Genomic DNA, 57,384 nt, shown 5'->3' with positions numbered 1-57,384 from the left:
AAGAAGTATGTAGACTCAAACAGGGCCGTGCTGTGAGCCCGTCCCTATATCAGCTTGTTGAATATCATGTATCGGAGCATTAGAAGTGAAGATTTACGACTTTAAAGGTTTCGCCAATCCCGCTCGGGTTCGTATCGCAGTAGCAGAGAAAGGCCTGACCGACCAGATCGAATTTGTTCATGTCGATCTGCCTAACGGCGCACACAGGACTCCGGAGTTTTTTGCAAAGAATCCTTCAGGCACGGTACCCGTGCTTGAGCTCGATGACGGCACGACGATCTCCGAGTGCACCGCGATCACCGTGTACCTCGACCACGTGCAGGGCGAGTCGACGCTTACGGGCCGCAACGGCAAGGAGCGTGCGATCGTTCACATGATGCAGCGCCGGGCCGAAGCCGAACTGATGGACGCCCTGGGGACCTACTTCCACCACGCCACACCGGGTTTGGGTGCAGAGATCGAGCTCTATCAGAACCGCGAGTGGGGCGAGAAAAACCTCAAGCGCGCAATGGCCGGCATGCACTATCTGAACCAGGTCTTGAGCCGACAACCCTACCTTGCTGGCGAGAGTTTCTCCATGGTCGACATCACCGCATTCGCCGGCCTGGGTCTCGCTGATTTCCTGAAGATCGACGTACCCGATACACTGACGAATCTCCAGGCGTGGCGCGCCCGCGTCGCAGCGCGGCCAAGTATCGCGGCTAGCCAAGCCTGAACTCGGGAACGCCGTAGCGCGATGGAACTGAACGCAGACTTCACCCGGCGCGTTGCGGTACACGCCGCCCATCTTCCCTGGGTGCCCTCTCCCGTCATCGGCATCGAGCGGCGTATGCTCGACCGCATCGGCGCCGAGGTTGCTCGTGCTACGTCGATCGTGCGCTATGCTGCCGAGAGCCGCTTCAATGCGCACACCCATGGCGGGGGCGAGGAGTTCATGGTGCTCGACGGAGTCTTCTCCGACGAGCATGGCGATTTCCCCTCAGGTTCCTATGTGCGTAATCCGCCAGGCTCGACTCATACGCCGGGCTCGCAGCAGGGCTGCACGATTTTCGTCAAATTGCGGCAGTTCGACTCAGAGGACCGCACGGTTGTGCGTATCGACACGGGCAAGCTTGAGTTTCTCGCTGTGCCGACACGCCCAGGCGTCCATCTGATGCCGCTGCATGCGGATGCGCACGAAGACGTGCGCATCGAGCGATGGGCGCGTGATGCCGCGATTGAGTGGGTCGTGGATGGCGGGATCGAACTGTTGGTACTCGACGGCAGCTTCGAGGAAGGCGGCGAAAGGTTCACCCCCCAATCTTGGCTCAGGCTCCCTCCAGGAGCATCGCTGCATGCGACTGCAGGCGCCTATGGCTGTCGAGTCTGGGTCAAGACCGGCCACCTCGCCCGTCTGGGCTAGCGGTGTTGGTCGTTCCACTGTTTTTCAAGTGAGATCGACACAGAGCTGGCCCTCCCCGCCAGCCCTGTTTTTTCTTGGCAAAACGCTCGCCAACCCTCAAACTTAAAATATATTTAATAAACGACGGCCATTCGTTCATTAAAATTTCACGCAGTCATTCGCTGAGGACTTCTTATTCAGCGCCTGTTTATTACATCACTAAGACCCTACTAAAAAAACGTATTTTCCGCATGTGGCGAATTTGAGACACGAGGGGGAGAGGCTCATCGGAATTGAGCGTTGGCGCGGGCCGCGGTCGAGCGGATTGCCTTGAATCTTGTACCGCGAACAACCGTTAGCCGGTAACGACACAGGATTGTTAAAGATTTGTGAAAATCCCGATCCGAATTTGAAATTGGGATTTTCCAAAATGCTGCATCCATCGCAATTAACCCAAACTTTATACTCCACGCGTTCTTTCCAGACCGATCGCCGATCGCTCAACGAGGAAGATAAACTTGGAATGGAGTGTGGTTTGATCAAGATGCGATATCTGGCCGCTGTGTCGGCCATGGTTGTGGCGGGGGCCGCACATGCTCAAAGCAGCGTCACGCTTTTCGGGATTGTCGACACCGGTCTCGTGTATCAGAGCAATGCACGCGTGACGGGCTCCCCGACGCAAGGGTCGAGCTTCTATTCGATGCAAAGCGGAAACCTCTCCACCTCGCGCTTTGGCGTGCGCGGCTCGGAAGACCTCGGCGGTGGCCTGAGCGCGGTGTTCTGGCTCGAGAACGGCTTCGCCACGAACACGGGTGCCGCGAAGAACGGTGGAGACTTGTTTGGCCGGCAAGCGTGGGTCGGTCTGCGCTCGAGCGAGTACGGTACGGTTACGCTCGGCCGTCAATACGATTTCATGGTCGACTACGTCGCACCGATGAGCGCGACGGGTTCGGGTTTCGGCGGCAATCTTGCCGACCATCCGTACGACAATGACAACCTTGACAACGACATGCGTCTGAACAATTCGATCAAGTTCAGCAGCGTCTCGGTCAACGGTTTCAAGGCCGGGGCGATGTATGCGTTCTCCGATGACGCTGGCGCGTTCAACATGGATAGCGCATTCAGCATGGGCGCGAGCTATTCGTATGGCGCGTTCAATGCCGCGGCCGCGTATATTCAAGTCAACCGTACGGCCAACGCAGCCAACCTCGTAGGCGCCGTGAGCAACGGCGACGGCGACGCGCTGACGACGGGCGGCGACCAACAAATCTTCGGCGCCGGTGTCCAGTACAAGTTCGGCCAGTCGTCCATCGGCGCCATCTGGACCCATTCTGTCACTTACAACGTGACAGGTCTCTGGCAGGGTGGCAGCACCGCCACCGGCGCGCTCAGTGGCAGCTATATGAAGTTCGACAACTTCGAACTGAACGGCCGCTATTTCGTGCACCCGAATTTCGCCCTTGGCGCGTCCTACACGTACACGACGGGTGGGTTCGGCGGGGCGACGGGCACTTCCACGGATGCCTCGCCGCATTGGAACCAGGTGATGGCTCAGGCCGATTACCTGTTTTCGCCGCGCACCGATGTCTACCTGGAAGGCGTCTATCAGCGCGTCAGCGGTGGAAACGGCAATTCCGCGTTCGATGCCAGCGTCTATAGCCTGGATCCCTCCGCGAACAACCAACAAGTGGTCGTCTCGGTTGGCATGAGGCATCGCTTCTAATCGGCGAGCAATCCCTCGGCCCTGCCGCGCGCCGCCAGGCGCACTGCAGGACGATGGGTTTCCCGTCTGACGTGGTGCGGCGAATTGCCCACGGTCAACGGGCCGCCTCTCACGACGAATTCATGTCTGGGGGGTAAGATCGTCGATGGACGCCCGTCGCCGCATGCAACGACATGCGGCGACGGGCGGCAACATGCGCCGATACCTCTCTCATGACCTCCGCCCTCGAAACCGCTCCGACTTCCCGGCAAGACCTCAATCAGCTCGTCAGACTCCGGCAACTGCTCGCCGATACGGGCGCCGACGTCCGTTTCGATTCAGGCACCCGCGCAGCCTACGCATCTGAAGCATCGAACTACCGGCAAGTGCCGCTCTGCGTCGTCCTGCCACGCACGATCGACGAACTCGTCGGCGCCGTGCGGGCCGCCAACGAAGCCCAGGCAGCCGTTCTGCCCCGTGGCGCCGGCACCTCCATGTGCGGCCAGTCAGTCAACACCGCCGTCGTGCTCGACCATTCGATGCACCTGAACTCGATCGTCTCGATCGACCGGGACCGGCGCCTCGCGATCGTCGAGCCCGGCGTCGTCTGCGATCAACTCAATACCGCAGCCGCCCACCATGGCCTCGCATTCGGCCCCGATCCCGCCACCCATAGCCGATGCACCCTCGGCGGCATGATCGGCAATAACTCTTGCGGCGCGCACTCGGTACGCGCAGGCAAGACCGCCGAAAACGTCGAGCGCCTCGAAGTGCTGACCGTCGACGGTGAGCGCTTCTGGGTCGGACCGACCGACGACGCCACGTATCGCTCGCACCTCGCCGCGGGCGGACGCCGCGCCGACATCGTGCGCGCACTCAAGACTCTTGCCGATGACTATGCCGATGCGATCCGCACCGGCTTCCCGACCATCAAGCGGCGCGTCTCCGGCTACAGCCTCGACCAGCTGCTTCCCGAGAATGGCTTCAATATCTCGCGTGCCGTGGTCGGCTCCGAGGGCACCTGCGTCACCGTGCTCCAGGCGGAAATGCGCTTGATCGAACGCCTGCCCGCGCGCGTGCTCGTGGTCTACGGATTTCCGGATATCTATCTTGCCGCCGACGCCGTGCCTCAGTTGCTGCCCCTCGGCGCGGTCGCCATGGAAGGCCTCGATACCGGCATCATCGGCGGCTTGCGCGAACGCGGCCTCGCCCTCGCCGATATCGCGGAGTTGCCGGAAGGCTCCGCCTGGCTGATGGTTGAATTCGGCGCGGCGACACACGCCGAGGCCCTTGCGGCAGGCGAACGGGCACAAGCGCTTGCACAGGATCTGCCCGGTACGCCAACCGTGCGCCTCTGCGCCGACGAAGGCCTGATCAAACGGCTCTGGTCGATCCGTGAGACCGGCGCATCAGCCACCTCGATGGCGATCAACGAGAATGCCGCGGACCCTGTCGTCGGCTGGGAAGATGCGGCCGTCGAACCCGCCCAGCTCGGCGCGTATCTGCGCGAGTTCGCGGCACTCGTGGAACGCTACGGTTATGTGACGAACCTCTACGGCCACTTCGGCGACGGCTGCGTGCATGCGCGGATCACCTTCAATCTCAAGACCCACGAGGGCATCGCGCAGTGGCGTGCGTTCCTCACCGAAGCCGCACACCTCGTCGTCCGATACGGCGGCTCGTTGTCCGGCGAGCATGGCGATGGGCAGGCCAAGGGCGAACTGCTGCCCATCATGTACCCACCCGAGCTGATCGAGGCGTTTCGCGCGTTCAAGCGGATCTGGGACCCGCACGGCCGCATGAACCCCGGCAAATTGATCGATGCGCATCGCGTCGATGAGAACCTGAGACTTGGCCCCGGCTACCGGCGCAACACCTTGGCAACGCACTTCCGCTATGCAGGCTCGGATGCCCCCCTCGCCTTCGCACGCGAGACCGAACGCTGCATCGGCATGGGCAAGTGCCGTTCACTCGAGGGCGGAGCCATGTGCCCGAGCTATCGGGCCACACGTGAAGAAGCCTATTCGACTCGCGGCCGTTCACGCCTGCTTTTTGAAGCACTGAGCGGCGATACGCTCGACGACGGCTGGGACAACGATGCGCTAAAGGACGCCCTCGACCTCTGCCTCGCCTGCAAGAGCTGCAAGACCGAATGCCCGACGCACGTCGACATGGCGACCTACAAAAGCGAATACCTGGCGAAGTACTACACGCGAAACCGGCGCCCGCTGCTCGATACGCTGATCGGATGTCTCGGCGAGTGGCTGCCACACGCTGCACGCGCCAGCCGCCTCTTCAACGGCGTGATGCGCAATCCGCTCGCACGATCGGTCGCCGCTCGCGTGGGCTTCGCACGAAGCGCATTGTTTCCGGAGATCGCGGCAACGACGTTCCGCAAGACGGACACGGCAGCGCGCGTACTCGCGAATACTGCACCCGCGCCGGATACACACACCGTGCTGCTATGGACCGATACCTTCAACAGTCATTTCAGTCCTGAGGTCCTCGAGTCCGCGGTTCGCGTACTTGAAGGCGCGGGCTTTCACGTCGAACTGCTGAGCAAGCATATCTGCTGCGGCCGGCCCTACTACGACGCCGGCATGCTCGAACCCGCGAAGCGCAACCTGCTCGATATCCTCGACGCGCTCGACACCGTGCTGGCCCGCAAGATTGCGCTCGTCGTGCTCGAGCCGAGCTGCCTGTCCGTGTTTCGCGACGAGCTTCGTTCGCTGCTTCCCGATGACGATCGCGCACAGCAGCTGGCTGCACTCGCATGCACGCTGGGCGAACTGCTTGCGAAGTCCGGCACGGCCGTCCCCGCGCATCCACAAACGGAGAAAGCCTACCTGCATGGTCATTGCCATCAGAAGGCATGTGGCGGCATGGGCGGCGAGACCGCCTTGTTCGCACGCCTCGGCATCGAAGCAAAACTGCTTTTGACCGGATGCTGCGGCATGGCCGGTGCCTATGGCTATCAGGCAAAGACGGCCGACGTTGCGGCAACGATCGGCGCGACCGAATTCAAGCCGCATCTCGACGCATTGCCCGCGGATGCCTGCCTGATCACCGACGGGTTCAGTTGCCGCTCGCAGGCACTCAAGGCCGGGGGCCGCAAGGCACTGCATCTTGCGCAGTTTCTGGACCCGCAACGGTCGTCCTGAGCTGCCCGGCTGGCAAGCGCAAGCGTTTCATGCGGGCGCTTGCCTCGATGCACCTGGAACGCCGTGCGAACTGCGTCGCCGATCGCGTGTTACCCGCCCCCCTCCACTGCGCCCTCTTGAATCGTTTTCTCAGCCCCGCGTCCGCTCAGGCCGCCTGAGCGAGCTTGAACACGGAGACCGCATCGAGCAGTTCTTCGGCCTGTTGTGCCATGGACTGCGCGGCGGCGGATGCCTGTTCGACGAGCGCGGCGTTCTGCTGGGTCACCTCGTCCATCTGGCTGACCGCGCGGTTGACCTGCTCGATGCCGGTGCTTTGTTCATCGGATGCCGCCGAGATCTCGCTCATGATGTCGGTCACGCGCCGCACCGACTGTACGATCTCGGTGATCGTGCTGCCCGCCTCGTCGACCAGCTTCGAGCCGGCATCCACACGGGTCACCGACTCGCCGATCAACTCCTTGATTTCCTTCGCCGCGCTCGCACTGCGCTGTGCAAGCGTGCGGACTTCACCGGCCACCACGGCAAAGCCGCGGCCTTGCTCACCCGCCCGTGCCGCTTCCACCGCCGCGTTCAAGGCCAGGATATTGGTCTGGAACGCGATCCCTTCGATCACGCTGATGATGTCGGCGACCTTGACTGAACTGTCGGAGATTCCGTGCATCGTCTCGACCACCCGACCCACGACTTCGCCGCCGCGCTGGGCGATTTCCGATGCGGTGCCCGCGAGCGCGGTCGCCTGTTTTGCGTTGTCGGCGTTCTGACGAACGGTTGCGGTCAGCTGCTCCATGCTCGAGGCCGTTTCCTCGAGTGAGGCTGCCTGCTCCTCGGTACGCTGCGACAGATCGTTGTTGCCTTGCGCGATTTCGTCGGCCGCGAGCGAGATCGAGGTGCTCGACTGCTTGATGCCCTGGACGATCGACGTCAGCTGGTCTCGCATCATGCTGAGCGAATACATCAGGCTCGTGCGGTCTCCCGCCTTCAGCGGCACGGCGACACTGACATCGCCGGCGGCGATATGCGCGGCCAGCGCCGCCGCCTCGCGAGGTTCGCCGCCGAGTTGCTTCGACAGATTGCGTGCGATGAACAGCGCAATCCCGAGTGCAAGGATCACGGCTGCCGCGATCAGCCCAAGCACGAAGACGATTGCATGCGAATACGCCTCGTCGGCCGCCTGCCCCTCGCGCGCCGCACCCGCGGTTTCGAAATCGACGATCTGGAGGATGTCCTTCTCGAGCGTACGGCGCACCGCGTTCGCCGAACCGTGCAGCAGCGTGGTGGCTTCGTCCCGCTTGCGCTCCTTCGCCATCGAGCGGACCTTCTGGTCCAGGTCCATGTATTGCGGGATCAACGTCTGGATATGCGCATACGCGGCCTTCTCCTCGGGGTAGGCCATGAGCTTCGCGAACGCGCTGGAGGAACGGGCATAGTCGGCCAGCGCAGCCCCGATGATCTTGTCTGAATTCTTGTCACCCTCGGGTGAATCGGCGGCGACCGCGCCCCATTCGCCGATCCGGATCGCACGCAGGCCGGCAAGCATTTGCAGGCTGCTGCGTACCGATGGCAGCCAGTTGTCGCGAAGCTGGGCCACGTGCTGGTTCTCGGCATTGACCTCAACGAGCGCGACACTCCCGAGCCCGACCAGCAGCACGATCACGGCGGAAAAACCCAGGATCAGCTGGGAGACCACTTTCATGTTCTTGAATGCCTGCATGATGCCCACCCCGTTTATTGTTTATTGTTTTGGTGACGCCAGACAAATGCCCTACAGATCAACGCAGATTCACAAAAAGCGGACTTTCGATTCTGCCTGAGCTCCTGCTGGTCCATGCGCTCCGGCGGCCTGCGAGCCGGCATCCGCGCCCCCTTGCGCCGTGCCGATCACGCGCAGGGTTCGCGCTTGCGGATCGATTTCGACGATCGCCCCATGCGGCACGGCAGCGGTCACGTCTTCGTCGAAGCCCGCGAGCATGCTGATGCCGCCGAGCGCCGCGCCCTGCACGAGAATCGGATTGACGCTGTTGAACACGATCGCGAGCGGCACCATGTCGCGCGACTGCATTTCGTTGAGCATCCACGCGCTCGCGACACCGCCCTTGGCCGTGTCCAGCACAAGAATCCGGCCCACGTACGACTGCCCCGCGAGTTTGTGCGTTGGCCGGGAAAAGACGCCGCGCAGACGATTCAAGTCATAGCGCGCCGAGAATCCATCGTTGGCGACGAGCGCCTCGCCCGAGACTTTGCGGCCCATCGCATGGCGCGCGGTCAGTACCCGATCACTCATTTCAGTTCTCCCGTTTCAGCGGCACGGATGCACTCTTCCATCGAGGCCAGCATCGGCACATAGCCATATCCGCCGAGAATATTGACCAGCTTCGCGCTATTGGTCGCGAGCCGCTTCCAGCCTTTCGCTTCGGCGATCTCGCGTGCGTAGGACTGGTAGAAACACATGCCGGCCAGCACGGTGCCGCCCGCGGCCTCGATCCGTCCGGTGTAGCCGAAGCGGTCCGCATCGGGCTTGACCTGCGGACTCGTGACGGCGAGCATCGGCACCTTGAAGCGGCGGTCGTCGCACAGCGCCGCCAGCGAACGCAATTCGTACAAGCTCAGTTGAGGGGCCGAGAACACCACGACATCGACCTCCTTGCTGACGTGATAGCTGCGCGTCAGCGCGTCGATATCCCCGCGACCGACCCGCTGCGGGGCCAGCTTGTCCCCGCCGGTATCGGTGAGGCGCGAGGCTTCGGGCGTGATGCCGACCATGTGGAACATGGCGACCGAACCGAAGCTCGCCATCGCGGCACCAAAGTGCTTCAGCTCGTCCGAGCTCGGCGCGGTATCGATCCCCTCGATCACGGGCACATGCCAGTAGTTGCCGGCGAGCCTTCCGATCACACCGCCGAGCGCCCCCCACTCGTTGAGCGTGCGCGGCGTCCAGTCGACCTGCACGCGCAAGGTGGCCTGCCGCTGCGCGTCGAGATGAAAGCCGTAGCGCGGCGTGCGTCCCGTCAATCCCGCCGATAGCGCGGAGGGTCCACCCTCGTAGTTCGAACGCGCGCCGCTGACGGAATTCGAATAGATCACGACGCCGGTATCGCCAAACGCGACGTGCTCGCCTCGCGTCGCCGCGAGCACGGTCTGATAGTTGATGCAGGTGTCCGTCATGCTGACGCCGAGCTTGACGAATGCGGCAATGGCGCGCCGTTCGAGTTCGAGCATCCACTCGTCCTGGCCGAGCATGCCGGCATGGGCGAAGTCCGTGCCGCGCGGATCGGTGATCGTCGGCACACGCACCTGATGACGACCGTCCTTCACGTCGCAAAGCTTCTCGAGCCACATGACGCCGGCCTGGCCCAGACTTTCCGTATCGGCCATCACATGAGCCTGAGTGATCGGCACAAAGTCCCGGGCGCCGAAAAAGTCGCCGACCGCGATCTGGTGTTGCAGGGCAATCTGGGCGACCTCGCCCATTTCACCCGCGAGCATCGCCTGTTCTTCTTGATCAAGTTGCATAGTCTAGGTCCATTACAGCGTGATACCGGTCAGCAAGCCTCTGCCTGAACGTCGAACGGGACGGCATCGGGTTCGACGAACGGCCGGTCGGGACGCATCCAGAACGACGTCACGATACCGACCAGCAGCAAGCCGATCGACAGCGCGAACGGCAGATGCCAGTCGCCCGTCAGATCGATGATGTAGCCGAACACCAGCGGCGAGAGAATCCCCGCGAGCCCGAAGCCGATGTTCATGAAACTGCTCGCGGTCCCCGCATAGCGCGGGGCGATATCCATCGGCACGGCCCACAGCGGCGCGATCACGAGTTCCATCGAAAGGAAGGCGAGGCACAGGCAGGCGGAGACGACCGTGAGATCTTTCACGAGCAGCACGGGGCCGAGGAAGACGAGCGACCCGGCCAGGCCGAATATGATGACGTTGCGGCGTGCCTTTTGCAGATCACCGGTGCGCTTGTAGATCCGGTCGCTGACGATACCGCCGAGCGTATCCCCGATGATGCCGGCGACAAAGATGCCGGAGGTGAACAGCGCCGAGTTGCGCAGGTTCAGGTGATAGCTGTGCAGGAAGAACGATGGCAGCCAGGTCAGATAGACCCACAAGGTCCAGGCGTAGCAGAAGTCGACGATGGTCAGCGGCAGGATCCGGCGCAGCAAGCGGCGCACGGGAATCCGCGTATTGCGAGTGTGAACGGTCACCGGCGGCAAGGCGGTGAGTTCATCGGGTCTCACGCCGCGATGGGTCGACGGCTCGTCGCGAAAGTAGGCGTACCACGCGATGACCCAGATGAGGCCGGCCACGCCCGCGAAAATAAATGCGGCGCGCCAGCTCCAGAGCGCGATCAGCATCACGACGATCGGCGGCGTCAGGGCATTGCCGAGCCGCGAGCAGGCATGAGTGAGACCTTGCGCAATCCCCCGCCGCTCGGCCGGCAGCCAGCGCGACATCGCCGAAGTCGCGGTCGCGAGCGAGGGCGCTTCGCCGAGCCCGAGCAGGAAACGAAATGCCGCGAGCGTGGCAAGACCGCCGGCGAACGCCGTCAACGCCGAGGCGAATGCCACCAGCAGCCCAAAGCAGGCCAGCACGCGGCGCGGCCCGAAACGGTCGCCGAGCCAGCCGCCCAACAACTGCACGATCGCATACGGATAGGCGAAGGCGGAGAACGCGAAGCCGAGCTGGGTATTGCTCAGATGCAGATCGTGGCTGATGGCCCCCGCAGCAGTCGAAATGTTGACGCGATCCGAATACTGAAGGAGATACAGCAGGCAAATCAGGAGTAGCACGCAGTCGGCGGCACTCAATCTCCAGCGACGTGCTGTCTGCACGGCTTCCCCTCTTGTTATGAAGCACAATCAATCAGACTGCCGAACTAACCGCCACCCCTGCCGATTGGCACCCGCGAATGCCTCCGCAAACGTTACACCGACAGTTACAAAGCACGCCGGGCAGCTGACGCCATTCCTACAAAACGATTACCTTGTCATAACAACGCTCAGCTAGGTAAACGGCGACAATTTCGTAAACTTAAATAATTCTCCATGCGGCTTGATCTGCGGAAATCTGGTTTCCAAAGATCATTTGTCGTAAATGTGCCTCATCGTCCTTTCATTCCCTGCTCTTTCACCCATAGCGCCTGCCCGGCCCATCTCCAAGGTCGCTCAGCGGATGTGCCCCGCCGTGCCACGCTGAATCAAAAAAGTCTTGCACGCGGCCGGCATCGACCGCGTCGAGCGTCGGCGGCACCCACCGCGGCATGCCGTCCTTGTCGACCAGCCGCGCCCGCACGCCTTCGAGGAAATCGCCGTCCCGGATGGACCGGGTCACGAGGTCGAACTCCATCTGGAAGCAGGCGCCCAGCGTCATCTGCCTGCCGCGGATCAGCGCCTCGCGGGTGACATTCAATGCAAGCGGAGAACCGGCCTTGAGCGCCGTGAGTGTCGCTTCGACCCAGGCACGCTGTTCCGATGGGATGGGCTGCGACGCATCGGATTCGAGCGAGGCAACCATGTCTTCGAGCGACGCCTGCGCAGCGAAATGCCGGCGGATCAGCGGCAGCAAGGCTTCGATCGGTGCAGGCGGACGGACATCCGATGGCGGGACAAAAATCCTGGCGAGCGGGTCCAGCGACGATGCGTCCTCGAGCGTATCGAGCCGCGATTCGAAATCGCGCAGCCATTCGCCCGGTACGCAGGCATCCGCGAGATTGCACGCCACCGCGTCGGCTCCGCTCAAGGTGACGCCTGTGAGGCCGACGTAAAGCGCGAGCTCGATGGGCATCGTATTCAGGAAATACGTCGCGCCGACGTCGGGAACCAGCCCGATACGCGCCTCCGGCATCGCGATCTTGCTGCGCTCGGTGGCAATGCGCAGCGGCACGCCCTGCGCGAGTCCCATACCGCCGCCCATCGTGACGCCGTCCATCAATGCGACGACCGGTTTCGCAAAGGTGTGCAAGGCGAAGTCGAGCCGGTATTCGTCGATAAAGAACTGCGGCCAATCGACCTCGGAATCTTTTGCCTGATGGTAGAGCGCGCGCACATCTCCGCCGGCGCAGAAACCTTTGGCGCCGGCACCGCGCAGGACTAGGGCATCGATCTGTTCGTCATTGCGGCACGTGTCGAGACAGGCGGCAAGCTCACGAACCATGTCACGGTTCAGTGCGTTCAGCGCCGATTCGCGATTCAGCGTGATGATCGCAAGCCGGTGACTCACGTGGAAAAGGATTGTCTCTGCTGTATCGGCCATGGATGAAGGCATCCAGCGCGTTGCGTCGCGTCGCGTTCGGAGAAGTAGGCCCGCGCCTGCGCGGATCTACCGTTCCTGACGGATTGCCACTGCCTCTTCGAGCCGCGTGCGCAACTGATCGGCGTGCCGGATGCCCGGCAGGCGCCGGACAGGGTGAGCGGGATCGTCCGTCATCAGGATGACCGAGCCCGTGCCGAGCATCCCTTGCCACCACGGATGGACCGACGAGACGCGCCGGATCCGCGCGAGTTCGAGGCTGTACACACGGCGGCGCAGGATGCCTTGCGTCCAGGTGATTCGCTCGGTATCGACGACGATTTCGGTAAAAGCGGTCTTCAGGATCGGCAAACCGACGCCGACCATGACCGCGACGATTTGCGCGAACAGCAACTGCCAATGGAACGGGAAATAGCCAGCCGTGCAGAGATGGATGCCGAAGATGAGCGCGACGACCGCGCTCCCCTTGAAAAGCGCCGGAATATTGATGACCTGCGACGGCGCACCTTTGAAAATCACCTGATTGGCCATCGCGCGGCTCTCTCTTTGCTAAGTGGGTCGTACCACAAATGGGCGGACAAGTGTCAAGTATAGTCCTTGCCAGCCGCCCCCGCGGCAAGGTCGGCAGCCATCATGAAATCCGACGCGGCGAACTTGGAAACCGCAGTGGCCAGATGTGCCAGAATACAGTGACCTACGACCCTTTGCGCCTGGACTACTGACGAACAAGCACCACGCAGGCGATCCGGCTTTCGCTCGGCTTACTCGGTGACCCGAGCGGAACCATTCGGCGCCCACCGATTCTCCAGCTCCTGGTCGAAATCGATGAATATTGAAGCGAGCAAGATCTACGGCGAACTGACCGACGAACAGAGTTTCCGACTCCTGGTCACGAGCGTCAGCGACTACGCCATCTACATGCTGAATCCGGCCGGCTTCATCAACAGCTGGAACACCGGGGCACAGCGCTTCAACGGATACGTTGCCAGTGAGATCATCGGACAGCACTTCTCCGTTTTCTATACGGAGGAAGATCGGGCTTCGGGCAAGCCCGCTCGCGCACTGAACACCGCAGCGACGGAAGGAAAATTCGAGGACGAGGGCTGGCGCGTACGCAAGGACGGCACACGATTCTGGGCCAGCGTCGTTGTCGATCCTATCCGTACCGCCAACGGCAGGCTGATCGGCTTTGCGAAGATTACCCGCGACATCAGTGAGCGCAAGGCCGCAGAGGATGCGCTGCGCGAAAGCGAAGACCGGTTTCGCCTGCTCGTTCAAGGCGTGACCGACTACGCGATCTTCATGATTTCACCGACCGGTGAAATCACAAACTGGAATTCGGGTGCCGAGCGAATCAAGGGGTATTCACACGAGGAGGTCGTCGGCACTCACTTTTCGCGGTTCTACACAGAAGGCGACCGCGCCAGGAACATGCCGGCGCAGACGCTGGCCATCGCCGCAAAAGAAGGGCGATTCGAACAGGAAGGCTGGAGGGTGCGCAAGGACGGCACGCTCTTCTGGGCGCACGTCGTCGTCGACGCGATCTACGACGATGCCGGAAAGCACGTCGGCTTCGCCAAGGTGACCCGCGATATCACGGAGCGCAAGCAGGCGGCCGAAGCACTGGAGCGCGCGAATGCCGCGCTTTTCCAGTCCCAAAAAATGGAGGCCTTAGGCAAGCTGACCGGCGGCGTGGCACACGACTTCAACAATCTGCTCCAGGTGATCGGGGGCAATCTGCAGTTGCTCGCGCAAGATGTAGCCGGCATGGTCAAGCCCGAGCGGCGCGTGCGCAATGCGCTAGCAGGCGTGGCACGTGGCGCGAAGCTGGCCGCGCAATTGCTTGCCTTCGGCCGGCGGCAACCGCTCGAGCCCAAAGTCGTGAATCTCGGACACTTCTTGCGCGGCCTCGACGACATGCTCCGGCGAGCGCTTGGCGACGGCATCGAAATTGAGACGGTGGTGTCGGGCGATCTCTGGAACACACTCGTGGATCCGTTCCAGGTCGAACACGCCATATTGAACCTCGCGATCAATGCACGCGACGCGATGGACGGCCGGGGACATCTGACGATCGAGACCGGTAACGCCTCGCTTGACGATGCTTACGTTGCGAGAAACCCCGAGGCGAGCGTGGGCCAGTTCGTCATGATCGCGGTCACGGACACCGGTAGCGGCATTCCCGCCGACGTGCTCACCCATGTGCTGGAGCCCTTCTTCACGACAAAGGCGGAAGGCCAGGGCACCGGCCTGGGCTTGAGCATGGTGTACGGTTTCGTCAGACAGTCGGGCGGCCACCTCCAGATCTACAGTGAAGTCGGCCACGGTACGACGGTGCGCCTCTATTTGCCGCGAGTGATGCAGGAGGAGGACCTGGTTGGCGAGATGCACTCCGGCCCGATAACGGGCGGCACGGAGACGGTACTCGTCGCAGAGGATGACGAAGAAGTGCGCAAAACCGTGATCGAACTCCTTCTCGATCTCGGTTATCGCGTGCTCAAGGCAAAGGATGCCACCGCTGCGCTCGCCATCATTGAAAGCGGCGCGCCCATCGATCTGCTATTTACCGATGTGGTGATGCCCGGCCCCTTGCGCAGTCCGGACCTCGCACGCAAGGCGCGGGAGCGGCTGCCGCATCTCGCCGTGTTGTTTACATCGGGCTATACGGAAAACGCAGTCGTCCATGCGGGCAGGCTCGATGACGGCGTCGAGCTTCTTAGCAAGCCCTACACCCGCGAGGCGCTCGCGCGAAAGATCCGCCATGTGCTTCGCAACCGGCAGCAGCGGGCCATGTCTCACAAGGTGCTGTTCGCAGACGTGCCCTCGAGTCGAGTGGCAGCGCCGGACCTCGATGCGCCGCGGGTACTCCTCGTCGAGGACGACGAGCTAATCCGGGCCGGCACGGCGGAAATGCTGCGAAACTTCGGGCTCGATATAACGGAAGCGGCCACCGGTGCGATGGCGCTGCGAATGCTTCAGCAGCAAGCTGTCGATATATTGCTGGTCGATGTCGGACTGCCGGACACGTCCGGCATCGAGTTGTCAGTTGAGGCATGCCGGAACTACCCGCGTCTTCGGGTGATCATCGCGTCGGGTCATGACGTCGCGCTGAATGCCGAGCAGCGCATCGCATTGCCGAACGTGGCTATTTTACGAAAGCCCTACGACCTGGAAGACCTGCGCCGCATGCTGGGAATCCGTTCGTGAGGCCTGGTTTGCCGACTGGGAAGAACTGACGCGCGCGGGACAATGGATCGGTATCCCCGCGGTCAACCCGTTCTACGCGCTTGAAAAGTATTTTCCTTATTCGCGTTTCTTACTTTTCCGAAGGTGCGCGCCCACAGAAAACAAAAGTAGCTCGATTCTGTTGAGCAACAGAGCAATGGCGATATATTCGAAGGGTTGCTGACAAAAACGAGCGATTACAACGGCGGGATTGCGGATAGGTGAACATTTCCGATCATTTGTCTTCCCATCATTAGTCATGCGAATCGATTCATAGCCACTTCGAATGACAGGCACGCAGTGAAATCCTTAGACCCTAACATCGGGCGGGTGAGCGGTCTTCCACACCGCCAAATCGATCAATTAATGTGCTTTTCCGAGAACATATAAATAAAGACTGGGATCCGGCCGTCTGAGCCTGAATACGAATCATGGCAAATTGGACGTACGACCATGTTAAGCTTACGGCTCATTCGCTGGGGAGTAGCCGGCTTTCCTTCTGGGAAAGCGCCTATGTCAACATACTCGGTCGCAAAGACCGTGGCATAGGTAGCCATTAATAGGTTGGCAAGACCATCGACATATCGGCGCAACCGGTCGGGTGCGTCGACATGTCGTTATGTCTTGCCCGACCTGAGCGCTACCTATGAATATCGCTTCCACCCTTCTTCTTGCTTTTGCCATGTCGACTGATGCATTCGCGGCAGCCGTTGGGAAAGGCGCGACGCTACACAGACCCCACCTTCGTGAAGCGCTCAAGACGGGGCTTATCTTTGGCGTGATCGAAGCGCTAACACCGCTAATCGGCTGGGCGCTAGGTAAAGCAGCGACTCAGTACGTTGCTTCCTGGGACCATTGGATTGCCTTTGGTTTGCTGTTCATCCTGGGTGCGCGAATGATCAAGGCGGGTTTCTCGAAACCACAGCAGCAGGAAGTTGAAAAACCGAATTCGCACTCATTCTGGGTTCTGGCTGTCACCGGATTCGCAACCAGCATGGATGCGATGGCGGTAGGCGCGGGCCTCGCATTTATCGATGTCAACATTTTTTCCACCGCGGCCACGATCGGTCTCGCCACGATGTTGATGGTCACAATCGGCGTCATGCTCGGCCGGGTACTTGGGGCAACGATCGGAAAACGCGCTGAAATAGCAGGGGGTGTGATTCTTATCGGTGTGGGGACCGCCATCCTCGCCGAGCACCTCGGCTATTTGAGTTGATCGTGTAAGGGCGGTGCACGGCGATTGAGTTGCGGGTTGCTTCGACTCACTGCGAGCGTTCCTTACAGGTAACCATCCGTAAGCGTGCTCCCGCTTATTTCACTGATGGATTCGGTATCCACGCTGCTAAGGTGAACTCGTAGCGTAACGGATATCAAATCTTGCATGACCATTGACTCAATGCTCGACGCGGCCTTTGCCCATCATCAGGCAGGTCGCCTTCTCGAAGCCGAAGCCCTGTACCGGTATGCGATCGAAGCCGACCCGCAACGATGGGGTGCATGCCTCAATCTGACGAAGATCCTGATGCTCACGGGGCGCGTCGAACAGGCCCAACGCTGGCTCCGTTGGAGGCTCGAACACACGCCAGAGGACGCGACCGCGCATCGTCAACTTGGCTTTGCCTATGCAAGCCAGAACCAGCTCGGACTCGCACTACGGCATTTCCAGAGCGTAATCGAGGAGGACCCGCGCGACGCGGGCGCACACGAAGTCGTCGCGCATCTGCTCCAGGGATTTGGACGCCTCGATGAGGCAAAATCGAACCTCCAACGGAGCGTGGCATTGCGCGACCCTGTCCAGGTCGGACATGCACTCGGTGGCACGCCCTCGTTTCGCGTGCTGATGCTTTTTGCGCCGGGCGCGGGCAATACGCCTTTCATCGAGCTGTTGCGCGTGGTCAAATATAACGTACACATGCTGAGCGTCGTTGCCGGTGTCGAGTACAACGTCGAGTCGCTACGTGCATCGACCGACGTCGTATTCAATCTGATTGGCGATGTCGACAATGCGGGCAACTTGCTCGAGAGTGCCGCACAGCTGCTTGCACAAATCGGCAAGCCTGTAGTCAATCGTCCCGAATGCATCGCGCTAACGGGACGCCAGTCGGTTTCGGAGCGGCTTGCTTCGATCGGCGATTGCATCGCACCACCAACCTGGCGCTATTCGATCGATGAAATGCGCTTAGCGTTGCGCGAGGACGACCCGAGCCCCTTTACCAGCCCTTGCGCATACCCCCTCCTCGTCCGCCGAGCAGGCACCCATGGCGGCAAAGACTTCGATAAAGTCGAAGACCGGGCAGCGCTATGCGCATTCGTCGAACAAACCGCTGCGCCTCACTATTACGTTTCGAAGTACATCGACTATCGCTCGGCCGACGGCTACTTCCGAAAATATCGCTTCATGTTCGTCGATGGCGAGATCCTCCCCTACCATCTCGCGATCGACGACAAGTGGAAGATCCACCACGCGGCGACGGACATGGTCAATCAGGAGTGGATGCAGAATGAGGAGCGCGCATTTCTCGACGCTCCGGATTCGGTCTTCGGCGAGCGTCAGTACGCCGTCCTTCGCGCGATACGCGACGCGATCGCACTCGATTATTGGGGTATCGACTGCGCGCTCGACCGTAACGGATTCGTCGTCGTTTTTGAAGCCAACGCCACGATGCTCGTGCACCCGCGAAACGAGAAATTCCCGTACAAGCGTCCGGCAGTCGCGCGGATCAAACGCGCCTATGACGCCATGCTCGAACGGCGCGCAGCGATTGCCAGACTTTTGTGAGCCGGAAAAACAAAAACCCCGTAGAGCCGCGACTCTACGGGGTTTCGCCGCCATCACTGGCGGAGACGGAGGGATTCGAACCCTCGATCCAGGTTTTGGCCCAGATGCTCCCTTAGCAGGGGAGTGCCTTCGACCTCTCGGCCACGTCTCCCAAACTGATCTCGTACGCGGCGGAAGCCTTTCGCGACGAGACGTGAATCATAGCGGCAAAGCCCTTCCCGGTCAAACCCTGCAACGCAGGGAAGCCATCATTTTTCAGTCAGGCTTGCGCGCCATTCACGAGCGCGGCCTCAGGCCCGGTCGAGTTCAAATGCCTTATGCAGGGCCCGGACGGCCAACTCCATGTACTTCTCGTCAATCAGCACGGAAATCTTGATCTCGGACGTCGAGATCATCTGGATGTTGATGCCCTCCTCCGACAAGGTCCGGAACATCTTGCTCGCAATGCCCACGTGCGAACGCATGCCCACGCCGACCACCGAAACCTTCGATACCTTGGTGTCACCAAGTACCTTACCCGCGCCGATGTGGTCCTTCACATGCTGGGTCAGGATTTCCAGCGAGCGCTGGTATTCGCCGCGCCCGACGGTGAAGGTGAAATCGGTCAGGCCGTCGACGCTCTGATTCTGGATGATCATGTCGACGTCGATGTTCGCCTCGGCGATCGGGCCGAGGATCTGATACGCAATACCGGGCTTGTCGGGGACGTCCGCGACAATGATCCGCGCTTCGTCGCGCTGGAAGGCAATGCCCGAAATGACGGCTTGTTCCATGGTGTCGTCTTCTTCAAAAGTAATCAGGGTCCCCGAACGCATTTCTTCGTCGAGCGGCATCTGCGGATCGGTCAGGCTCGACAGCACACGCGTCTTCACCTGATATTTGCCGGCGAATTCGACGGAGCGGATCTGCAGCACCTTCGAACCGAGGCTGGCCATTTCCAGCATCTCTTCGAACGTGATCCGGTCGAGCCGGCGCGCATCGTCGACCACGCGCGGGTCCGTCGTATAGACACCGTCGACGTCGGTGTAGATCAGGCACTCTTCGGCCTTCAGCGCAGCCGCCACCGCCACCGCCGAAGTATCGGAGCCGCCGCGGCCGAGCGTCGTGATATGTCCATCGGGATCGATGCCCTGGAAACCGGTGATCACCACGACCTTCCCCGCATCGAGGTCGGCCAGTACGCGCTTGTCGTCGATGCTCGAGATGCGCGCCTTCGTGAACGCGCTGTCGGTTGCGATCGGCACCTGCCAGCCCGCATAGCTGATCGCGTCGATGCCGGCTTCCTGCAGCGCGATCGCGAGCAGGCCGACGCTGACCTGCTCGCCGGTTGCGGCGATCAGGTCGAGTTCACGCGGACTCGGATGTGGAGTGATGGCCTTCGCCAGGCCGAGAAGACGGTTGGTTTCACCCGACATCGCCGATGGGACGACGACCATCTTGTGACCTGCCTTGTGCCATTTGGCGACGCGCGCCGCGACATTCTTGATGCGCTCGACCGAGCCCATCGACGTGCCGCCGTATTTATGTACGATCAGTGCCATGTTATTCGAAAACTGCCTGATTCAGAGCGATTGGGCAAGCTCTCGAAATTACCCGATGCACGCCGAAAAAACAAGGGGTTAGCTTGGATCAAATGGGGTTGCAACACGAATGCGAGGGCTAGGCAAGCACCGTATCGGGCCGCCATTCGATGCGCCGCCACGTTTGCTGCGCGTCGCTCTGGGCGATTGGCGTGAGTTGTGCCGCGCTATCGAGGCCGATGCCCGGCACGAAAATCAATTGCTCACCGCAGAAAAGCAGCGGGACGTCGCGACGCCACGCAGGCACACCCGCCTGCTGGAAAAGATTCTTGAGGCTGCGCGAAGAGCCGCCCGCGACCCTGCGCAGACGCTCTCCCCCTTCACGCGCGCGTGCGACGAGCCGTGCGCTGCGCAGCAGCGACGTGGCGACGCGTTGCGGATCATCCGCCTGGGTTGGCGCGAACACAAGCGAGCCACGCCACGCAGCCAGGTGCCATACCTCTTCACCGGACCAGTCGAGCGATACCGGGGCACGACGATTCTTGTCGTCGAGTGCCTCGAACACCCATGTCGAAGGCGGCGTCCACAGGGATACCGATAGCGGAACCGAAGGTGTCGACGAGGTCGAAGTTGAAGTCGAGACCCAGGTCGAAGCCGATGGCCGCGCCGCAGGCATGGTGTCATCCGCCGGTGCGGCAGGCTCCCAACTCAGCACACCGCGATAGTGCCGCAGCACATGAGCAGCATGCATGAAGTTCAAGCTGCGATCGTCGGCCAGCGTGCGCAGCTTGTCGATCAGGTTCTCGAGGCGCGCAGTGGACATCGCATGCAGCCCCTCCTCGCGCAGCCAGTATCGCAGCAGGTTCACCGCGCGCGGCGGGCTCTTCGAATCGAGTGCCCGCAATGCGATCAGCGACAAGGCGTGAAGGCCCTTGCTTGGGTTCGCTTCGGCAACGGGAACCACGAGGGTTTGCAGGTCCAGCGCCGCGACCTCATCGAGCAGGCCCTGCGCTTCGGCCGCGTGACGCGCACTGCGCGCGAGCCCTTCGCGATACGCGGGAAAGTGTTCATCGAGCGACGCCAGCACGCGATGACGCAGGGCATTGCGTGCGAACCGGGGATCGTCGTTCGATTCGTCATCGATCCATTGCAGGCCGCGCCGCTGCGCATAAGCCAGCAGCACACTGCGCGGCAAGGCCAGCAGAGGTCGAAGAAGTCTGAGCCCCGCATGGCGATCGCGGGTCTCGGCAGGCATCGCCGACAGGCCGCGCAGGCCGGCCCCGCGCAGAGCTTGCAGCAGGAAGGTCTCGGCCTGGTCGTCGGCATGGTGACCAAGCATCAGCGTGGTCGCGCCGACGGTATCGCAGAGTTCGAACAACGCGGCATAGCGCGCACCGCGCGCGGCGGCCTCGACGCCCTGCCCTGCGCAATTGCCGAGGTCGACGCGTCGCGCGACAAAACCCGCGCCCGTCACCTCGGCAACATGCCGCGCATGAGCGAGCCACGCGTCGGCGTGCACGCTGAGGCCGTGATGAATATGGAGTGCAATGCAGTTCGACGGCCCAAGCACGGCGCATACCGCGTCGAGCAGAACGGCCGAATCAAGGCCGCCGCTGAATGCAACCGCGACAGGGGCAAGGGCAGACGCAGCGCGAACGGCTGCAAGCACCTGCTGATCGGCATCGTGGGCGGGATCATGCCTGGCGCGAATGCGCTCGACCGACTCGGATGGCTCATCCCGCGCACGACCCGGCCCGTCCACCGAAGCGGACCCGTTGTCCGAAGCGGACTTATTGGCCGGGGTGGCTTTCCTTGAACTTGCCATAGCCCATCAAGCGTTCAAGACGCCGGTCACGCAGGTCCTTGGTGCTCATGCCCTGGAACTGCCGGATCGAATCGGCAAGCGCACGACGCAACATGGCTGCCATGTTCTTCGGATCGCGATGCGCGCCGCCGAGCGGTTCATTGACGATCTTGTCGATCAGGCCAAGCGCCTTCAAACGATGCGCGGTGAGTCCCAGTGCCTCGGCAGCCTCAGGCGCCTTCGTCGCGCTCTTCCACAGGATCGAGGCACAGCCTTCGGGTGAGATCACCGAATAGGTCGCGAACTGAAGCATCAGCAGGGAATCGGCGACGGCGATCGCGAGCGCACCACCCGAACCGCCCTCACCGATGATCGTCGCGATGATCGGCACCTTGAGCTCGGCCATCACATAGAGGTTGTGACCAATTGCCTCGGACTGACCCCGTTCTTCAGCATCGATGCCCGGATACGCACCCGGCGTATCGATGAACGTGAACAGCGGCAAGCCGAATTTCTCGGCCAGACGCATCAGGCGTTCGGCCTTTCGATACCCTTCCGGCTTGGGCATGCCGAAGTTGCGCATCGCGCGCTCCTTCGTATCGCGGCCCTTTTGCTGGCCGATCACCATGCACGGCTGGCCGTTGAAGCGCGCGAGGCCGCCGAGGATAGACTGGTCGTCCGCAAAATTGCGATCGCCGTGCAGTTCGTGGAAGTCCGTGAACATCTCGCTCACATAGTCGAGCGTGTACGGCCGTTGCGGATGTCGCGCAATCTGCGAGACCTGCCACGGCGACAGGTTCTGGTACAGATCCTTGGTCAACTGCTGGCTTTTTTTCGACAGCCGGTCGATCTCTTCCGAAATGTCGACAGCCGAATCGTCCTGCACAAAACGCAGTTCATCGATCTTCGCCTCGAGCTCAGCGATCGGCTGCTCGAAATCCAGAAAAGTCGTCTTCATATTTAGAATCCTTGGGTCAAGCAGGAAGCGTATTCTAATTCAAACGGCCACGTTATCGAGGCTGCGCCACATATACCATGTCGCCACGGTGCGCCAAGGCTCCCAGTTGGCCGCCACCTCACGTGCCTCGCTGCGCGTCACGGGCTCCCCGCTGAAGTAGTTCACGCTGATCGCCTGGATCAGGCCGACGTCGTCGAGCGGCAGCACGTCGGGACGCATCAGGTTGAAAATCAGAAACATCTCGGCGGTCCAGCGGCCGATACCGCGAATCTGCGTGAGTTCGGCGATCACGGCCTCGTCGTCCATGCTCACCCACGTGTCGACGTGAAGCGCGCCGGATCCAAAGTGGGCGGCGAGATCGAGGATGTATTCGGCCTTGCGTTTCGACAGCCCGCAGGCGGCGAGCTTTTCATGGCCGAGCTTGATGAACCGGGTCGGTGCAAGCGAAGGACATGCCTCCTTCACGCGCTCCCAGACCGCCTGGGCCGCCTTCACCGAGATCTGTTGACCGACCACCGAACGCGCGAGCGTGACGAACGGATCGCCGCGCACGGCAAGGTGCACCGGTCCGAATTGCGGGATCAATTTCTTGAGGATGCGGTCGCGACGCACGAGATCGGCGCATGCCCGGTCCCAATAGTCGGGACGCGTGACAGTCGGCTCGAGAATGCCGGTCTGCACCGAGGCAGGCGCTTCCTTTGCATTCGTCGCGCGCGACTTGCGAACGACTTCGCCCTCGCCGACCGCTTCGATCCGGTCGGCCTTGCCCGCAACTTTGCTCGCGACCTTGCTCGTCACCTTTCGCGCGCTCTTGCGGGCAACCGGTGCGGGCACGGCGGCACCTGATGCAGCGACCGCACCCGCCCCGCCATTGGCACCGTTCGCATGAGCCTTCTTCGCGCCATTCGCGCGCGGCGGGGTTGCGGGCGCCGCCGCATCGCGCACGCTTGCCTTCAACGCACCCTTTGCCTGTGCTCCCGCTTTGCCGGCGCTCGCACGCACAGTCTTGCGCGCGGCGGTCTTGCTGGCCGTTGCCATCTCGCCTCCCGGTTGTCGCCCGGTCACGCGCGACGCCATTCAGTCGCGCCGCCAGGTTTATCTTCGAGCACCACACCCGCAGCAAGCAATTCGCCGCGAATCCGGTCTGCCTCTGCATAATTCTTTCCACGCTTGGCCGCGGCGCGCGCTTCGATCGCCACCTCGATCGCCACTGCGTCCAGCATGCCGGCAGCTGCACTACCGCCGGCCGCGGCCTGCAGAAACTCGCGCGGATCGCGCGCGAGCAAACCGAGCACGCCACCCAAGCCATGCAACTGTCGCGCCAGCGCGGGCTCGCGCGTGCGGTTGACTTCGCTTGCGAGTTCGAACAGCACCGATACCGCGACGACCGTATTGAAATCGTCGTTCATCGCGGCGCGAAAACGCATCGCATGCGCTTCATTCCAGTCGAGCGCGCCGTCGCCGGGCTCGACATCCTTGAGCGCGGTATAGAGCCGCGTGAGTCCAGCACGTGCATCTTCGAGATGCACATCACTGTAGTTCAACGGGCTGCGATAGTGTGCTCTCAAAATAAAGAAACGCAGCACTTCCGCATCGAAGCGTTCGAGCACTTCACGGATCGTGAAGAAGTTGCCGAGCGATTTCGACATCTTCTCGTTGTCGATCTGGATATAGCCGTTGTGCATCCAATAGTTAACGAAGTGGGTGCCGGTCGCCCCTTCGCTCTGCGCAATCTCGTTCTCATGGTGCGGAAACTGCAGGTCCTGTCCGCCGCCATGAATGTCGAAGCGATCACCGAGCAACGCGCATGACATTGCGGAGCATTCGATATGCCAGCCCGGACGTCCACGGCCCCAGGGCGAGTCCCAGCCCGACTCGGGCGGCTCCTCGGGCTTGGCCTGCTTCCACAACACGAAGTCGAGAGGATCCTGCTTGGCCTCGTTGGTCGAAACACGTTCGCCCGCACGCAGATCCTCGATCGACTTGCCCGAAAGCTCACCATAGTTCGCGAACTTGCGCACGGCAAAATTCACATCGCCGTCGCCGCCTTGATACGCATACCCATTCTTTTCGAGCAGTTCGATCATCGACAGCATCTGCGGCACGAACTGCGTCGCGCGCGGCTCGATATCGGGACGCGCAACGCCGAGTGCCGCGGCATCCTCATGCATCGCCGTGATGAATCGGTTCGTCAGCGCACCGATGGTCTCGCCGTTCTCGAGCGCGCGGCGAATGATCTTGTCATCGATGTCGGTGATGTTGCGCACATAGGTCACGCGATAACCAAGTGTACGCAGCCAGCGCTGCACGAGATCGAACGCCACCATCACGCGTGCATGACCGACGTGGCAATAGTCGTACACGGTCATCCCGCATACGTACATCCGTACTTCGCCCGGCGTGAGCGGCACGAATGTCTGTTTGTCACGCGCAAGCGTGTTGTAGATTCGAAGTGGATCCATAGAACGTGGCGAGGTCCAGAATGTCACCGCAGCGCCGGCGGCGCCTTGCAGCTGCACGGCCAGGAGCGATGCGACCTCGCGATCGCGACGGCAGTCCGATCGTTCATGGAACGCGCGGACATTTTGTTAGAATGCGGGCGAGTATACCATCCGTCATTTGCCCTATGAAGATCACCCGCGGCGTAGCCGCAGCAGTACTGGCGCGGTATCGACAATTGGGCACCCGCTCATGCGCCGGTCCCGCTGCACGTGGCGGCGCAAGCACTGGTGCGGCAGGCGAGCATACCGACAGCCGGCGCCAGGGCCTCGGCATGGACCCAGGCACCGGGGCCCGCCAGGGTATCGCCCCAAACACGGGCTCGAGTCTCAAGACCGCCTTGCGCACGGGTCTGCATGACGCGGCGTTCTGCTTGAGTCTCACGGCGCTGGCGGCGCTTGCGATTCCAGGCACGGGTAGGCTGATATCGGACGCGAACGCGCAGATCTCGAAAGTACCTGTACTCGACGGCACGCCCCACATCGATGCTTCGATCGCGAACAAACAGTGGACGCAGGCGCTCGACCAGCTCGACGCGCGGCTCAAGACGAACCCGCAGGACGCACAGGCCAAGTTCAAGCGCGCAACGGTGCTCGCGCGCCTTGGCCGCGATGACGAGGCCATCGAGGCCCTGCAGGCCCTGATTCAGGAATACCCTGAGCTACCCGAGCCCTACAATAATCTCGCGGCGCTCTATGCGAAGCGCGGTCAGTACGACAATGCGCGCGCCACGCTCGAAACAGCGGTCGCGGCGAACCCGTCGTTCGCGCTCGCTTACCAGAACCTCGGCAGCCTCTATCTGAAGCTTGCGCAGGATGCCTACACGCGAGCCTCGACGATCGACAAGCACGACAGCGAGTCGACCACGCGCGCGAGCAGTATTCATGCAATCCTGTCGCCCGCCTCCGCGGCAAGCGGCACGAAGGCCGCGGCAGCGGCGGCCGCCTCGAGCGCGAGCGAGTCCGCACCGGTGATACCCGTGCTCCCCGTGCCGGCGATCACGCCGTCCGGGGGATCGCAAAATAACATGGGCCTGCCGCCTTCGCCACAACGCAACGACTGATGCCAGTCTTTATTTTCTGCAAGGATGCTTCATGAAACGCCTTTTCCCGGTGCTCGCCTCGTGCGCCGTCGCGCTGTCGTTCGCCCTGTCCAGTACGGCGGCGCAAGCCAACCCCGACGTCCTGTTCAAGACCTCGCTCGGCGACTTCAAGGTCGAACTCGATCCGGCGAAGGCGCCCAAGTCGGTCGACAACTTCCTGAGCTATGTGCGCGCGGGCCACTACAATGGCACCGTATTCCATCGCGTGATTCCAGGCTTCATGGTGCAGGGCGGCGGCTTCACCCCCGATCTCAAGGAAAAGCCGACGAACGCGCCGATTGCGCTCGAGAGCAGGAACGGAATGAAGAACCTCGCGGGCACCATCGCGATGGCCCGCACAAGTGATCCGAACTCGGCGACGTCACAGTTCTTCATCAACACAGTCGATAACGCGAATCTCGATTTCCCGAATCCGGACGGCAACGGTTACGCCGTGTTCGGCAAGGTCGTGAGCGGCATGGATGTCGTCAAGAAGATCGAAAGCGTTCCGACCCACGGCGACGGCATGATGCAGGATGTGCCCCGCGTGCCTGTCGTGATCCAGTCTGCGGCGGTCGTCGGCAACTGAAGCGAAGCACGACCCTCCCCTCTCCCCCTCTGACTCGATAAAGGAATCATCATGGTAGAACTTCATACGAACCACGGCGTGGTCAAGATCGAACTCAATGCCGAGAAAGCACCGAAGACGGTCGAAAACTTTCTCGCCTACGTCAAGCAAGGCCACTACGACGGCACGGTGTTTCACCGCGTGATCGACGGTTTCATGATCCAAGGTGGCGGCTTTACGCCGGGCATGGAACAGAAGCCGACCAACGCGCCGGTCGACAACGAGGCCGCCAACGGCCTCAAGAACGAAAAAGGCACGCTCGCCATGGCGCGCACGAACGACCCGCATTCGGCGACCGCGCAGTTCTTCATCAACGTGAAGGACAACGACTTCCTGAATTTCAGCTCGCCGACGCCGCAAGGCTGGGGCTATTGCGTGTTCGGCAAGGTCGTCGAAGGCCTTGAAGTGATCGATGCCATCCGCAAGGTGAAGACGGGCAGCAAGGGCTTTCATCAGGACGTGCCGGTCGAAGACGTCGTGATCGAAAAGGCCGTGATCGTCGAGTAAGGCGATCGCGCCGATTCGGTCCCGATACGACGGCGGCCAGGAGCGCGGCAGCGAGCCGCGCACGCAGCCAGCCCTGCATGGGGTGGCTGCAGCCCTGCATGCCATGCGCGATCGGGTACGGACGCGACGACACCACCATGGAAGAAACGCGCCCGCTGCTGTTCATTTCCGACCTGCACTTGAGCCCTGCGATCCCGAACACGGTCGCCGCTTTCGAGCGCTTTATCGCCCGCACGGCGAACGAAGCAGGGGCGGTCTATATCCTGGGTGACCTTTTCGAATACTGGATCGGCGACGACATGCTTGCGACGCCGTTCGCGCAGAAGGTCGCCGCGACCCTGCGTTCGCTCGCACAACGCGGCATTGCGCTGTACCTGATGCAGGGCAACCGGGACTTCCTGCTCGGCAGGCGATTTGCCGAAGCAGCTGGCGGTACCCTGTTGCCCGATCCGTTCGTACTCGAAGCCTTTGGCCGCAAGATCGTGCTCGCGCACGGCGACGCGATGTGCACCGCCGATGTGGGCTATCAGCGTTTCCGGCGCATCTCGCACAGCCGGGCAGGCCGGTGTTTCTTCCTGAGCTGGCCGCTGCGGTGGCGCCTCGGGCTCGCCGAACGCATGCGCAACAGGAGCCATACGACGTGGACCTCCGAGCGCATGGCCATCGCCGATGTCACCGCGGATGCCGTTGCCGGGCTGTTCCGTTCGAGCGGGACGGTCGCGATGATTCATGGTCATACTCACTTGCCGGCCACCCACCGTCAAATCGTCGACGGCACGCCGACTGAACGCTGGGTCATTCCCGACTGGGATCTCGACCACGGCAAGCCGCGGGGCGGCTATTTGAAGCTCGACTCACACGGGATCGAGCGATTGCCGCTCGACTGAGCGTCGAGCTCCCTGACCCGGGTCCCAACAAAAGCGCGATCCACCACGCGGGCGACGAACCATGGATCGATCTCCCCCGCATCGATGCACACGGCCCCGATGGACGGCCGGCCTTACTTGTCGCGGACCACTTCCCCGAGTTGCTCGAGGGCCTCGACCTCACCCCGGCAATCGGACATGTCTTCGAAGCGCGTGCCGAGGCGATCGAGCGCCGCGACGATCTCGTCGACACGGCTCGCCTGCCGGCTCACATGTGCAATCAACCCATTGATCGCGAGCGAGGTCGGGTCGTCGGCATTGGGCGTGACCCCATAGGCCGCAAACTCACGCACGACCGGATGAAGCTCACCCGACGCCCCGTCAGCGGCGGGCCGGTTGCCTGGCGCGGCGATGATCCGGGCAGGATTGCCTACGGCGGTCGCACCCGCGGGAACCGGCTTGACGACGACCGCATTCGAGCCGATCTTCGCGCCTTCGCCGACCGTGAATCCGCCGAGCACCTGCGCACCCGCACCGACGATCACGCCCGGGCCGAGCGTCGGATGCCGCTTGGCCCCGCGCGTGAGCGACGTGCCGCCAAGCGTCACGCCCTGGTAGATCGTGCAGTCATCGCCGATCTCGGCAGTCTGCCCGATGACCACGCCCATGCCGTGATCGATGAACACACGTCGGCCGATGCGCGCGCCCGGGTGAATCTCGATCCCGGTCCAGAAGCGGCCCCACTGCGACACGAAGCGCCCGAGCCACCGCAAGCCGAGAGCCCAGCACGCGTGGGCAACGCGGTGGAACAACAGCGCGTGCAGGCCCGGATAGCAGGTGAGCACCTCCCATCCACTACGGGCAGCAGGGTCTTTGAGCCGGATGGCGGCAATGTCTTCGCGAAGTCTCGAGAACATGATGTGCAGAGAGTCAAGGCCGGCGCGGCGCACCGGTAGACCTGACTTGTTATGTCAGGTCGATGCGCCGATTGTAGGGGGATTCCGTGTATGCCGTTTCAATGCCCTTCGACCACCGAGGCTTTGCAGGAGGGTTGCCGGGGGGCGGACCACTGGACCTGACTACGTAGCCCGACCACGGGCTAGCGCTTGCTCTTGAGCAGGATGTGCTTGGCGATGCCGCGCAGGATCGCCACCTCCTCATGCTCGAGCCTTGCGCGCGCGAACAGCCGCCGCAGACGCGGCATCAATTTCTTCGGGTTGGCGGGGTCAAGGAAATCGAGCGAGATCAGCGCATTTTCGAGATGAACGAACATCCGCTCCACATCTTCGCTGGCCGCGAGGGGCGACGCGTCGACGCCGCGCGCCAGTGCTCCCGGTGCCTGGAAGGCCACACGCAACTCATAGGCCAGCACCTGGACGGCCTGTGCGAGATTCAGCGAACTGTAAGCGGGATTGGCCGGAATATGGACGATCGCGCTGCACCGTTCGACGTCCGCGTTCGACAGTCCGACGCGCTCGTTGCCGAACACGAGCGCGATTTCCTGCGCGCCCTCGCCGACGATCGCAAGCGCGCGCTCGGCCGCCGCGCGCGGCATCATCATCGGCGGCCCATACTCGCGCGGCCGAGCCGACAGCGCGAGCGACCAGTGGACGCCGCTCAGCGCATCCTCGAGCGACTCAACGACGTGAGCGTTGGCGAGCACGTCGGTCGCACCGCTCGCCATCGCGCATGCCTCGGGATGCTCGTGAACATGCTCGACGCGCGGACGCACGAGCACGAGACGTGCGAACCCCATCGTCTTCAAGGCGCGCGCGGCCGCGCCGACATTGCCCGGATGGCTCGGCTCGACGAGCACGAAGCGTGTCGCGGTAAAGCCACCGGCAACGGGCGGTTCTGCGCCGGAGATGGCGGGTTCCGCACCAGCGCGGCGTGGCTGCCCCCCGGTAACGGACGGCTCGCCGCCGGGGGGCGAGGTATGGGTCATATCAGGATGGAATCGGAGTCGAACAGACCGCGTATGTTACTCGCCGCAGACAGGCAAGGGCAGCGCCGGTCGGATAGAATGGCGCTTTTCGTGCCCGGCCGCCGCGTGGGTCATCCCGTGCGGCCGAGCACACCGCTCTTTTTCAGGTCGCACTGCCGCTCGAGGCGTGCGAAATGTTCCGTCTGCGGCAAGGCCCATCACCGGCAGGCTCAAACAGGTCTGCCGGACCGGTTCACCCCAGGTTCATCAGCAGGCCATCACCAGGATTCGCCTCATGCATCCGATGCTCAATATTGCCGTCAAGGCCGCGCGCCGCGGCGGGCAAATCATCAACCGCGCTTCGCTCGACCTCGACCGGATCGCGGTCAGCAAGAAGCAGCACAACGATTTCGTGACCGAAGTCGACAAGGCCTCCGAAGCCGCGATCATCGAAACGATCTCGACCGCTTATCCCGACCACGCGATCCTCGCCGAGGAATCGGGCCGCAGCGAACACCAGTCCGAATTCGAATGGATCATCGACCCGCTCGACGGCACCACCAACTTCATTCACGGTTTTCCTTACTATTGCGTATCGATCGCGCTCGTGCACAACGGCATCGTTACGCAAGGTGTCGTCTACGATCCGAACCGCAATGACCTGTTCGTCGCCTCGCGCGGCCGTGGCGCATTCCTCAATGACCGGCGCATCCGCGTGGGCAAGCGCGACCGCCTGGCCGACAGCCTGATCGGCACGGGTTTTCCGTTCCGCGAGCTCGAAGGCCTCGAACGCTACCTCAAGCTGTTTGGTGAAATGACCGAATCGTGCGCGGGCCTGCGCCGTCCGGGCGCCGCCGCGCTCGACCTGGCGAACGTCGCGGCGGGCCGCATCGACGGCTTTTTCGAACAGGACATCAAGGCATGGGACGTCGCCGCAGGCAGCCTGTTGATCACCGAAGCCGGCGGCCTCGTCGGCAACTACACGGGCGAAGCCGAATTCCTGCATCTCGGCGAGATCCTTGCTGCGAATCCCAAGCTCTACGCGCAGATGATCCACGTGCTGAGCCCCTACAGCAAGACGCGCGAAATCGCGGCATAGGGGCCGGCCCCGACGAGCAGGATGAAGAAAGGCTTCTATACGATCATCGCCGCGCAGTTCGTGTCGTCGCTTGCCGACAACGCGTTGCTGATCGCGGCGATCGCGCTGTTGCGCGATACCCATTCGGCGCCGTGGGTCACGCCGCTGCTGCAGATATTCTTCACGATCTCCTACGTGGTGCTCGCGCCGTTCGTCGGCGCGTTCGCCGACGCGCTGCAAAAACGCCACGTGATGTTCATCTCGAACGCGCTGAAGGCGGGCGGCTGCCTGCTGATGATCGGCAGTGTGCATCCGATGCTCGCCTATGCGATGGTCGGTGTCGGCGCGGCGGCGTACTCGCCCGCGAAGTACGGCATCATGACTGAGCTGCTGCCCGCCAGTAAGCTGGTTGTGGCGAATGCCTGGCTCGAATCGGCCACCGTGCTCTCGACCATCGTCGGCACGATGATCGGCGGCGCGCTGATCAGCGACACCGTGTCGCGCTGGCTGACAGCCGATCCCTGGCCGTTCGTGCATTCGGCCGCGGGGATCGCCATGGTCGTGATGATGCTCGTCTATGCGTTCGCCGGCCTGCTCAATATGGGCATTCCGGATACCGGCGCGCGCTACGTGAACCGGCTGCGTGAGCCGCGCAAGCTCGTCGGCGTATTCCGCCACGCTCTTGTCGTGCTCTGGAACGACAAGCTTGCCCAGATCGCCCTGTGGGTCACGACCCTGTTGTGGGGAAGTGCCGTGACGCTGCAACTGCTCGTGCTCAAGTGGGCGAACGTGCAGCTCGGCATGAGCCTGTCGGATGCCGCGACCTTGCAAGGCGTCACGGGTCTGGGCATCGCCGCGGGAGCCGGTTGGGCCGCCGCGCGCGTGCCGATGCGCAACGCGTTCAAGGTCCTGCCGGTCGGGCTGCTGGTCGGCGTCGTGACCATCTGCATGGCCTTCTACCATCGCGACCTGTTTCCTGCCGGATCGGGCTTCCAGCTCGGGCCGTGGCGTGTGCCCTACTATGTGACGTTCGCGTTTGTCGAGATGATCATCGTCGGCACGCTCGCGGGCTTTTTCGTGGTGCCGATGAATGCCGTGCTCCAACACCGGGGAGCCGAACTTCTGTCGGCCGGGCACTCGATCGCCGTGCAGAATTTCAATCAGAACCTCGCCGTGCTGCTGATGCTCGGTCTCTATGCACTGCTGCTCAAGTGGGATATCGCGATCCAGTGGATCATCGTCCTCTTCGGAGTCGGCGTAGTCTCGCTGATGTGGCTCGCGATGGTCCGGCACAGCCTCAACCAGCGTGAGGACGACGCCGTGGCAGCCCAGCTTGGAGACTGATCCTCAGGTCGGATCCGACATCAGCGGATTATCGGTCAAGAGGCCGATCGTCTCGCCCCGCAGCCAGGCGAGCACGGCGCACTCGCGTTGCTCGAGGACGGCACTCCGGGCCAGCCCTGCCGCCACCATCGCATCGTCAGACAGGCCGAGCAAGTAGTCGAAGCGGGCGATCGTCGCCAGATAGGCGTCGGCACGCGAGCGTGTCAGGTAGCGCCGCCACACCGGGGAAGCGACCATATACTCGACGAGTTCCCTTTCTTCCGCGGCCCGAATGTCCGCGAGGGTGTCTGCGATGTGACTGTCGGAAAGGCGGACACACATCCTGTCCAGTCGCTCGTCATAGCCAAATGAAAAACCTCCCGGCGCGCGGGCGAGCTGAATTCTATAAGCGAGATCGAGCGCGACTTCGAAATCGATTTTGTTCCCGCCTTCCTGAGCGGCGGCTAGCGTCGCCACGCTTTCGCGCCGGAAAGACTCGCGCATGGACAACGCGGCCAGCAGGCCGTCGGCCGCGACGCCCTTGGCCAGCACATGCAATCTTGCGGCAAGCGCCAGCCGGTCGAACACCTGCCGATGACGATCGGCCAGTGCCGCCGCGGCCATTGCCGCCTCGTCCAGAATGTAAGCGCGCAACTCAGGATTCTCCTCGATATCGACGAGCATGCGGTTCACGCCAAACGCGAACCTTGTTCGCCCAGCGTCACTGCCCTGCAGGAATTCCCGCGACGCGCGCAGACCGGCGAGCAGGAAGGCGAACACATGCGAGTTCTTGAAGGGGAAAAGCACATTCCAGCAGGCCTTCTGCTTCGGCGTCAGGCTCTTGCCGATAAACGCACGCCAGATACCGACTTCTTCAATGACGGTCCCCGCCGTGGGCCTGCTTGTGACCCTCGCCGATGCGCCGCGCGCCACCGCCGAGGGCAAGACCCAAGTCTCGAGATGCACCCCGTGATCGAGCGGATTGCGATCCAGAAACACATCAGTGTGCGCCGCCATTCCCTCCAGGACTGGCGGCAATTGCCTGAATCCGCAGCCGACGAGGTCGAGCCATCTCAGGCTACGCAATTTCACAAGATCGAACGGCAGTTCGCAGAGATGGGGATTCTCGTGCAGGCGGAGTTGAACCAGTGCGCTTCGCTGTCCCAAGCCGGTCGGCAAGTCGGCCAGACGCGTGTTGCCGAGATCCAGCGCGACCAAGGACTCGAGCGAAGGCTGCCCCGCACGTGTGCGCTCGCGCAGCAACGGTTCAGGAACGGAGAAAAGCGGATTGCCGTTGAGATCCAGGCGTCTGAGCCGCATCTCGTCGAGACGGGCGGGCAAGTCATAGAGCAGGTTCTGCCGAACCTGCAAGGCGCTCAGGCGGGTCAGACAAGCTATTTCTTCGGGCAGTGCCATCAACATGTTGCAATCGAGATGCAGCGTCTCGAGCGATGCGAGCTTGCCGACTTCCGGTGGTAGCCATGAAAGCCGGTTCGACGAGAGCTTCAGGGTGCGCAGCAAGGTGCATCGACCAATCGCAAAGGGCAGGACCATGATGCGGTTATGACTCAGGTCGAGCGTCTCGAGGTGTACAAACGAATCGATTGTGTCCGGGATATGGCCAATACAATTTGTACCGAGGCTGAGGTCTCGCAAGGTCGCGCGGAATGCGAAATCGAGCGGTGCCGCCGTCAACCGGTTGCCCGACAGATCGAGCGAGACCAGCGGCCCCGGCAGGTCTGCCGGCTCGACTGTCGAGATCTGGTTGACATGCAGGTCGAGTTCGCGCAACGCGGGCGCCTCACGCAGCGCCGGAGGGACTCGCGAGAATTGCGCCATCGCCAGGCTCACGCTCGTCAGCCGGCTCGTGGAACTCAGTTCAATACCGCCTTCGGGCAGTGCGTTCACGGATGCATTGAGCCGTTCGAGCTGCGGGGCGTGCGACACCGTGAGGCGTTGCAGCCGGGAGTCCGCGACATCGAGCCAGTACAGCCGCGGCACATCGCTGACAAGCACTGTGTCGAACCCGCACTCGCTCAATTTGATCTCTTCCAACGTCTCACTGCCCGATACCTCGAGCGCGCCGCTCTCGCGGCGTCTTAGCCGCAATGGCCCTTCTCCCGTCACCAGCAGGCTTTGTATCTCACTGCCAACGATGCGCAGCGTGCGCATCCGCGGCAGACTCCCCATATCGAGGCGGATCTGCTCGTCGGCAACAAAGCGCAAGGTCAAGGAATCGAGCATCCGTTCATTGCGGAGGAAGGGCGGAACCTCACGCACGGCCACCAGGCTAAGGTCGAGGTCGCGCGGCCTGCTATCGAGGGTATTCCTGATCCGTTCCAAAGCGGTTGCCGTGACCTGATACTTCGAGCCCCAAGTGGCGAGTCGCGCGGCTCGCGATGCATCGACTTTCATGGGCGGCTCCGGTTGAATCGAATTCCTGAGAACATCTACCCTATGCCGATATTGGCCGCCGGACTTGTCCGATCCGCTCGCGCGACGGCTATTCGGTCGACTCGCGGCGCGAGACGCGCCGGGTTAAACTGGCACCCGCCAATGCTCGAATTCGGCTCGCATTCAACCTGGCGTCGCTCCGGATCACGTTGTTGCGACCTGGCTGTTCCCGTATTGTTCGTCTCCTTTTTCGCGTTTCGCCCGACTCACCGCGCGCATCATGCTCAATCCCGCCTTGAATTCCGTGTCCGATATGTCGCCGCCTGCGCCTTTGGCCAACCACACGCCGATGATGCAGGGGCGTTATGGCCTTACTGGGTAACGGTTTAAGGCCTCACTCATACGGCGGCCTATACCGAAAAATGCGAGGCTCCCAGCCGGATTCGAACCGACGAGCCCGAGTTGCGCCAGAATCGACGCCAGCCGCCCACCGAAAAGCTCGAAGAACACTATAGATATATGCGATTCCGCCCAATTGCGACCGCGCCACGCGCAAGGTAAGTCGATACGGGGGGCATGCTGTTGATCGGCAAACGCGGCAGCACGCGGATGCTCAGTATCGACCGGCACTTGGGAGCGTGGACCGCATCGGCTGATATCGACACGTCGCGCGAGATCCCGATACCCAAAAAGCGCGATCGGCACCTAGGTTCAGCCTCGTAGGGCGCCGTCGCCCGCTCCAAGTGGATGCCGACATGTGAAGCGCCAAGCCGCCAGTTCCATAGAAAAAGCCCACAAAACAGGTGGGCTTGGATCGGCATTTGGCATCGACTCCTCTAAAAATCGGTAATCCAACCGGGGGCTACGAAAGTCGCGGCGACCTCATGTGCCAAATGAACGACCTGCATTGGAACGACTCCGGTTGGCGGCAGGTCAGTTACAGCGACTAGTGGATACAACTACTTTCCCGCCTTGAGTAACTTCATGCACTCTTCATGGGTTTCGGCCACGTGATTGAACGTGTAGGTTGGCTCAATATCGTATCTGCCGATCATTGCCTCCAAACGGGCTGCCGCCTCCCTTAGCCGCACTGCTTTCGCTTGCGCGCCGAAGAAAGTTATAAGTGCAGTCGTGAGAGCAGCGATCCAGGACACAACCTGACCCACCGTTGCATTGGGAATAATCAGAGTAGGATGTGCTGCCGCCAAGCTTGACGCCGCAATACCTGCTACTCCTAGGCAGTAATGAAGTATTGAAAAGCCAAGAGCAGAAGTACGCCAATTGGCTGCATCCTTTCGGAATCTCTCAATCCCTGATCGGGGTGCCGTTGCGCTTTTTATGATAAACAGCGAATGAAAATACGCGCTCGTAAATTGATAGACGGCAAATGCGGCAAACATGAAGAGCGGAATTTCGACAAACGACCCTAGCGACAAAAGACGCCCAATCACAACCGCGATGCCCCCCGAAGCTAATGATGTCACGATCCAGACGATTGCAGCTACAGGATGCATTTTTTCCCCTCGTTCCCTTTTAGGTGTTGTCGGATGCTCATGCTCATATTGCGCGGTGCATGTAGCCGTCAGGTCGGTGTTGTACCCGTCGCATCGATTGTCAGTTTGCGAGGCGGAAAAGGATATGCCTCGGCCGCCATCTCCTCAGCAGGATACAGGTTCAGAAACGACCGCGCCTCGTCGGTACTGCGGCAGTTTAGCCAATCCTCATGTCCGTCTGGCCGTACGATCACAACCGACCGCTTCTCGTCCCCCGGCTTGTGGAAACGTTTCATCAAGGAAGTTCGTTGGCGTTGACCGTTAGCATGGTCAACGAGAGCGATAGCGGCCCTTCTGGCTCCTCCCACGCGCGCCATAGACCCGCGATAGCGAGCGGCTCGCCCGACTCCATGCCGATCTTCCAACGCACCGGCTTGCCTGTCTCGTAGTTCGGCTCGTAGAAGCTCTCGCACGGGATCAGGCAAAGCTGCAGGCGGTTCCACGCGCCGCTGAAGCTGCGCTTCTCACCGACGGACTCGGCCCGCGCGTTCATCGTGTCGAAGACCTTCACGCCGGGCGGGATGCGCTTGCGCGGCACCATGCCGAACGTGGCCGGGTGAGTGCTGAAGCTATCCGCGGCGCGGCGGAAGATCGGCGCGACGTGTCCCGTTGCGAGTAAACTTGATGCCGCTCTCTCCAAACACAAGAAACCGGGAAGCCCCAATTGAGTGACCAAATACAAAAGACGACCGTCATAGCGGTTTATTCTGCCGGCGTAGCCGCCTGCTATCTGGCGGGATTCTGGGGCCGATTTGATTTAAATATTTTTCAGTTCGCCGGCCTTACAGGTTTTGCGAGCATGGCACTCTACCCGCTGATGACAGCGATTGGATTGAATCTCTTGGCCAGTTTGGTCGCCACTTCCCGCCCACCCGTCCCGCCGGTTACCCAAACCACCGGCAAAGACAGCGTTTGGCGCCGCGTGTTTCAAAAGGTATTCAAGATTTGGTTCGCACTCGCGCCGCTCGGCGCACTCATCGTCATTTCAGTGATGTCGGACCCCGTCAAATGGGTGTTTCTGCTGGGCGTGATGTTCCCTTGGATCAACTGGTTCGCCGAGACACCCCTCGTTGTCCAGTTTATTCCTAGCCAATCCCGGCAGAAAGTCGTCTACTGGTTGATCGCACTTCCGATTCTCGCGATTCAACTCGGCTCGTCGCACGCTCAAGCGTACTTCGACGGCACAGAAACGCGGACTGTCGCTCCGACAGGCGCGGCAAAGGATTTGCAGTGGGATAAGCAACACCCGATCGGGTATCTAGGCTTCGCGGGAGGGACGCATTTCCTGTTCGAAAGTAAAACTGGAAACCTCATCATGATAAATCAAGCCGTAGCGGAACCATTGAGCCTTCAAGAAAAACCGTTACCCACGATGGTCGAGTGGGTCCGCGGCATCCTACATCTCAAACCGTAGGGACGATTCCCGGGATACACACTGGTTCGCGGGATTGAACGCGCGGACGACGTGGACGAACGGCGCCAACATGCGCTATCGTGCATGCAAGGTGGCCGGGCCGGTCGCAACGAGGAATCAGACGATGCAATCAGCACTTGACGCTTTCGAGCGCCGCATCACGCGCAGGCTGTACGCGGTCGCTGTCACCGTCGTGCTCGCGGAAGCGCTGCTTCGGCACTTCTGGACCTGAGCGCGGCATCTAAGTCTTCGTTGCGCTTCACGCACTACGCCATCGTTGGTGCCCATGATGTTCTCGGCTATCGTGCCGCGAAACCAGCACTCACCCGATGGCCTCGCCGAGGAGAGAATCCTAGAGGAAACCACCAACGCGGCCACGAAGCGCAGGGGGTAGGATCGGCGGGACCGTAACAAAGGGTCGGCATTGCGTCGGCCCTTTTCAGTTTCAAGTCGTTGATTTCAAAAGCTCAAAATTGAGCTTCACACGGGGAGCGGCCATGGACGCCTGCGCGCTTGACATGCTGCTTCGAGACTTCATTGCTGAAGTCCTGCGCGTATTGGAGCGCCGCCGACACGAACCGGACTTGAAACCGTCGTTGGATGCGGTGTGCATGGCAGCCTCCGCGCGTATCCGAAACGAAATACCGCCCGATGATTTCGAGCGCCTGCAGATACACGTGCTGCTCGCGCTGCAGATAAACGGTCGGTGCGATCACGGCGTACGGCTGGGGTTCTTCTGGCTGGCTGGCGAGGCGGTTGAGCACGACTTCGACAGCGCAGAGGTAGCACGCGCCGCCGCGCGCCTACGCGATGCACTCATGGGGAGAGCGCCGCATGGACGCGAATGAGGTGTCCGTCAGGCAATTCTGCAAGTTCGTCTTCGACACTCGGGCCGACTTTCACGCTGGCATCGGGCCGCGCGACCCACTACCGCTCATTGAGACAGAGGCGCGCCGGGTCGCGGTCATCATCACGCCGACCATCAGCAAACGGTCGTGGTACGGCCTATGGCATGTCCTGAAGGAACTCACTGCCGAGTGCAATGGCGACCCGGTCGTGGCCGCGCTTCTGTATCTGGCGATTCAATGCACCACCGCAGGGGACGCGCTCAATCGCGGCGAGGATGAAACAGATGTGAAGCGCAGGATAGACGCCTGCGTGCGGGACATGGCGAAGAGGATGGTCTGAGGCGCGGATAGCGCCTGCGGCGGATCGGCTCGCCATCGGCGATAGCTGCGCACCACCAATGAGGTGCGATCCCGTCTTAGCCCCGCCATCCTTCGGTTACATTGATCCACGCGGATTGGGTCGCCTTCAGCCAGACGCCGTTTGCGCCCTCCTGCCATGCGTACGTTTTCTCGCGCACCACGGCACCCTGTTCGAGACACGTATCTGTGATCATGTTGTTGTTCGCGTCGTACGTGTACTGGTGCGGCAGCGCGCCGGGTTCAAAGGTCACGCCGTTCGCATCTTTCACCAGGATTCTTACACCTTCCGCCATTTCATTGCCTTTTGATTCGCTATGTTTGTCTCGCTCGCTAGGAGCGCCCGTAAAGGATGGCGTCACGTACGGGCGGAGAGCGGACGAAAAAAAGCCCGCACTAGGCGGGCGAAGCCTTTCGGCTGGATGATCTCACCGCGGTGAGATTAGATCTCATGTTCGCATCACGAGTTTCAGCCGTGGCTGCTTCCTTTTCTTCGCGTACTTCCGCGCGTGCTGCTCGCGATAGATCGCGGCCATATCGATGCTGCACGCAATCGAGGATTCTTTCGCTCGATCAACCGCCACACCCATCGCTGCGATTCGAGCATCGAGCGCCTCAATGCTCTTGTTCTCCCGATATCCAATCACGCTCGTTACCTTGTCCATACCACTCCTATTCGGCAACGCGCACGCCGCCCGTGTTGCCTTCGCTGTTAGATGGGATGCGCCGTCGCGAACCTACTTCTGAACGCGCACAACCGAGCCCTCGCCGAGCCACGGTGTCACGTCAATGATGTTCGTTGGCGAATCGATTTGACTGTACTGCTGAGACGAGAAACCCTGCGGAGCGCCGCTGCCAGTCGTGGACTGCACCTGAGTATTCGGAGTAGCTCCTTCCGGACTGTGCGGGTCACCACCTTATGCAGTAGGACCTGAATATTAGGGTTACGTACCTTTACTTTCACTATTACGACCCCGGAACTTCCATGATAATCGGATCTTTATATGCTCCCGACGCGGTAGGAAGCGGAACCTTCGTGCTAATTTTCTTCGTCTTCTGGCCGCCCCCAGGGGTGCCGACAGTCTGATGAAGGTTGATAACGATGTCGCTACCGTTGAGAGAGTCAGCGATGCCCGAGCGGATATCAGCTTCTTTGCTCTTTTCCTTCGGACGTTCGACCTTGTTGCTGAATACGCGCGCCGCATCCTTGCCGTTCGATGCAAAAAACTCTGCGCCGGGCCCGGCCTCTTCACCGCCCTTCTTCATCGAGCGCATCATGTATTCGATTTGGTCGTGCTGGCTCGAACCATAGAGGCTCTCGTGCATCACCTTCTGGAAGTCTGCCGCGCGAGACTTATCGAACTGGAAAAGTCCATACGATCCGACGTTCCCAGCAGCCGGGTCCATGGATGATTCACGGATGGCGCTAGCCATGATCGCGGACGCGTGTGCCTTATCGACGCCCGCGCCCATAATCTGGCGCATGCCGTCCACGACATTGCTATTGGCAGAGTAAGCGTCGCCGACCATTGATCCGTACATGCCGTTAGCCCACGCCGCAGCACTGTCGCCCGAGTTGTCCGCGTGGCCTCTCATGTCGCGTGCATTGCCTGCGCCGCCGACGGTAGAACCTCCAGCAGCCGCCGAGGAGCCACCGGGCTGAACGACAATGCCCTTGCTTCCTGCGACCGACGACGGGCCCAAGCCATAGCCATACGGCGCACCGCCTCCGCTCACCGCAGCAGCCGGGCCAGCCATGCCAACCATCTTCAGAAGCGCCTGCATAGACGTGTTGGCAATAGGCAGCAGCCCGTCGCCGATCTTCGTCTCGATGTTGGTCAGCGTCGAATCGATATTGCGCTGGATCGTGGCCTGCGTGTCCTCTTGACCCTTGCCGGACATCACGCGAATCAGTTCGTTTTGGAACTGTTGGAAGTTGTTGCTACCTTCCGCCTTATCCATTGCATCGATATCTGAGCGCTGCATGTCGGGGCGACCACGAATGCTATTGCGGTACAGCTTGTCGAGGTCATCAAACGTACCGGCATTTGCAATCGATGAAACTGTAGAAAGCCCTCCCTCCCGAACGTCACCAAGATTTACCCCAGCGTTCTTTATGGCGGACAAGGTTCTGTTACGGTCGGGATCGGTCATGTTCATGAACGATGCCGTATCGCCATAGGAGCGTAGGCCGAAATAGTTCTTCTCGGCATCAAGCTCCATTTCAGTGCCATACTGGCCGCGACCGCCATATGCCTTGTCGAACGCGCCCTTGACGACATCGAAATTTGTCCCGGACGGCCCGGTCCCCTGACTATCCCAGTTCGCTATGCCATGGGCACTCATGTAGCCACTGATATCGCTATTATTGAGACCGTTTCCGAACAGCCCCCCTTCTGCGCGCATCGCGGCTCGGATCGGATCGAGGTTGCCGAATGCCTGCATCGTGAAGTTGCGTGAGGCTTCCGTGCCGCCCATGTGCTGCATGGATGCGTTGGCCGTTCCGAGGATCGAAGAGGCGTGGTCCGCCGTCATGCCATCGCTTCCGAGTAGCGACGAATATGCGTTTCCGAATCGGTTCAGATCTACCGAGCCAGAATTGAACGCATTCTGCTGCGATGCGAAGCCTTGCATGGCCTGCATAACTTCAGCGGGTGTAGCCCTGCTTTGCGTATGGCTGATAGCTTCAGCAATCTGTACGGCGAGTTCCTTGTTGTTCTGGCGCGAGTTGATGCGCTGCATCCCCGCCACGAAGGAAACGCCCTGCGACGGATCGAGACCGTACGCGCGCCCGAGGTCTGCACCGCCGCGCGTAGCGCGCGCCAGGTCTTCCGGAGTGCGGTAATAGCCGCCGCTCTGCGCATTGGCCTGCCCTTCGAGTTTGACGAATTCGCCATTCGCCATACCGAGCCCACCCGCGAACTTCCACGACTGTTCGCTAAGGTCGCTAAAGGCTACTCCGAGATCGCCCATTGAGCGTTTGAGCGTGTCGAGGTCAACGTTGCGGGCCCTGGCCTGCGTCATGCCCTCCATGCCAGCGCCAACGACGGAAGTGAGTCCTGAAAGACCAGCGCCCAGTAGGCCGCCATCCATAAACCCAGTAATCATCCCGCCAACGGGGCCGCCGATGCCGTTGCCGATAGCCATTGCCGCAGCCGGACCAATCCCGCCAGACGGGCGACGCGACCACCATGGACCACCACCACCGCCACCACCGGCACCACCAGAGGACCCGCCACCGGAACGCGTGGGGCGACGACCACCACCGCCACCACCACCGCCACCGGAGCCGCCTGATCCGCCGCCTGAGCTACCAGCACCAGTTCCAGCGCCGCCACCAGCACCGGGCGCAACGGCGTTTCCATTCGCATCTACATCGTTCGCCAGCGTGGGGTCGAGGGACGTGCCGCGTACCGTGTTCATGAACGCACGATCACGAAGACGCTGCGCCACCTGCGGATTAGCAGACAACTTAGAAAAGTCTACCTGCGAGATATGCGCGCCGGATTGTCCGGTCGCTTTCAGCGCGTTTCGAAGCTGCGAGGAGAGCGCGATGGTCTGCTGAAACTGCTTGTTGACGAGGGCAAGGTCTCGCGCCATCAGCTTCACATCAGTCGGCTCGAAGCGCAATTTTTGGTTGGCTGATACCGCCGCGCCCAGCTTGTTCATGCTGGACGTGATTTTCTGAATGGCAGCGTCCACGCCCTGCACGCCCGCTGAAACTCCTATCTTTATTTCCGGCATTTTTTGTACTCACGAATGCGTGTTAGATGCATTCAGGTTGGCGTCACGAAGGCCCTGCGCGGACCAATGAAAAAGCCGCTCGAAAGCGGCCCTGTGGCTGAGTCGGTAGAGCCGCGAGAGGGCGGCCCGGGATACTTTGCCAGCGCTTAGCTGACCTGGCCGTTAAGGCAAATGCTCTTGAGCATTTTGCTTGGCGTGTACAGCGTGAATACCGACGTACGGGTCACAGAGCGCGGGTTCGATGCGAGGTGCGCTTGCAAACGTGCCTGCACCGCTTGGCATAGCTTGCTATCGAGTTCGGCGATCATGGCATCGAGTTCGCGCGCCTGAATTTCGGCCTCCTCTTTGCGGGCCTGTAGTTCGGCGGTTTGAACGGCTGCGTTCGAGCGCTGCAGAGCGGCTGTGCGTTCGCTCACTGCGGTCTGCGAGCCTTTGAGCATGCCGTTAATGTCGGCCTCATCGTCCATAGCCAGACGCAACTGCATTGCCCACTTGCCATCCGGATCGCCCTTCTCCTTCGTTTCGCGGACTGCTTCTTCTGCCTTTGCGCGAGCCTCAGTGAGGCGCACCAGAAGGGCGCTATTGGCTTGCGTCACATGGTCGAGTGCGGTAGCTGCTTCGGTATGGGCAAGACGGGCGCGGGCAAGTGCTTCGAGAGCGTGAGTCGTCATAGGTAATGCTCCTTTGAATTCGGGTATCGGGTTAAATAAAGCTCGAACGCGTGTCGGGGACGGCGCGGACAGTCAGGTATGAGCGAACAGCTTTGAGGCGTGCATTACGAGCCTCCTGCAGGGTCCGCGCAGCCGAGCGAATGCCATCCTCACGCTCGGCCTCTGCGGATGCCACAGCGGCGCGTTTAGCGGATTCCTGAGCAGCTTGCGCATCGACGGCGCGTTGCTGCTCGGCTTCGAGTTCGCGGACGTATTCGCGAAGCTTGGCCGTAGGGTCGCCAGCGGTGAGCGCCTTAGCGAGCGCAGCGCGGGCGGCTTCGATCTTCGTGTTCAGTTCGGACATTTCGGTCTCCACGTTGGCCGCTTTCTTCACGGTCGGTTTCGTTGCGGTCGTCACTTCCCTTACTCCTGTTTGGCCGATTCGATACGGCGTTGAATCCATTTATCGACCAGGCTCGATTGCCAGGCTACTGCCCTGCCAGTGAGTTTTACGGACTTCGGAAAGTCCCCGGCCTTCATCATTTGATACATCAGTGCACGGGTCAAACCCGTACGGCTCATTACCTCTTCGAGCCGGATCAGCCTTTCGTGAACTTCAGTGGACACATCACCGCTCCCATGGATGCCGCTGGAATAACTGCATGATGCGATCACGACTTTTTTCATGTCCACGGTTGTCCATGGTTGTCATAGATTGGCGCGGTCGATTGCCCGCATACGCTCGCTATACGTCTATGGATTTGTCGTGACTTCAGGTTTCTCCTATCTAAACTGCTCATAGGATCGAACCCGATGGAACCCGATAAACAGAAGTCCGAACTGGTTGTGCTTGGGGCGCAGATTGCCGACGATGGCGATGCGCGTTACAGGCTTGTCGATTTGCACAAGGCGTCTGGCAAGCTCGAAAAGCACAAGCCGGTCCAGTTCATGCGCCTGCAATCCACGCAGGACCTCATCAACGAACTGCGCGCGGAAAAGGTGGGAAATCCCACCCTTTCGCCAGACCCCATCAACACAAAGAAGGGGCGCGGCGGCGGCATTCACGTTTGCCGCGAACTCGTCTATACGTATGCAATGTGGATTTCGGCGAAGTTTCACCTGAAGGTCATTCGCTCATTTGATGCGATAGTCGCGCAGAACTCGGACGAGCAACTGTCTGCAACCGATAAGGTTTTGCGCGCAGAAAAGGCTCTTGATAACGAGGTTTTGGGTGTGAGCCAAGCCGCAAGCAAGCTCGCAAAAAGCAAGCGCACCGTACCGCCATTGCGGACTGCGTTCGTGGAGGCGGCCCATGGCCTTCAATTGTGCTTCCCGGGATTGGACGTTACGCCGCTGCTCGAAGCGGCCAAGCCGAAGCTCAAGCGCGCCCGCAGGTAGCCACCTTAAATCGGTGCCGACCTGATTCAATCCGGACCCCCGGCCATCCGGACGTGACCATATCGTTTAGCGCAGACAGTACCGTCTAAACGTTGCGGGGACGCCCGCGAAGGAATCTCAACCATGCACCCATTGCTCACCAGTCGTCAGCAGGACCTTGACGCCATGCCGGCGCATCAGGCGCTGCTTTCGAATTTCGGCATTCTCGCCAAGTCGCAGGCGCATGCCAGTTTGCTTCACAGCACGTTGCGCGCGAGCTCAAACGATCATGCCCATGGAAAGGCCCCGGCCAACGTCCACAGCGTCATCGCGCGCAGCGCCGCGTCAGACATTGATCGCGAAGCAGAGCGCAAGTATGGCGAGCGCAAAACCGCATTGGTGCGGCAGCGTGCCAAGCGCGGGGGTAGCCGACAAGAGGACGAACAACTTCGCCGCATGTCTGAAGCGCGCACCAATGGCGGCATCAACCGCGGTGCTAGCGAAGAGATCGGGGCCAATGGCGAGCCCGTCACGCGCGGCGGCAATGCTGGCTGCTTTACCAATCTCCACGCCAAGGTTAAGGCGGCAATGAATGGCGTAGCAGGCACCGCAGACGACATCATGGCGGCCCTGCAATCGCTCGGCAAGCGCACCAGCGGAGCAGCCAGGGCTAAGGCAATCGCAGCGGTTGACGCGAGCGGCGAAGGCTTCGAGGAACGCGATGGCATCCCGGCGCACGCCACCACGGCGAAGGCGGTAGGCGTTGTACGTGCCACGGTCAAGCCCACGGCACCCGCCAAGCCGACGCTGGCGACGATCCGTAAGTCGCTCGGAAAAACGGCCTCGCTCATGAGGTCGATGGGCTTGGATGTCTCGTATGACAGCGATAGTGTCACGCTCACGGGCGGCGATGCCATGCGCAAGCAATCGCTCGATAAGTCGCGCATATTCGGCACGACAGTCGGCGGCGATGCAGTCGGTCAACCGAAGCGCTACACCGCCGAGCAAATCGAGCGCGCAGCATCCGCCGCCCTGGCAGCCGGGAAACTGACTGGCGCTCAAGCAAACAGCATTGCCACCTATATCGCAATGGGATCGATGCCACCGCCTGACTTGCTCGCGTGCCTAACTGGCGAATCGGCATAACACTAAACCTCGGAGTATCACCGTGAAGTTTGATGACCTTAAACGCCTTGTTGGCGCACCTGAAACCATCGCTAAAAGCCTTCCCACCGGCCCGGTGCGCGGCCTGCGCATGGCAGCGCCTCAGTACAGTTCGGAGCACGTCGAGGGCGCGGCGCAGGCGGCGCTCGCACACTAGCCATCGATGCACAATCCGCCCAGGTGATCGCCAACAGCCTCGCGCTTGGCGGCGTGGGCGCAGTGCCTCGCGAACTTATGGCAAAGCTGCGCGGCGAATAACTGCCAGAATTTTCACTCTGTTTCGAGCCCGGTTCGTCGGGCTTTTTCATGTCGAATCGTTGCGCGAAAACACGCGGTTCAACAAAGGAATATGGATGAACCAATCGCCCCTTTGAGGGAAAAAGTAGTGACGCGAACCTGAGCCCTATCGAATCACACGGGAGAGGGTGCATGTCGCGCGCCACGTTTCAAGAGTCCATCCGTCGCAGCACCATCCTTCCCGCCTTCTCGCAGTCGCTCGCCGAAGTCCACTTTCACCCGCACGCAGATTTCGCATCGCTCCAAGTCTTCACATGCGAGCGCCTCAATTCCGTTCTCACCAAGGAAGCCTGCGCCGCGAACTACACGCGCCCGAATGCGCCCCTCTCGTGCAAGGGCTGCCCCATCGGATCGGCGCACGCTGGCGTAGAGGTGCAGCGCACCGCAACCGACGTGTTGAACGATCCGAATTCAGACCGCCACGCTCGCGCCGCTGCTGCAAACGGTCTTAGCTGCGTCCGCTGTCTCCGCAGCGAGAGCACGGCGAAGCGGTTCATCGGGCGCTTCAGGCTCGTGCAAAAAGCCTGGTGTATCAGTTGCTATAACCGCACCCGCGAAGTCCATTCTGGCAGAAATTCAAAGCTTGCAAAGCCTGTGAAGTGGGCCGGTCTCCGTCAGACCGTCATTACCATCGAAGACGCCACAGGCACCTGGACCACGCTCGAACCGATCATGACCACTGGCCGAGCAGAAGCCGAGCGCTACGTTTCCCGTTGCCATCCCGGCTCTGTCATCGTTGAGGTCTTCGTGGACGGCCATGCCGTGAAGCCGGGCGCGCCCGATCCGACGCCCGCGGACTGGAAAGCCGATGCCGTGCGCAAACAGAATGCAACCGTTGCAGCACGCAAGCGCAAGCCCAAGCTACTGCCTGTTGCATCCGATCGCGAAGCCTTCAGCGAAGTTGACGACTACGGGAACTTGCGCAATGCGGCAAAGGTCGAGCCGGTTGAATTCGCACTCGATGCGGAATCCATCGCGACGTATTGGGACCTTACCGCCGATGGCCTGCCTGACTTCATTGAATGGCTCTGCGAAGGATGGACCGAGCCCGTAGCGCCGTTCGCGCCCGTCGAATACTTGAGCGAAGTTACCGGCAATCCATGGACGGGATTCGCCGTGACGAAGCGGCCCATCGGCGATCCCTCAGAGGCGTCCGCGGCCGTTGCCGATGCCATCGCATTGCCTGAAGTATCTGAGGCCGTCCTGAGCGAATCCGAGCAGCCTGAGAACGAATCGGAATGGGCTGGTTGTTACATCGTGCGCGACGGCGTGACGACGTACGTTTGCGACTACGCCAAAGAGCGCGGCATCAGCGACGAAGAGGCAGCCATCGTACTCGGCATGCTCGATACGGACTACTCAGACGAGCCCGAACCCGCTGCGGCACCGGAATCGGAACCCGCACCTGAACCCGTGAAGGCCGCGCCCGCACCCACCCCGAAAAAGCTCACGGGAAAGCAACTGCGCAAGCTCGAAAAGGCCCAGCGCCGCGTCGAGCGTCAGCAAGGCGATCCGCAGCCCGCACCGAATCGTATGCCCGCGAAACAGACGGCCATTGCCGCGCGTGCATACGCCCTTCTGCAGGCTGGCAAATGAAGGCTCATTTTGACTGGACCGGCCAGCGCTGGGGCTCACTCGTTGCTATTCAATACGCCAGCAAGGCCCAGCGCAATAAAACCGGCGCGCGGTGGGTCTTTCGCTGCGACTGTAGCCGCGAAATAAACCTGCACATAAGGCGCGTGCGTAAGGGCGAGCACACGACATGCGGCAAATGCGGGGCCGCGCCGATACCACCGGCACCGCCGAAGCCCGCTATCAACTGGCCGTTTCCCAAGCGCGTGATAGGCGAAGTGATTGTGTCGCCAGTTTGGCGCGCATACGAAAACAACGTGACTACAGCATAGATCGCACGCTACCCAATGAGGCACCCATGGGCAATGCCATCCACACAACTACCCAGCGCGGCGAACGCAGGAGCATCGAGCGCATGAAGAAAGAGCCGATCTTCGATTCGAACGTAGTCGAGAATCTGGCATGTTCCGCCCTGCGCTATCGCCGCGACACGTAAGGCGAGGACGCTATGCGCTTCGCAATCGGACTGGCCGGTCTGGCGCATAGCAGCAGCGCGAGCGAGGAGGCTTGGGCGTGAGGCCAGCCAACGACCTCACCGGGCGCACGTCCGGACGCTTAACCGCTATCGTACGCACGGGCAGCAACGAGCGAGGGAAAGCCGCATGGAAAGGCGTATGCGATTGCGGCAATGCTGCCGTAGCCGACCCTTGGCACGCGTCCAGTGCGAACACTTGGCGGAAATGCCTGAATCACACCGTCTGCTGCTGCTAGTTCGCTGCGATCGTTGCTCCGAAATCCCGGTTGATGCGGTGCTCAAGCTGCTCTAACATCGCCGATAAATCCAACAAGTTGGGCTGGGGGCGGTGTTTTAGGTGCCAATGTATCGAGCGAGAAATTCCCGCCGATAGCAAAATCGGTTGCCGGGGCCACGGCAAAGAAATGCGAGGCTTCGGCGTTTCGATCTTTCCTTAAATGCTCCAGCCAACGCACAAAAAATCTCAAAGCAAACTTGCCGCGATACCCTGAAGCAGGAACTATCTGGTCGAACTCATCAGCAAACCGCGCCATTTCGTCTTGCGTCGGCTCGCGATCAAGAGGCACTATGTCGCTTATCGCTCTGTCGTTAGCCCAAACACGATGCAACTCTACTCTTGCGATTAAATTAATTCGCTCAGGGAGGTCATCTAATTGACGAATATTCAATTTTCGCGATAAAAATATGCGAAAATTAATGGCTCGGGTCACGTTCAAAAACTGTGCGTACACAGTCTCGAACGCAGCAATTATTTCCTTGCGTAGGTCGTTCATGCCCTCACAATGAAAATCGATCTTCAATATGTCGTCCAGCAGTTCCGAGCAAACAACATAATTCTCGACGGAGTATTTGTCGGTAACGAACAATTTCGAATTTGGAGTGCGCCCCCCGGTGTCATCGAAATCTCGATCCACGAAAAAATACACACGATCTTTTAGACCGGTTAAGTCGATGTTTAGCGAATCAAATAACCGGAGCGTCATCCACTTATTCTTACAAATAAAAGGCTCGTATCTGAGGGTCGAATCTATGCGATTGATCCAGTGGTAAAATATCACTTTATCATCTCGCCCTTCGTATGCAAATATGATCGTTCCTTCAGGGATCGAAGCCGCGAAGGTGGCGAGTTCCATTTTCTCGACCACCCGATTGTCCGTTGAGTTCTTGATGGCGTGAAAGTACGCGTCTCTATTATCGGGGATCCCGTCCTTGTTATTCATTGGGGTCCTCTGGGAGTCCAGGCCCAAACAGTGAATTCCACGGGCCTTCGTTTCGAGGTTTGTCCGTAAAATCAAGTCGCAAAGATCCCGCGTATGGCTCTAATTCGTTGTCAAAGATAAACGGTGAATGTGTTATTGCCACTACTTGGCGACAGCTTGGCGCTCGCAGAACGTCTGGTAAGATTTGGCGCTGCCAGCCCAGCGAGAGTGAAAGTTCCGGCTCATCGATTAAGACGATTTTGGGCCCCGGGTACAGGTAAAGGCGCGCAAAAAGCGAGACCATTTGCTTTTCCCCCGACGATAACGACTCAAGTGGTATATCGTCGTCTGTGACGGAGCTTTTTACGGCAACTTCAAAGTTTTGACGATTAAAGTCGAGCCTTTTTTTATCTTCGACATTTTCAGATAAAAATGTTGGCTCACCGCTAAGATCTTCTTTTCCAGATAAATATTTGTTGCAGCTACCTATAAAGCTATCAACCAAATCCTCCAGCCCTTTCGTCTCGAGCACCACTGAATTAAGTTGATTGAGAAAATAATTTAGAAAAGGGGCGGCATCGGCTGGCACGTCTCCGCTGTACACTTGATCTAAGTTTGGTGGAACAAAATAGCCGTACGGTACCCGATTAAATCCGCGAGAAGCGTCTTGAATTCGTGAAAAAAATACGTCCAATTCCTTACGTTTCGGCAACTCGTTTGCCGTTTGACCACTCTGACGATAACGGTCAGAAATTAAATCATTAATGACATTGGCGCTAACTTTCCCGTAACCTTGGTTGGAAATTTGTAGCATGTCCTGGTACATTTTTTTTAATCTTTCGGAAATATCGCCCAGTCCAAACTGAATGTCCGCAGTGTAAAGACCGCTCTGTGCCACTCCCAACTTACTCAATACAGTCTTGCGTTTCTCGCCCCTCGAAGTCGAAGCCGGGATCGATAACTCAATCCGCCGATACGTCGGCAAATAAACTATCTCGATATCGTGAAGAATGCTATCAAGCAACCGTCGAATTGCATTAGCCTTTATGTCCTTCTCTCGAAGATGTGCTGAAAGGCTTTCGCATTGACTCCGCACGGTGTGATATTCATACCCTAGTTTGCTATAAATCGTAGAAAACGAAGAGTCCGCTATTAAGTCCTCGTAATCCATCAATTTGATGTCTTGTTCCAGGAGTGAAATCAAGGCTTTTGACGCCACCCCCCATGACTTCGCCACGTGGCTCACCTCATTGCCTGCGAAATCAAGGTATTCCTGCACATCAGCAGTTGTCAGTACCAAGTTACCGCTATAACCCCTTAGCCGGCAAACGATTCTATCGAACTGCAAACCCGCGAAACGCGAAAACTGACCACGAAGGAACGCGTCCAGGGCTGCAATAAGCGTGGTCTTTCCAGACCCGTTGCGAGCAATCAGGACTGTGGCGGCATATTTCGAAGAAAAGCTGACAGATCTATACCCGTACAATCCCTCGATGGAGAAATGCTCAACGATGGACGGACGCGAACTATTCATCAACGGATCATTAATTATCGATTTTGGACTCATAGACTACTCCAGGTTCGCTTGGTAGCATACACGAGCTAAGAAATAAGCATCTGAAGACTGATCGCAGCGCTACAGACGTGGCGATCAAATGTCGACGCTGGTGGGGACGCCCTTTTCTATTCTTTTAAATTTTAGTTTTACTTACTAATTTGGAAACGGGAAACCTATACTACCTACACTTGCGGCATTGGAGGGGGATAAGTTGCCTGATGGCCGGTTGATTCGATGGCACTCCCGTCCGAAGTTATGGGACGTTGACATCGCTAAACAAAGCTTGCTGCAGGCCGAACGTCGGAGCCTGCTTGTCGCCCGGGCACAGGCGGGACCTATGGAGAACGAAATGGTGACTGTGCGGTACCGAGCGTCCATTCGTGCCGCATTGAAGTGGCGGCAGGCGGGCGAATTCGATAAAGCACGCTGGGGCCTTAGTGTGCACTGCCGACCGAGAGCTTGTGGCAGATGCAAACGAAAGTCCTTTTAGCCCTTCTCTGCGCATCCTGGCGTTCGGATTCGCGAAATCGTGCGTTTCTTGAGGTAGCCACTTACGCGTGACGCCGTGGTAGACAACCCCTTTTGCGTCTCGGGTCCGACCGAATTGGAAAGTGGAACGGCCGCTTGGGATCAAACATAACCGACTGCCTAAGGCCGGGTGTCGCCTTATGCGAAGAGCATCGTGGGGCGCGCGGCCAGCTCGGCGAAGAACAGCATGCGACTCGGATCGACCTAGCGCCATTCTTCTCCGTGGGCGCGACTGAAGGGGACGCACTCGAAAGCGCCTTAGAGATCATCGCAATCGGCGTGCGAAGCTCCTCTTAATAGCGGCCCGCAGCTCTAGCCTTCATCAGCCTGATCAGCACCTCGGTGGCGTTCTGCTTCTCAGCACCGGATAGTGATCACATGCGTATGGTCCCATTACCGGCACATGTCGACCCTTTCCAGTCTCTTGGGGCCGCCTGCTGCACGTCCATCGCTTCATAGGATGTGCACGTGAGACCAAATGAACTCGTCGCTACTAAACGCAACTCAATTGACGAAAATAGTCATCGAAGCTCCGCCCCTGGCTTGCTGCCGCTTGCATTGGACGCATGGTCGGGACTGACCAACCGCTCGATGTGCATAATCTGCGCATAAATATCTTCTTTCCCGGGGTTTCCCATTACAGCCCAGATTGCCGAGGCAATTAGATTAAAGACAAGCCCAAGAATGAGTCCCCACCAAAACGTTCCCCGAGATTGTTTTGACATCACCGAAGCCGCAGCATCAAGAATTTGATCGCGTTGGCCGTCGGTCATCTTCGCCCAATTCTCCGCCTCCTTTGATTTCGCCGTTATCGCTTCCTCGAGCGCTATTTTTAGTTGCTCCTTTGAGTCAATTTCGCTTTGAGCAACTACGACCTCGCGGTTAATCATCTGCACGTGACTTCTCACGTTATTTATCTGTGTCGTCATCATTGCTAGCTGATCAAGAAGCTCCGAAGTCGCATTCGACGTCGACCTTTCCGACCAACGGTACGGCCATTTCCTCGCTGCTAGAATTAGCGCAATGAGTATTAAGATGGGCGCCCAGAACACATCCCAATAATATAGCCAACACAGGATCGCGCTCGTGCCGCAAGCTTGAAGAATGTCTAATTTTGTCCCCAATAATCTAATGCGGCCCCAAGAAAATTCATAGGTTTTAAAATAATCCGAATTAGCTCTTGCTTTGCGAGTGATGTAAAATATTATGACGCCGACCAGAATAGCTGGGGAAAGTACAACGCCGAAATATAAAAGTAGATTCCGTACGTTTTCGTTTATCATAATTTGTCCCTGTGAGGATTGCATGCGTGCATTCGAAAATTAACCGATAGCGCCTGCGGCTCGCACGTTCGGTACACCTGCCTAATTCGGATGACTGTGCAAGTGTAAGTCTCATGCACCGATGAGGAAAGGCTAGCCACTTTTCGCATCCCTGGGGACGGTATTCGCGCAGTTGCCGGTGTCGGCTGAGTGGTGCAACGCGACGTTCGCGGATTAGTCTCCAACGGCTCCTATGTTAAGACACCATGACTGCTCTGAGACGGCCCCCGAAATCGGTGGGCGCTTGGATGCACGGCGTCACGCGGCAGACCATCGTGTTGGCGCGTAGGAAGGAAGAAGCAGCACAGGCCGCAGCCTAAACTCTTAAATTTATTGCTCATCCAGATTTGGATGACCGAAACGAAAAACGGGCCACAAAGGCCCGTTCCTCTTACTTCTCCGTACCAACGACCACATCCGGAAACCACTTTGCCGGCGCAGCAGTGGTACGCAGGATCGACTTCGGAACCTTCTCCGTGGCGACCATACGCAGGCGACCTGACTCCCGGTTGATGCGGTAAGCGGCAAGCAGGTCACTGCCACTCCGAAGAACGACGTACTGCTGGCAGCTTACCTCCTCTACATCGGAACTGTAGCGGCTCGGCTGATCGAACAGATAGCTGTTCCGCTTGCAATACCGCCCATAAAGGGAAGTCGCCTTATCGACAGCATCATCAATCAATTGCAATGGGCGCATAAAATGAACTCCTTTTCGATGGTTTGAGAAAGGAGCGACGGTGGCGCATGTTCGGGGCGCGCCTCCGTTCCGCTCACACGGTCGCGATGCTTTGCGCCGCCCTTGCCTTGCCTCGCCGCACGCTTACGCGCATAGCAGCCCGAACACGAACTCGATACTACCGTTCAATTTCGCCCGGCCGCAACTGTACATTGCGCATAGGACATTTTCGTACAGCCCGCGGCCTCCCCTAATCTTTCAGTCGTCATGCGCCTCCGTACGAATCGACAGGTCACTCAATCGTGAGAGTATCCGGTAGCGATGGAGCACGCGCGGAGCCGCCCGAGAGAATCTCGGCAAGCTCCGCATCGAGCCGGGCGCACGTCGCGGCATAGACCGGATCGACGGCGATCTTCGCATCCGCCGCGGCGTGAGCCAGGCGCGTGACTACGGCCACGGACGGCAGCATTACGGTAACCGTCGAGCGCTTTGCTTCATTACTTTGTGAAGCAATCCCTAGGCGGCTCTGCTGGCTGCGAATCCACTCGTTGATTTCGGCTTGTGACTTACGCATCTTTGACCTCTTCCACGTCGATAACTTCAGTCGCACGCGGCCCATAGACCTCGCTGGCGACCATTTTAACGCCCGGACTCAGGTGGACAACGATCCGGCAGGGCGTCGGCTTCAGGGGCTTGCCGACGAATTCATGCACCTCCAGCTTCACACGCTGAAGCTCGGCGTCCATTTCCCCCTGCTGCAGGGCGAGCAGCGCGGTAATGTTCCGCTGTGCAGCCAGTGCCGCACCCGGGCCCTCTTTCGTCCCGGCCTTTTTCAGGCTCTCGTAGAGCTTCGAGCGGGCCGCCTGCATTTCCTTCAGGTGGCGGGCGTTGATCGCGCGCTGACGGGCCACGATGGCAGCAGCGACGAATGCCTCACGCTCCACGTCGTCCAGCCCATCAGGCACGCGGATTTCGTCGGCGTAGGCGCTCGGTTGCGGGGGCGGCACATCCGATAGGGCCCCCTTCGCCGGGGGAGTCAGGTTTAGGCTACCCCCCGGCGCGGCGGTCGGCGGCACAAAGACCTCGGCGGCCACGCGAGCGGACGGTGTAGACGCCTCGGCACCGTTCACGTGTACGGCTTGGGTCGGGCTCGGCACGGCACTTTCTGTAACTTTAGCCTCACGCTCGCGAGCAGTCGGATGCACCTGAGTGGGCACGCCGATATCCTTCTGCCACTTCCCTTCTCGGGCCTTGCGGGCGACCAAAGATTTAGAGCAATCAAGGGTTTGCGCGATTTTCCCCAAACCTAGGCCGGGTTCGGATTCGTAGCGCTTGCGGGCCTCGGCCCATTGTTCGTCGGTAATTTTCTGCGCGGACATAACCCTTCCGGTCTGCTGTTCAATGACCCCATTAGGCCATCCCGACCGGGAGCCGTACACAGGCGTACACAGGCCGTACACCACCCCGTACACCGACGAAAAACGGGCCGAAATTCAATTCGATCAGTGCACCGCCGATTCCTTCAGGAGCAGTTGCGAGCGCGTTGCGTTTCGGTTGTTCCTGGCGCGGCGCTACATAGTTTCCCGTCTTGCGGATAGCTGGGAGAACCTTGCTGGTTACCCAGCGCTTGAAACGCCTCGCTTCAGGCTTACGACTTTTTGCGAGGAGCGCATAGAGGCCCGGTTCGCTGATAATGCCCACCCGCTGGGCTCCTCCAAGGGTGCTCACAGTATGAGTACCCTTCTCGTCTGCATCCAATCCGCGCAGCGCACTGTCAACCTTAGCAATTTCGAGCACATCGCAAACGTCGGATCCCACGAACCACGGCTCGCCATCGCGCTCAATCACGCGCACGTCTTTTCCTTCGAAGTTGAACGGCGAGACCGCCGTCGATTCCGGGGCGGGAGACGTGTTACGCGACGCCTTTTCGTGCGACGGCTTCGAGTCCGTTATTTCGACGCGCGGAACGACCGGCGTAGCACTCGCCACTTCAGCGGGCGCTGCGATTTTCGCAGGGGCTTCGGTCGCTTGCGTGTTCACAAGATTCGGAACGAGGGAACCAACAATAGCGGTCACCAGCTTGGTCAAATCCGCCACCGCGCCGAGTACCTGGTTGAAGCGATCATCCGACACGGGGGCAATCTGCTTCGCCTGAAGTTCGTACGACATTTCTTCCCTTTAAATGAGATAGTCGCGCACCGCATTGCCCGCGTCCGTAGGCTCCGCCATTGCGATCTTCTTCGCGGCCTTGAGCGTCAAGGTGTATTCCTTCGGTGGACGACCGGGCCCGGGATTTAAGACAACTTTGTCTTTAATTCCAAAGTCATGATTTTCAACGAAATTAAGTTGGCGGATGCGCTGCTTCATCCAGTTCGTGAACCCCGCCTTGTTCCCAAGTTTCGCTTGAAGTTCGCTGCCATCCACGACCTCGCACGCGCCCCCGCCGACCATCCCGCGCTTGACATTGACGACGATCATGCCCGTCGCTTGCTGCGGTTCGAGCATGCGCAGTGCGTTGCGCGACGACTGATTTTCAGGCTGACGAGCTTCAGCCTGCGCGCGTTGGCAACACAGAAAATCGGGCGCGTGATCGGCTGGCGCTCCATTGCGAATGCCCTGGACGGGCGGCGAGCGGGATCGGCTTGGCGGGGCTGAAAATAGATGCACCCGCAACCAGTCGAAGAACTGGCGCGGGTGCGCCGACAGACGGCGTCGAGCAGACGGGCGTGGCTACCAAGGCGATGGAGGTGTCTCGTAGTACTAGCCGGGAACGGATCGCGCCCCCAACACCACACCTGCAGTCGATACCTACCGCGTCGAACTGCAGCGCGCGATGCACAGGAAGCAGGATGGCGTCGCACCCCTCCAAAGGAACGATTTCAACGCGGGCAGCCGCGCAGCACATCTTCAGCGAAGATCATGCGGCCGAATTCCGCAAAGCTGTTCGCATTCCTTCACCGCGGCGGCCCGGCGCGCGTCGATATATTCAGCCAAGTCCTGAAGGTGTACGCCCCTCGCACCCTTCTGCGACTCTTCCATGCGAACGAGCGGGAGGCGAATCTCACCCGCCGCGATCTTCCGCAGGAAATTGACCGGCTTCAAGGGGGCGAAGTAGTCCTCGCACACGCGCTCGGCCGGCACGATGGCTAGCCCGTTGTACTGGGCAATAAGCAGAAATATCGTATTCATGGGAGCAATCCTTTCTGGCGGCGAAGGTTGATCACGATCACTTGCCCCCCTTCGATACGCGAAGCGGATGCGCGCTGAAACCTTTGCGAGGCGTCGTGTGGTATGGCGCGTACGACTGAAGCTGACTCATGATCGACCATGTGCTGCTGTAGGCCGCATGCAGGCGCGGATCGGCGACCGACGATTTGAAGTTCGGATACGTCAGCTTCATAACCTGCTCGGCGAGCGCGGCGGCGACCTCCTCGCGCTTGATCCCGCTGCGAAAAAGGTAGTCCCTGCCAATCGACTGCACGACCTTGGCGTCCGGGAAAACGGC

The 57,384-nt window shown here is 60.4% G+C and carries 53 protein-coding genes, 1 tRNA gene and 1 riboswitch (1 of these 55 running past the window's edge); of the genes, 21 read left to right on the top strand and 33 right to left on the bottom strand.

The features are described 5' to 3' along the window. Window positions 1-85 precede the first annotated feature (85 nt). The 4 genes from HV670_RS08330 to HV670_RS08315 all read left to right on the top strand — a co-directional run bounded on the left by HV670_RS08330 (window position 86) and on the right by HV670_RS08315 (window position 6,244). The gene (locus tag HV670_RS08330) at window positions 86-715 is read left to right on the top strand and encodes a glutathione S-transferase family protein (protein ID WP_175104278.1); all 630 of its coding nucleotides are present in this window, start codon (window positions 86-88) and stop codon (window positions 713-715) included. Between the two features lie 21 nt (window positions 716-736). After that, window positions 737-1,402 (top strand): cupin domain-containing protein, encoded by a 666-nt coding sequence (locus HV670_RS08325; RefSeq protein ID WP_175104277.1) that lies wholly within the window; start codon window positions 737-739, stop codon window positions 1,400-1,402. 523 nt (window positions 1,403-1,925) lie between these two features. Next, window positions 1,926-3,104 carry a porin gene (locus tag HV670_RS08320; RefSeq protein WP_175104330.1) on the top strand — a complete coding sequence of 393 codons (1,179 nt, stop codon included), beginning with the start codon at window positions 1,926-1,928 and terminating at the stop codon, window positions 3,102-3,104. A 212-nt stretch (window positions 3,105-3,316) separates the two neighbouring features. Continuing rightward, on the top strand, window positions 3,317-6,244 hold the full coding sequence (locus HV670_RS08315; RefSeq protein WP_175104276.1) for an FAD-binding and (Fe-S)-binding domain-containing protein: 2,928 nt from the start codon (window positions 3,317-3,319) through the stop codon (window positions 6,242-6,244). A gap of 145 nt (window positions 6,245-6,389) precedes the next feature. Here the strand turns inward: HV670_RS08315 and HV670_RS08310 are convergent, their stop codons facing one another. From HV670_RS08310 to HV670_RS08285, 6 genes are all read right to left on the bottom strand, one after another. Next, window positions 6,390-7,937 (bottom strand): methyl-accepting chemotaxis protein, encoded by a 1,548-nt coding sequence (locus HV670_RS08310; RefSeq protein ID WP_246257146.1) that lies wholly within the window; start codon window positions 7,935-7,937, stop codon window positions 6,390-6,392. An 87-nt stretch (window positions 7,938-8,024) separates the two neighbouring features. Continuing rightward, on the bottom strand, window positions 8,025-8,525 hold the full coding sequence (locus HV670_RS08305) for an aconitase X swivel domain-containing protein (RefSeq protein ID WP_175104274.1): 501 nt from the start codon (window positions 8,523-8,525) through the stop codon (window positions 8,025-8,027). Next, window positions 8,522-9,754 carry an aconitase X gene (locus HV670_RS08300; RefSeq protein WP_175104273.1) on the bottom strand — a complete coding sequence of 411 codons (1,233 nt, stop codon included), beginning with the start codon at window positions 9,752-9,754 and terminating at the stop codon, window positions 8,522-8,524. Before HV670_RS08300 ends, HV670_RS08305 begins: the two co-directional genes overlap by 4 nt. A 29-nt stretch (window positions 9,755-9,783) precedes the next feature. After that, window positions 9,784-11,079, bottom strand: a complete 1,296-nt coding sequence (locus HV670_RS08295; protein WP_246257144.1) for an MFS transporter — start codon at window positions 11,077-11,079, stop codon at window positions 9,784-9,786. Between the two features lie 295 nt (window positions 11,080-11,374). Next, the gene (locus HV670_RS08290; protein WP_246257142.1) at window positions 11,375-12,499 is read right to left on the bottom strand and encodes an enoyl-CoA hydratase/isomerase family protein; all 1,125 of its coding nucleotides are present in this window, start codon (window positions 12,497-12,499) and stop codon (window positions 11,375-11,377) included. Window positions 12,500-12,565: 66 nt separating this feature from the next. Next, window positions 12,566-13,027, bottom strand: coding sequence for a PH domain-containing protein (locus tag HV670_RS08285; protein WP_175104271.1), 462 nt, complete (start codon window positions 13,025-13,027; stop codon window positions 12,566-12,568). 294 nt (window positions 13,028-13,321) lie between these two features. Here HV670_RS08285 and HV670_RS08280 point away from each other — a divergent pair, with 294 nt between their 5' ends. From HV670_RS08280 to HV670_RS08270, 3 genes are all read left to right on the top strand, one after another. Further along, window positions 13,322-15,703: a hybrid sensor histidine kinase/response regulator gene (locus HV670_RS08280; protein WP_175104270.1), complete on the top strand. Its 2,382-nt coding sequence runs from the start codon at window positions 13,322-13,324 to the stop codon at window positions 15,701-15,703. 482 nt (window positions 15,704-16,185) lie between these two features. Further along, a riboswitch (yybP-ykoY riboswitch) is annotated at window positions 16,186-16,360 on the top strand. Window positions 16,361-16,367: 7 nt separating this feature from the next. Continuing rightward, window positions 16,368-16,940 (top strand): manganese efflux pump MntP, encoded by a 573-nt coding sequence (gene mntP, locus HV670_RS08275; protein ID WP_175104269.1) that lies wholly within the window; start codon window positions 16,368-16,370, stop codon window positions 16,938-16,940. A gap of 165 nt (window positions 16,941-17,105) precedes the next feature. Then, the gene (locus HV670_RS08270; RefSeq protein ID WP_175104268.1) at window positions 17,106-18,503 is read left to right on the top strand and encodes an ATP-grasp domain-containing protein; all 1,398 of its coding nucleotides are present in this window, start codon (window positions 17,106-17,108) and stop codon (window positions 18,501-18,503) included. 57 nt (window positions 18,504-18,560) lie between these two features. On the opposite strand, the gene HV670_RS08265 is transcribed toward HV670_RS08270, so the two are convergent. The 6 genes from HV670_RS08265 to cysS form a co-directional block, all read right to left on the bottom strand. Continuing rightward, window positions 18,561-18,654, bottom strand: a tRNA-Ser gene (locus tag HV670_RS08265). A gap of 139 nt (window positions 18,655-18,793) precedes the next feature. Next, window positions 18,794-20,044: an aspartate kinase gene (locus HV670_RS08260; protein ID WP_175104267.1), complete on the bottom strand. Its 1,251-nt coding sequence runs from the start codon at window positions 20,042-20,044 to the stop codon at window positions 18,794-18,796. Between the two features lie 118 nt (window positions 20,045-20,162). After that, window positions 20,163-21,848: a tRNA lysidine(34) synthetase TilS gene (gene tilS, locus HV670_RS08255; RefSeq protein ID WP_175104266.1), complete on the bottom strand. Its 1,686-nt coding sequence runs from the start codon at window positions 21,846-21,848 to the stop codon at window positions 20,163-20,165. Further along, a complete protein-coding gene (locus HV670_RS08250; protein WP_175104265.1) occupies window positions 21,814-22,785 on the bottom strand; it encodes an acetyl-CoA carboxylase carboxyltransferase subunit alpha in 972 nt (323 codons plus the stop codon). Before HV670_RS08250 ends, tilS begins: the two co-directional genes overlap by 35 nt. A 39-nt stretch (window positions 22,786-22,824) precedes the next feature. Next, window positions 22,825-23,823: a DNA-3-methyladenine glycosylase family protein gene (locus tag HV670_RS08245; protein ID WP_175104264.1), complete on the bottom strand. Its 999-nt coding sequence runs from the start codon at window positions 23,821-23,823 to the stop codon at window positions 22,825-22,827. Between the two features lie 23 nt (window positions 23,824-23,846). After that, the gene (gene cysS / locus HV670_RS08240) at window positions 23,847-25,247 is read right to left on the bottom strand and encodes a cysteine--tRNA ligase (protein ID WP_175104263.1); all 1,401 of its coding nucleotides are present in this window, start codon (window positions 25,245-25,247) and stop codon (window positions 23,847-23,849) included. A gap of 164 nt (window positions 25,248-25,411) precedes the next feature. Here cysS and HV670_RS08235 point away from each other — a divergent pair, with 164 nt between their 5' ends. The 4 genes from HV670_RS08235 (at window position 25,412) to HV670_RS08220 (ending at window position 28,387) form a co-directional block, all read left to right on the top strand. Then, the gene (locus HV670_RS08235; RefSeq protein WP_246257141.1) at window positions 25,412-26,347 is read left to right on the top strand and encodes a tetratricopeptide repeat protein; all 936 of its coding nucleotides are present in this window, start codon (window positions 25,412-25,414) and stop codon (window positions 26,345-26,347) included. Between the two features lie 31 nt (window positions 26,348-26,378). Continuing rightward, window positions 26,379-26,954 (top strand): peptidylprolyl isomerase, encoded by a 576-nt coding sequence (locus HV670_RS08230; RefSeq protein ID WP_175104262.1) that lies wholly within the window; start codon window positions 26,379-26,381, stop codon window positions 26,952-26,954. A 51-nt stretch (window positions 26,955-27,005) separates the two neighbouring features. Then, window positions 27,006-27,500 carry a peptidylprolyl isomerase gene (locus HV670_RS08225; RefSeq protein ID WP_175104261.1) on the top strand — a complete coding sequence of 165 codons (495 nt, stop codon included), beginning with the start codon at window positions 27,006-27,008 and terminating at the stop codon, window positions 27,498-27,500. 137 nt (window positions 27,501-27,637) lie between these two features. Beyond that, a complete protein-coding gene (locus tag HV670_RS08220) occupies window positions 27,638-28,387 on the top strand; it encodes a UDP-2,3-diacylglucosamine diphosphatase (RefSeq protein WP_246257139.1) in 750 nt (249 codons plus the stop codon). A 113-nt stretch (window positions 28,388-28,500) separates the two neighbouring features. Here HV670_RS08220 and cysE read toward each other — a convergent pair whose 3' ends face one another. Continuing rightward, window positions 28,501-29,283 (bottom strand): serine O-acetyltransferase, encoded by a 783-nt coding sequence (gene cysE, locus HV670_RS08215; protein WP_175104259.1) that lies wholly within the window; start codon window positions 29,281-29,283, stop codon window positions 28,501-28,503. Window positions 29,284-29,465: 182 nt separating this feature from the next. After that, the gene (locus HV670_RS08210; protein ID WP_175104258.1) at window positions 29,466-30,311 is read right to left on the bottom strand and encodes an RNA methyltransferase; all 846 of its coding nucleotides are present in this window, start codon (window positions 30,309-30,311) and stop codon (window positions 29,466-29,468) included. Window positions 30,312-30,585: 274 nt separating this feature from the next. On the opposite strand from HV670_RS08210, the gene HV670_RS08205 reads away from it, so the two are divergent. Continuing rightward, window positions 30,586-31,389 (top strand): inositol monophosphatase family protein, encoded by an 804-nt coding sequence (locus HV670_RS08205; protein WP_175104257.1) that lies wholly within the window; start codon window positions 30,586-30,588, stop codon window positions 31,387-31,389. 21 nt (window positions 31,390-31,410) lie between these two features. Beyond that, window positions 31,411-32,712 carry a lysophospholipid transporter LplT gene (lplT, locus tag HV670_RS08200; protein WP_175104256.1) on the top strand — a complete coding sequence of 434 codons (1,302 nt, stop codon included), beginning with the start codon at window positions 31,411-31,413 and terminating at the stop codon, window positions 32,710-32,712. Window positions 32,713-32,715: 3 nt separating this feature from the next. Here lplT and HV670_RS08195 read toward each other — a convergent pair whose 3' ends face one another. From HV670_RS08195 to HV670_RS30930, 3 genes are all read right to left on the bottom strand, one after another. Beyond that, entirely contained in the window at window positions 32,716-35,106 is a 2,391-nt protein-coding gene (locus HV670_RS08195) for a leucine-rich repeat domain-containing protein (RefSeq protein ID WP_175104255.1), read from the bottom strand. Window positions 35,107-36,044: 938 nt separating this feature from the next. After that, window positions 36,045-36,599: a hypothetical protein gene (locus HV670_RS08190; protein WP_175104254.1), complete on the bottom strand. Its 555-nt coding sequence runs from the start codon at window positions 36,597-36,599 to the stop codon at window positions 36,045-36,047. 274 nt (window positions 36,600-36,873) lie between these two features. Beyond that, on the bottom strand, window positions 36,874-37,278 hold the full coding sequence (locus HV670_RS30930; RefSeq protein WP_343054359.1) for an SOS response-associated peptidase family protein: 405 nt from the start codon (window positions 37,276-37,278) through the stop codon (window positions 36,874-36,876). 24 nt (window positions 37,279-37,302) lie between these two features. Between HV670_RS30930 and HV670_RS08180 the strand changes: the two genes are divergently transcribed. From HV670_RS08180 to HV670_RS08170, 3 genes are all read left to right on the top strand, one after another. Beyond that, complete coding sequence (locus tag HV670_RS08180; protein ID WP_175104253.1) at window positions 37,303-38,052, top strand: hypothetical protein; 750 nt, start codon at window positions 37,303-37,305, stop codon at window positions 38,050-38,052. A gap of 497 nt (window positions 38,053-38,549) precedes the next feature. After that, window positions 38,550-38,900, top strand: coding sequence for a hypothetical protein (locus HV670_RS08175; protein WP_175104252.1), 351 nt, complete (start codon window positions 38,550-38,552; stop codon window positions 38,898-38,900). Then, on the top strand, window positions 38,887-39,240 hold the full coding sequence (locus tag HV670_RS08170) for a hypothetical protein (protein WP_175104251.1): 354 nt from the start codon (window positions 38,887-38,889) through the stop codon (window positions 39,238-39,240). Before HV670_RS08175 ends, HV670_RS08170 begins: the two co-directional genes overlap by 14 nt. A 76-nt stretch (window positions 39,241-39,316) precedes the next feature. Here HV670_RS08170 and HV670_RS08165 read toward each other — a convergent pair whose 3' ends face one another. The 6 genes from HV670_RS08165 to HV670_RS08140 form a co-directional block, all read right to left on the bottom strand. Further along, a complete protein-coding gene (locus HV670_RS08165) occupies window positions 39,317-39,553 on the bottom strand; it encodes a hypothetical protein (RefSeq protein ID WP_217478387.1) in 237 nt (78 codons plus the stop codon). A 153-nt stretch (window positions 39,554-39,706) separates the two neighbouring features. After that, entirely contained in the window at window positions 39,707-39,922 is a 216-nt protein-coding gene (locus HV670_RS08160; protein WP_175104249.1) for a hypothetical protein, read from the bottom strand. Window positions 39,923-40,223: 301 nt separating this feature from the next. Continuing rightward, complete coding sequence (locus HV670_RS08155; protein WP_175104248.1) at window positions 40,224-43,001, bottom strand: phage tail tip lysozyme; 2,778 nt, start codon at window positions 42,999-43,001, stop codon at window positions 40,224-40,226. 146 nt (window positions 43,002-43,147) lie between these two features. Then, the gene (locus tag HV670_RS08150) at window positions 43,148-43,672 is read right to left on the bottom strand and encodes a hypothetical protein (protein WP_175104247.1); all 525 of its coding nucleotides are present in this window, start codon (window positions 43,670-43,672) and stop codon (window positions 43,148-43,150) included. A 31-nt stretch (window positions 43,673-43,703) separates the two neighbouring features. Next, window positions 43,704-44,069, bottom strand: coding sequence for a hypothetical protein (locus HV670_RS08145; RefSeq protein ID WP_175104246.1), 366 nt, complete (start codon window positions 44,067-44,069; stop codon window positions 43,704-43,706). 5 nt (window positions 44,070-44,074) lie between these two features. Next, window positions 44,075-44,338 carry a helix-turn-helix transcriptional regulator gene (locus HV670_RS08140; RefSeq protein ID WP_175104245.1) on the bottom strand — a complete coding sequence of 88 codons (264 nt, stop codon included), beginning with the start codon at window positions 44,336-44,338 and terminating at the stop codon, window positions 44,075-44,077. A 126-nt stretch (window positions 44,339-44,464) separates the two neighbouring features. Between HV670_RS08140 and HV670_RS08135 the strand changes: the two genes are divergently transcribed. From HV670_RS08135 to HV670_RS08115, 5 genes are all read left to right on the top strand, one after another. After that, a complete protein-coding gene (locus HV670_RS08135) occupies window positions 44,465-45,049 on the top strand; it encodes a KilA-N domain-containing protein (protein WP_175104244.1) in 585 nt (194 codons plus the stop codon). 123 nt (window positions 45,050-45,172) lie between these two features. Then, on the top strand, window positions 45,173-46,174 hold the full coding sequence (locus HV670_RS08130; RefSeq protein WP_175104243.1) for a hypothetical protein: 1,002 nt from the start codon (window positions 45,173-45,175) through the stop codon (window positions 46,172-46,174). A 22-nt stretch (window positions 46,175-46,196) separates the two neighbouring features. Then, window positions 46,197-46,349, top strand: coding sequence for a hypothetical protein (locus HV670_RS08125; protein WP_175104242.1), 153 nt, complete (start codon window positions 46,197-46,199; stop codon window positions 46,347-46,349). Window positions 46,350-47,161: 812 nt separating this feature from the next. Beyond that, window positions 47,162-48,085 (top strand): hypothetical protein, encoded by a 924-nt coding sequence (locus HV670_RS08120; protein WP_175104241.1) that lies wholly within the window; start codon window positions 47,162-47,164, stop codon window positions 48,083-48,085. A 166-nt stretch (window positions 48,086-48,251) separates the two neighbouring features. After that, window positions 48,252-48,557 (top strand): hypothetical protein, encoded by a 306-nt coding sequence (locus tag HV670_RS08115; RefSeq protein ID WP_175104240.1) that lies wholly within the window; start codon window positions 48,252-48,254, stop codon window positions 48,555-48,557. 317 nt (window positions 48,558-48,874) lie between these two features. On the opposite strand, the gene HV670_RS08110 is transcribed toward HV670_RS08115, so the two are convergent. The 10 genes from HV670_RS08110 to HV670_RS08065 form a co-directional block, all read right to left on the bottom strand. Beyond that, complete coding sequence (locus HV670_RS08110) at window positions 48,875-49,816, bottom strand: DUF4435 domain-containing protein (protein WP_175104239.1); 942 nt, start codon at window positions 49,814-49,816, stop codon at window positions 48,875-48,877. Then, the gene (locus HV670_RS08105) at window positions 49,809-51,362 is read right to left on the bottom strand and encodes an AAA family ATPase (protein ID WP_175104238.1); all 1,554 of its coding nucleotides are present in this window, start codon (window positions 51,360-51,362) and stop codon (window positions 49,809-49,811) included. Before HV670_RS08105 ends, HV670_RS08110 begins: the two co-directional genes overlap by 8 nt. Before the next feature lie 1,040 nt (window positions 51,363-52,402). After that, on the bottom strand, window positions 52,403-53,188 hold the full coding sequence (locus HV670_RS08100; protein ID WP_175104237.1) for a hypothetical protein: 786 nt from the start codon (window positions 53,186-53,188) through the stop codon (window positions 52,403-52,405). A 406-nt stretch (window positions 53,189-53,594) separates the two neighbouring features. Continuing rightward, entirely contained in the window at window positions 53,595-53,900 is a 306-nt protein-coding gene (locus HV670_RS08095; protein ID WP_175104236.1) for a hypothetical protein, read from the bottom strand. A gap of 271 nt (window positions 53,901-54,171) precedes the next feature. Further along, window positions 54,172-54,453 carry a hypothetical protein gene (locus tag HV670_RS08090; protein ID WP_175104235.1) on the bottom strand — a complete coding sequence of 94 codons (282 nt, stop codon included), beginning with the start codon at window positions 54,451-54,453 and terminating at the stop codon, window positions 54,172-54,174. Then, window positions 54,446-55,258 (bottom strand): flagellar biosynthesis protein FlhF, encoded by an 813-nt coding sequence (locus HV670_RS08085; protein ID WP_175104234.1) that lies wholly within the window; start codon window positions 55,256-55,258, stop codon window positions 54,446-54,448. The genes HV670_RS08090 and HV670_RS08085 overlap by 8 nt, the downstream gene beginning before the upstream one ends. A gap of 31 nt (window positions 55,259-55,289) precedes the next feature. Beyond that, on the bottom strand, window positions 55,290-56,048 hold the full coding sequence (locus tag HV670_RS08080) for a BRO-N domain-containing protein (protein WP_175104233.1): 759 nt from the start codon (window positions 56,046-56,048) through the stop codon (window positions 55,290-55,292). Window positions 56,049-56,057: 9 nt separating this feature from the next. Continuing rightward, on the bottom strand, window positions 56,058-56,384 hold the full coding sequence (locus tag HV670_RS08075; protein ID WP_175104232.1) for an antA/AntB antirepressor family protein: 327 nt from the start codon (window positions 56,382-56,384) through the stop codon (window positions 56,058-56,060). A 402-nt stretch (window positions 56,385-56,786) separates the two neighbouring features. Next, window positions 56,787-57,068 (bottom strand): pyocin activator PrtN family protein, encoded by a 282-nt coding sequence (locus tag HV670_RS08070; protein WP_175104231.1) that lies wholly within the window; start codon window positions 57,066-57,068, stop codon window positions 56,787-56,789. Window positions 57,069-57,105: 37 nt separating this feature from the next. Further along, window positions 57,106-57,384 carry the 3' portion of a hypothetical protein gene (locus HV670_RS08065; RefSeq protein WP_175104230.1) on the bottom strand. It continues 72 nt past the right edge of the window, so the window shows 279 of its 351 coding nt (coding positions 73-351); the start codon falls outside the window, past its right edge; it ends in the stop codon at window positions 57,106-57,108.

Origin of the sequence: Pararobbsia alpina, from assembly GCF_902859895.1 — a bacterium.
Classification (GTDB): domain Bacteria; phylum Pseudomonadota; class Gammaproteobacteria; order Burkholderiales; family Burkholderiaceae; genus Pararobbsia; species Pararobbsia alpina.
This window is presented reverse-complemented; position numbering and strand designations above follow the sequence as displayed.

Excerpts from the sequence above, each read along its gene's own strand:
- HV670_RS08290 (WP_246257142.1), bottom strand. The coding sequence starts at position 12,499 with ATGGCCGATACAGCAGAGACAATCCTTTTCCACGTGAGTCACCGGCTT.
- HV670_RS08155 (WP_175104248.1), bottom strand. The coding sequence starts at position 43,001 with ATGCCGGAAATAAAGATAGGAGTTTCAGCGGGCGTGCAGGGCGTGGAC.
- HV670_RS08210 (WP_175104258.1), bottom strand. The coding sequence starts at position 30,311 with ATGACCCATACCTCGCCCCCCGGCGGCGAGCCGTCCGTTACCGGGGGG.
- HV670_RS08285 (WP_175104271.1), bottom strand. The coding sequence starts at position 13,027 with ATGGCCAATCAGGTGATTTTCAAAGGTGCGCCGTCGCAGGTCATCAAT.
- HV670_RS08230 (WP_175104262.1), top strand. The coding sequence starts at position 26,379 with ATGAAACGCCTTTTCCCGGTGCTCGCCTCGTGCGCCGTCGCGCTGTCG.
- HV670_RS08160 (WP_175104249.1), bottom strand. The coding sequence starts at position 39,922 with ATGGACAAGGTAACGAGCGTGATTGGATATCGGGAGAACAAGAGCATT.
- HV670_RS08135 (WP_175104244.1), top strand. The coding sequence starts at position 44,465 with ATGGAACCCGATAAACAGAAGTCCGAACTGGTTGTGCTTGGGGCGCAG.
- HV670_RS08150 (WP_175104247.1), bottom strand. The coding sequence starts at position 43,672 with ATGACGACTCACGCTCTCGAAGCACTTGCCCGCGCCCGTCTTGCCCAT.
- HV670_RS08165 (WP_217478387.1), bottom strand. The coding sequence starts at position 39,553 with ATGGCGGAAGGTGTAAGAATCCTGGTGAAAGATGCGAACGGCGTGACC.
- mntP (WP_175104269.1), top strand. The coding sequence starts at position 16,368 with ATGAATATCGCTTCCACCCTTCTTCTTGCTTTTGCCATGTCGACTGAT.
- HV670_RS08270 (WP_175104268.1), top strand. The coding sequence starts at position 17,106 with ATGACCATTGACTCAATGCTCGACGCGGCCTTTGCCCATCATCAGGCA.
- HV670_RS08325 (WP_175104277.1), top strand. The coding sequence starts at position 737 with ATGGAACTGAACGCAGACTTCACCCGGCGCGTTGCGGTACACGCCGCC.
- HV670_RS08100 (WP_175104237.1), bottom strand. The coding sequence starts at position 53,188 with ATGCAATCCTCACAGGGACAAATTATGATAAACGAAAACGTACGGAAT.
- tilS (WP_175104266.1), bottom strand. The coding sequence starts at position 21,848 with ATGGCAAGTTCAAGGAAAGCCACCCCGGCCAATAAGTCCGCTTCGGAC.
- HV670_RS08085 (WP_175104234.1), bottom strand. The coding sequence starts at position 55,258 with ATGTCCGCGCAGAAAATTACCGACGAACAATGGGCCGAGGCCCGCAAG.
- HV670_RS08300 (WP_175104273.1), bottom strand. The coding sequence starts at position 9,754 with ATGCAACTTGATCAAGAAGAACAGGCGATGCTCGCGGGTGAAATGGGC.
- HV670_RS08280 (WP_175104270.1), top strand. The coding sequence starts at position 13,322 with ATGAATATTGAAGCGAGCAAGATCTACGGCGAACTGACCGACGAACAG.
- lplT (WP_175104256.1), top strand. The coding sequence starts at position 31,411 with ATGAAGAAAGGCTTCTATACGATCATCGCCGCGCAGTTCGTGTCGTCG.
- HV670_RS08190 (WP_175104254.1), bottom strand. The coding sequence starts at position 36,599 with ATGCATCCTGTAGCTGCAATCGTCTGGATCGTGACATCATTAGCTTCG.
- HV670_RS08175 (WP_175104252.1), top strand. The coding sequence starts at position 38,550 with ATGGACGCCTGCGCGCTTGACATGCTGCTTCGAGACTTCATTGCTGAA.
- HV670_RS08310 (WP_246257146.1), bottom strand. The coding sequence starts at position 7,937 with ATGAAAGTGGTCTCCCAGCTGATCCTGGGTTTTTCCGCCGTGATCGTG.
- HV670_RS08245 (WP_175104264.1), bottom strand. The coding sequence starts at position 23,823 with ATGGCAACGGCCAGCAAGACCGCCGCGCGCAAGACTGTGCGTGCGAGC.
- HV670_RS08130 (WP_175104243.1), top strand. The coding sequence starts at position 45,173 with ATGCACCCATTGCTCACCAGTCGTCAGCAGGACCTTGACGCCATGCCG.
- HV670_RS08115 (WP_175104240.1), top strand. The coding sequence starts at position 48,252 with ATGCGGCAAATGCGGGGCCGCGCCGATACCACCGGCACCGCCGAAGCC.
- HV670_RS08140 (WP_175104245.1), bottom strand. The coding sequence starts at position 44,338 with ATGAAAAAAGTCGTGATCGCATCATGCAGTTATTCCAGCGGCATCCAT.
- HV670_RS08090 (WP_175104235.1), bottom strand. The coding sequence starts at position 54,453 with ATGCGTAAGTCACAAGCCGAAATCAACGAGTGGATTCGCAGCCAGCAG.
- HV670_RS08260 (WP_175104267.1), bottom strand. The coding sequence starts at position 20,044 with ATGGCACTGATCGTACATAAATACGGCGGCACGTCGATGGGCTCGGTC.
- HV670_RS08235 (WP_246257141.1), top strand. The coding sequence starts at position 25,412 with ATGAAGATCACCCGCGGCGTAGCCGCAGCAGTACTGGCGCGGTATCGA.
- HV670_RS08320 (WP_175104330.1), top strand. The coding sequence starts at position 1,926 with ATGCGATATCTGGCCGCTGTGTCGGCCATGGTTGTGGCGGGGGCCGCA.
- cysE (WP_175104259.1), bottom strand. The coding sequence starts at position 29,283 with ATGTTCTCGAGACTTCGCGAAGACATTGCCGCCATCCGGCTCAAAGAC.
- HV670_RS08250 (WP_175104265.1), bottom strand. The coding sequence starts at position 22,785 with ATGAAGACGACTTTTCTGGATTTCGAGCAGCCGATCGCTGAGCTCGAG.
- HV670_RS08110 (WP_175104239.1), bottom strand. The coding sequence starts at position 49,816 with ATGAATAACAAGGACGGGATCCCCGATAATAGAGACGCGTACTTTCAC.
- HV670_RS08070 (WP_175104231.1), bottom strand. The coding sequence starts at position 57,068 with ATGAATACGATATTTCTGCTTATTGCCCAGTACAACGGGCTAGCCATC.
- HV670_RS08075 (WP_175104232.1), bottom strand. The coding sequence starts at position 56,384 with ATGCTCGAACCGCAGCAAGCGACGGGCATGATCGTCGTCAATGTCAAG.
- HV670_RS08080 (WP_175104233.1), bottom strand. The coding sequence starts at position 56,048 with ATGTCGTACGAACTTCAGGCGAAGCAGATTGCCCCCGTGTCGGATGAT.
- HV670_RS08120 (WP_175104241.1), top strand. The coding sequence starts at position 47,162 with ATGACCACTGGCCGAGCAGAAGCCGAGCGCTACGTTTCCCGTTGCCAT.
- HV670_RS08305 (WP_175104274.1), bottom strand. The coding sequence starts at position 8,525 with ATGAGTGATCGGGTACTGACCGCGCGCCATGCGATGGGCCGCAAAGTC.
- HV670_RS08315 (WP_175104276.1), top strand. The coding sequence starts at position 3,317 with ATGACCTCCGCCCTCGAAACCGCTCCGACTTCCCGGCAAGACCTCAAT.
- HV670_RS08170 (WP_175104251.1), top strand. The coding sequence starts at position 38,887 with ATGGACGCGAATGAGGTGTCCGTCAGGCAATTCTGCAAGTTCGTCTTC.
- cysS (WP_175104263.1), bottom strand. The coding sequence starts at position 25,247 with ATGGATCCACTTCGAATCTACAACACGCTTGCGCGTGACAAACAGACA.
- HV670_RS08105 (WP_175104238.1), bottom strand. The coding sequence starts at position 51,362 with ATGAGTCCAAAATCGATAATTAATGATCCGTTGATGAATAGTTCGCGT.
- HV670_RS08220 (WP_246257139.1), top strand. The coding sequence starts at position 27,638 with ATGGAAGAAACGCGCCCGCTGCTGTTCATTTCCGACCTGCACTTGAGC.
- HV670_RS08095 (WP_175104236.1), bottom strand. The coding sequence starts at position 53,900 with ATGCGCCCATTGCAATTGATTGATGATGCTGTCGATAAGGCGACTTCC.
- HV670_RS08225 (WP_175104261.1), top strand. The coding sequence starts at position 27,006 with ATGGTAGAACTTCATACGAACCACGGCGTGGTCAAGATCGAACTCAAT.
- HV670_RS08205 (WP_175104257.1), top strand. The coding sequence starts at position 30,586 with ATGCATCCGATGCTCAATATTGCCGTCAAGGCCGCGCGCCGCGGCGGG.
- HV670_RS08195 (WP_175104255.1), bottom strand. The coding sequence starts at position 35,106 with ATGAAAGTCGATGCATCGCGAGCCGCGCGACTCGCCACTTGGGGCTCG.